General features: G+C 55.9%; 53 protein-coding genes and 1 other RNA gene (2 of these 54 only partly in view). 33 read left to right on the top strand and 21 right to left on the bottom strand.

The genetic code is table 11. The features are described from left to right. On the bottom strand, positions 1–317 hold the start of the coding sequence (locus tag OK409_RS17635) for a YggS family pyridoxal phosphate-dependent enzyme (RefSeq protein ID WP_010671071.1). It extends 391 nt beyond the left edge of the window; the window shows 317 of its 708 coding nt (coding positions 1–317); the start codon lies at positions 315–317; the stop codon falls past the left edge of the window. 14 nt (positions 318–331) lie between these two features. On the opposite strand from OK409_RS17635, the gene OK409_RS17640 reads away from it, so the two are divergent. Beyond that, complete coding sequence (locus OK409_RS17640; protein WP_264367286.1) at positions 332–1,327, top strand: type IV pilus twitching motility protein PilT; 996 nt, start codon at positions 332–334, stop codon at positions 1,325–1,327. 5 nt (positions 1,328–1,332) lie between these two features. Here the strand turns inward: OK409_RS17640 and ruvX are convergent, their stop codons facing one another. The 6 genes from ruvX to OK409_RS17670 all read right to left on the bottom strand — a co-directional run bounded on the left by ruvX (position 1,333) and on the right by OK409_RS17670 (position 5,549). Continuing rightward, positions 1,333–1,752, bottom strand: coding sequence for a Holliday junction resolvase RuvX (gene ruvX / locus OK409_RS17645; RefSeq protein WP_003853387.1), 420 nt, complete (start codon positions 1,750–1,752; stop codon positions 1,333–1,335). Further along, positions 1,752–2,315 (bottom strand): YqgE/AlgH family protein, encoded by a 564-nt coding sequence (locus OK409_RS17650; protein WP_010248870.1) that lies wholly within the window; start codon positions 2,313–2,315, stop codon positions 1,752–1,754. Before OK409_RS17650 ends, ruvX begins: the two co-directional genes overlap by 1 nt. 87 nt (positions 2,316–2,402) lie before the next feature. Next, positions 2,403–3,347 carry a glutathione synthase gene (gene gshB, locus OK409_RS17655; RefSeq protein ID WP_264367287.1) on the bottom strand — a complete coding sequence of 315 codons (945 nt, stop codon included), beginning with the start codon at positions 3,345–3,347 and terminating at the stop codon, positions 2,403–2,405. Between the two features lie 106 nt (positions 3,348–3,453). Beyond that, on the bottom strand, positions 3,454–4,185 hold the full coding sequence (gene rsmE, locus OK409_RS17660; RefSeq protein WP_010248866.1) for a 16S rRNA (uracil(1498)-N(3))-methyltransferase: 732 nt from the start codon (positions 4,183–4,185) through the stop codon (positions 3,454–3,456). 70 nt (positions 4,186–4,255) lie between these two features. Then, the gene (gene endA / locus OK409_RS17665; RefSeq protein ID WP_264367288.1) at positions 4,256–4,960 is read right to left on the bottom strand and encodes a deoxyribonuclease I; all 705 of its coding nucleotides are present in this window, start codon (positions 4,958–4,960) and stop codon (positions 4,256–4,258) included. Between the two features lie 76 nt (positions 4,961–5,036). Beyond that, positions 5,037–5,549 carry a SprT family zinc-dependent metalloprotease gene (locus OK409_RS17670; RefSeq protein WP_010671067.1) on the bottom strand — a complete coding sequence of 171 codons (513 nt, stop codon included), beginning with the start codon at positions 5,547–5,549 and terminating at the stop codon, positions 5,037–5,039. A gap of 141 nt (positions 5,550–5,690) precedes the next feature. On the opposite strand from OK409_RS17670, the gene OK409_RS17675 reads away from it, so the two are divergent. Both OK409_RS17675 and OK409_RS17680 read left to right on the top strand, forming a co-directional pair. Continuing rightward, a complete protein-coding gene (locus OK409_RS17675) occupies positions 5,691–6,839 on the top strand; it encodes a glycosyltransferase (RefSeq protein ID WP_122889639.1) in 1,149 nt (382 codons plus the stop codon). Between the two features lie 25 nt (positions 6,840–6,864). Next, positions 6,865–8,097 carry an O-antigen ligase family protein gene (locus OK409_RS17680; protein WP_264367289.1) on the top strand — a complete coding sequence of 411 codons (1,233 nt, stop codon included), beginning with the start codon at positions 6,865–6,867 and terminating at the stop codon, positions 8,095–8,097. A gap of 81 nt (positions 8,098–8,178) precedes the next feature. Here the strand turns inward: OK409_RS17680 and OK409_RS17685 are convergent, their stop codons facing one another. Both OK409_RS17685 and metK read right to left on the bottom strand, forming a co-directional pair. After that, complete coding sequence (locus OK409_RS17685; RefSeq protein WP_010248855.1) at positions 8,179–9,576, bottom strand: sugar porter family MFS transporter; 1,398 nt, start codon at positions 9,574–9,576, stop codon at positions 8,179–8,181. A 534-nt stretch (positions 9,577–10,110) separates the two neighbouring features. Next, positions 10,111–11,262, bottom strand: coding sequence for a methionine adenosyltransferase (gene metK / locus OK409_RS17690; RefSeq protein ID WP_010248851.1), 1,152 nt, complete (start codon positions 11,260–11,262; stop codon positions 10,111–10,113). A gap of 843 nt (positions 11,263–12,105) precedes the next feature. On the opposite strand from metK, the gene speA reads away from it, so the two are divergent. The 3 genes from speA (at position 12,106) to OK409_RS17705 (ending at position 15,780) form a co-directional block, all read left to right on the top strand. Further along, positions 12,106–14,082, top strand: a complete 1,977-nt coding sequence (gene speA, locus OK409_RS17695) for a biosynthetic arginine decarboxylase (RefSeq protein WP_010248849.1) — start codon at positions 12,106–12,108, stop codon at positions 14,080–14,082. Between the two features lie 169 nt (positions 14,083–14,251). Then, positions 14,252–15,172 carry an agmatinase gene (gene speB / locus OK409_RS17700; RefSeq protein ID WP_010248847.1) on the top strand — a complete coding sequence of 307 codons (921 nt, stop codon included), beginning with the start codon at positions 14,252–14,254 and terminating at the stop codon, positions 15,170–15,172. A 197-nt stretch (positions 15,173–15,369) separates the two neighbouring features. After that, entirely contained in the window at positions 15,370–15,780 is a 411-nt protein-coding gene (locus tag OK409_RS17705) for a YidB family protein (protein ID WP_010248845.1), read from the top strand. Between the two features lie 55 nt (positions 15,781–15,835). Here the strand turns inward: OK409_RS17705 and OK409_RS17710 are convergent, their stop codons facing one another. Beyond that, a complete protein-coding gene (locus OK409_RS17710; RefSeq protein WP_010671064.1) occupies positions 15,836–16,591 on the bottom strand; it encodes a M48 family metallopeptidase in 756 nt (251 codons plus the stop codon). Between the two features lie 271 nt (positions 16,592–16,862). Between OK409_RS17710 and tkt the strand changes: the two genes are divergently transcribed. From tkt to OK409_RS17745, 7 genes are all read left to right on the top strand, one after another. Continuing rightward, entirely contained in the window at positions 16,863–18,857 is a 1,995-nt protein-coding gene (tkt, locus tag OK409_RS17715; RefSeq protein WP_031592557.1) for a transketolase, read from the top strand. A 314-nt stretch (positions 18,858–19,171) separates the two neighbouring features. Continuing rightward, positions 19,172–20,191, top strand: coding sequence for an erythrose-4-phosphate dehydrogenase (gene epd / locus OK409_RS17720; RefSeq protein WP_010248839.1), 1,020 nt, complete (start codon positions 19,172–19,174; stop codon positions 20,189–20,191). A 51-nt stretch (positions 20,192–20,242) separates the two neighbouring features. Continuing rightward, positions 20,243–21,406, top strand: a complete 1,164-nt coding sequence (gene pgk, locus OK409_RS17725) for a phosphoglycerate kinase (protein ID WP_010248837.1) — start codon at positions 20,243–20,245, stop codon at positions 21,404–21,406. A gap of 105 nt (positions 21,407–21,511) precedes the next feature. Next, positions 21,512–22,591 (top strand): class II fructose-bisphosphate aldolase, encoded by a 1,080-nt coding sequence (gene fbaA, locus OK409_RS17730; RefSeq protein ID WP_010248835.1) that lies wholly within the window; start codon positions 21,512–21,514, stop codon positions 22,589–22,591. Between the two features lie 190 nt (positions 22,592–22,781). Next, on the top strand, positions 22,782–23,663 hold the full coding sequence (gene mscS / locus OK409_RS17735; RefSeq protein WP_022623840.1) for a small-conductance mechanosensitive channel MscS: 882 nt from the start codon (positions 22,782–22,784) through the stop codon (positions 23,661–23,663). A gap of 124 nt (positions 23,664–23,787) precedes the next feature. Next, positions 23,788–24,411: an arginine exporter ArgO gene (argO, locus tag OK409_RS17740; RefSeq protein WP_010671062.1), complete on the top strand. Its 624-nt coding sequence runs from the start codon at positions 23,788–23,790 to the stop codon at positions 24,409–24,411. Between the two features lie 143 nt (positions 24,412–24,554). After that, positions 24,555–25,277, top strand: a complete 723-nt coding sequence (locus tag OK409_RS17745) for an oxidative stress defense protein (protein ID WP_010248826.1) — start codon at positions 24,555–24,557, stop codon at positions 25,275–25,277. A 256-nt stretch (positions 25,278–25,533) separates the two neighbouring features. Here OK409_RS17745 and OK409_RS17750 read toward each other — a convergent pair whose 3' ends face one another. After that, positions 25,534–26,439: a LysR family transcriptional regulator ArgP gene (locus OK409_RS17750; protein WP_010248822.1), complete on the bottom strand. Its 906-nt coding sequence runs from the start codon at positions 26,437–26,439 to the stop codon at positions 25,534–25,536. A gap of 181 nt (positions 26,440–26,620) precedes the next feature. Here OK409_RS17750 and rpiA point away from each other — a divergent pair, with 181 nt between their 5' ends. Continuing rightward, on the top strand, positions 26,621–27,280 hold the full coding sequence (rpiA, locus tag OK409_RS17755) for a ribose-5-phosphate isomerase RpiA (protein WP_010248819.1): 660 nt from the start codon (positions 26,621–26,623) through the stop codon (positions 27,278–27,280). 279 nt (positions 27,281–27,559) lie between these two features. Then, positions 27,560–28,798, top strand: a complete 1,239-nt coding sequence (serA, locus tag OK409_RS17760) for a phosphoglycerate dehydrogenase (protein WP_010248817.1) — start codon at positions 27,560–27,562, stop codon at positions 28,796–28,798. A gap of 344 nt (positions 28,799–29,142) precedes the next feature. On the opposite strand, the gene OK409_RS17765 is transcribed toward serA, so the two are convergent. The 3 genes from OK409_RS17765 to zapA all read right to left on the bottom strand — a co-directional run bounded on the left by OK409_RS17765 (position 29,143) and on the right by zapA (position 30,380). Beyond that, the gene (locus tag OK409_RS17765; RefSeq protein ID WP_010671060.1) at positions 29,143–29,736 is read right to left on the bottom strand and encodes a 5-formyltetrahydrofolate cyclo-ligase; all 594 of its coding nucleotides are present in this window, start codon (positions 29,734–29,736) and stop codon (positions 29,143–29,145) included. 92 nt (positions 29,737–29,828) lie between these two features. Continuing rightward, positions 29,829–30,011, bottom strand: a non-coding RNA gene (gene ssrS, locus OK409_RS17770) — 6S RNA. Between the two features lie 39 nt (positions 30,012–30,050). Next, entirely contained in the window at positions 30,051–30,380 is a 330-nt protein-coding gene (zapA, locus tag OK409_RS17775) for a cell division protein ZapA (protein WP_264367290.1), read from the bottom strand. Between the two features lie 170 nt (positions 30,381–30,550). Here zapA and OK409_RS17780 point away from each other — a divergent pair, with 170 nt between their 5' ends. The 8 genes from OK409_RS17780 (at position 30,551) to OK409_RS17815 (ending at position 40,593) form a co-directional block, all read left to right on the top strand. After that, positions 30,551–31,129, top strand: a complete 579-nt coding sequence (locus tag OK409_RS17780; RefSeq protein ID WP_022623836.1) for a YecA family protein — start codon at positions 30,551–30,553, stop codon at positions 31,127–31,129. Between the two features lie 46 nt (positions 31,130–31,175). Continuing rightward, on the top strand, positions 31,176–32,498 hold the full coding sequence (gene pepP, locus OK409_RS17785) for a Xaa-Pro aminopeptidase (protein ID WP_187484725.1): 1,323 nt from the start codon (positions 31,176–31,178) through the stop codon (positions 32,496–32,498). Beyond that, entirely contained in the window at positions 32,495–33,673 is a 1,179-nt protein-coding gene (ubiH, locus tag OK409_RS17790; protein ID WP_172608878.1) for a 2-octaprenyl-6-methoxyphenyl hydroxylase, read from the top strand. The genes pepP and ubiH overlap by 4 nt, the downstream gene beginning before the upstream one ends. A gap of 13 nt (positions 33,674–33,686) precedes the next feature. Next, a complete protein-coding gene (gene ubiI, locus OK409_RS17795; protein WP_010671056.1) occupies positions 33,687–34,889 on the top strand; it encodes an FAD-dependent 2-octaprenylphenol hydroxylase in 1,203 nt (400 codons plus the stop codon). A 432-nt stretch (positions 34,890–35,321) separates the two neighbouring features. After that, the gene (gene gcvT, locus OK409_RS17800; protein WP_264367291.1) at positions 35,322–36,419 is read left to right on the top strand and encodes a glycine cleavage system aminomethyltransferase GcvT; all 1,098 of its coding nucleotides are present in this window, start codon (positions 35,322–35,324) and stop codon (positions 36,417–36,419) included. Between the two features lie 23 nt (positions 36,420–36,442). Then, a complete protein-coding gene (gene gcvH, locus OK409_RS17805; RefSeq protein ID WP_010248802.1) occupies positions 36,443–36,829 on the top strand; it encodes a glycine cleavage system protein GcvH in 387 nt (128 codons plus the stop codon). An 80-nt stretch (positions 36,830–36,909) separates the two neighbouring features. Further along, positions 36,910–39,783 carry an aminomethyl-transferring glycine dehydrogenase gene (gene gcvP / locus OK409_RS17810; RefSeq protein ID WP_264367292.1) on the top strand — a complete coding sequence of 958 codons (2,874 nt, stop codon included), beginning with the start codon at positions 36,910–36,912 and terminating at the stop codon, positions 39,781–39,783. A 66-nt stretch (positions 39,784–39,849) separates the two neighbouring features. Beyond that, positions 39,850–40,593 (top strand): SDR family oxidoreductase, encoded by a 744-nt coding sequence (locus OK409_RS17815; protein WP_191918187.1) that lies wholly within the window; start codon positions 39,850–39,852, stop codon positions 40,591–40,593. A gap of 30 nt (positions 40,594–40,623) precedes the next feature. Here OK409_RS17815 and OK409_RS17820 read toward each other — a convergent pair whose 3' ends face one another. Both OK409_RS17820 and OK409_RS17825 read right to left on the bottom strand, forming a co-directional pair. Beyond that, positions 40,624–42,063, bottom strand: a complete 1,440-nt coding sequence (locus OK409_RS17820) for a 6-phospho-beta-glucosidase (protein ID WP_029519408.1) — start codon at positions 42,061–42,063, stop codon at positions 40,624–40,626. Between the two features lie 115 nt (positions 42,064–42,178). After that, entirely contained in the window at positions 42,179–42,898 is a 720-nt protein-coding gene (locus OK409_RS17825) for a MurR/RpiR family transcriptional regulator (RefSeq protein WP_010248792.1), read from the bottom strand. Between the two features lie 169 nt (positions 42,899–43,067). Between OK409_RS17825 and trhA the strand changes: the two genes are divergently transcribed. Then, the gene (gene trhA / locus OK409_RS17830; RefSeq protein ID WP_010671052.1) at positions 43,068–43,733 is read left to right on the top strand and encodes a PAQR family membrane homeostasis protein TrhA; all 666 of its coding nucleotides are present in this window, start codon (positions 43,068–43,070) and stop codon (positions 43,731–43,733) included. 61 nt (positions 43,734–43,794) lie between these two features. Here the strand turns inward: trhA and ygfZ are convergent, their stop codons facing one another. Then, positions 43,795–44,781, bottom strand: coding sequence for a tRNA-modifying protein YgfZ (gene ygfZ, locus OK409_RS17835; protein ID WP_033769915.1), 987 nt, complete (start codon positions 44,779–44,781; stop codon positions 43,795–43,797). 226 nt (positions 44,782–45,007) lie between these two features. Between ygfZ and sdhE the strand changes: the two genes are divergently transcribed. Continuing rightward, on the top strand, positions 45,008–45,274 hold the full coding sequence (sdhE, locus tag OK409_RS17840; RefSeq protein ID WP_010248781.1) for an FAD assembly factor SdhE: 267 nt from the start codon (positions 45,008–45,010) through the stop codon (positions 45,272–45,274). Next, positions 45,249–45,659, top strand: a complete 411-nt coding sequence (locus tag OK409_RS17845) for a protein YgfX (protein ID WP_010671050.1) — start codon at positions 45,249–45,251, stop codon at positions 45,657–45,659. Before sdhE ends, OK409_RS17845 begins: the two co-directional genes overlap by 26 nt. Before the next feature lie 128 nt (positions 45,660–45,787). On the opposite strand, the gene fldB is transcribed toward OK409_RS17845, so the two are convergent. Further along, positions 45,788–46,306 (bottom strand): flavodoxin FldB, encoded by a 519-nt coding sequence (fldB, locus tag OK409_RS17850; RefSeq protein ID WP_010248777.1) that lies wholly within the window; start codon positions 46,304–46,306, stop codon positions 45,788–45,790. Positions 46,307–46,408: 102 nt separating this feature from the next. Here fldB and xerD point away from each other — a divergent pair, with 102 nt between their 5' ends. The 5 genes from xerD to lysS all read left to right on the top strand — a co-directional run bounded on the left by xerD (position 46,409) and on the right by lysS (position 52,634). Continuing rightward, the gene (xerD, locus tag OK409_RS17855; protein ID WP_010248689.1) at positions 46,409–47,302 is read left to right on the top strand and encodes a site-specific tyrosine recombinase XerD; all 894 of its coding nucleotides are present in this window, start codon (positions 46,409–46,411) and stop codon (positions 47,300–47,302) included. A gap of 21 nt (positions 47,303–47,323) precedes the next feature. Continuing rightward, complete coding sequence (dsbC, locus tag OK409_RS17860) at positions 47,324–48,037, top strand: bifunctional protein-disulfide isomerase/oxidoreductase DsbC (protein ID WP_010671049.1); 714 nt, start codon at positions 47,324–47,326, stop codon at positions 48,035–48,037. A gap of 3 nt (positions 48,038–48,040) precedes the next feature. After that, positions 48,041–49,774: a single-stranded-DNA-specific exonuclease RecJ gene (gene recJ, locus OK409_RS17865; protein WP_033769918.1), complete on the top strand. Its 1,734-nt coding sequence runs from the start codon at positions 48,041–48,043 to the stop codon at positions 49,772–49,774. A 231-nt stretch (positions 49,775–50,005) separates the two neighbouring features. Next, positions 50,006–51,104, top strand: a protein-coding gene (gene prfB, locus OK409_RS17870) for a peptide chain release factor 2 (RefSeq protein ID WP_099257461.1) whose coding sequence is annotated in 2 segments (ribosomal slippage) — positions 50,006–50,080 and positions 50,082–51,104 — 1,098 coding nt in all. Because the reading frame shifts where the segments join, the coding sequence is not laid out codon by codon here. Positions 51,105–51,113: 9 nt separating this feature from the next. Beyond that, positions 51,114–52,634, top strand: a complete 1,521-nt coding sequence (gene lysS / locus OK409_RS17875) for a lysine--tRNA ligase (protein WP_010248682.1) — start codon at positions 51,114–51,116, stop codon at positions 52,632–52,634. Positions 52,635–53,012: 378 nt separating this feature from the next. Here the strand turns inward: lysS and OK409_RS17880 are convergent, their stop codons facing one another. After that, positions 53,013–53,639, bottom strand: a complete 627-nt coding sequence (locus OK409_RS17880) for a serine protease (RefSeq protein WP_090965821.1) — start codon at positions 53,637–53,639, stop codon at positions 53,013–53,015. Positions 53,640–54,000: 361 nt separating this feature from the next. Here OK409_RS17880 and OK409_RS17885 point away from each other — a divergent pair, with 361 nt between their 5' ends. Next, a complete protein-coding gene (locus OK409_RS17885; protein ID WP_033785642.1) occupies positions 54,001–55,164 on the top strand; it encodes an MFS transporter in 1,164 nt (387 codons plus the stop codon). Here OK409_RS17885 and OK409_RS17890 read toward each other — a convergent pair. Beyond that, complete coding sequence (locus OK409_RS17890) at positions 55,161–56,081, bottom strand: LysR family transcriptional regulator (RefSeq protein ID WP_033769922.1); 921 nt, start codon at positions 56,079–56,081, stop codon at positions 55,161–55,163. The two genes, OK409_RS17885 and OK409_RS17890, sit on opposite strands and share 4 nt — an antisense overlap. Before the next feature lie 102 nt (positions 56,082–56,183). Here OK409_RS17890 and lysA point away from each other — a divergent pair, with 102 nt between their 5' ends. Then, on the top strand, positions 56,184–57,440 hold the full coding sequence (gene lysA, locus OK409_RS17895; RefSeq protein WP_033758716.1) for a diaminopimelate decarboxylase: 1,257 nt from the start codon (positions 56,184–56,186) through the stop codon (positions 57,438–57,440). A 32-nt stretch (positions 57,441–57,472) separates the two neighbouring features. Here lysA and OK409_RS17900 read toward each other — a convergent pair whose 3' ends face one another. Beyond that, positions 57,473–57,671 carry the 3' portion of a PTS lactose/cellobiose transporter subunit IIA gene (locus OK409_RS17900; protein WP_010671044.1) on the bottom strand. 110 nt of this gene lie beyond the right edge of the window, so the window shows 199 of its 309 coding nt (coding positions 111–309); its start codon lies beyond the right edge, outside the window; the stop codon is at positions 57,473–57,475.

Here is a 57,671-nt window from a genome sequence, read left to right on the forward strand (position 1 = left end):
ATGCGCTGGCGGTCAATGGTGTGACACCAGGCGAAATGTTCCGCCACCAGACGGCTTTTATTGGACTGCAGCGGGCCGATGAAGTGCCACTCCAGCTCAGGATGTGCGGCCAGTGCCTGGACCTTTTCAACCCCTTCCTGAACGTAATTTTCACCAAAGGCAATCTGGCCAGCGGCAAAGGCTTCTTCGACCGCGCTCGCAGGTTTGGTTTTACTGACTGCAAGCAGGGTAATTTCTTCTGGTGCGCGGCCGCAACTCGCGGCAGCAGCAGCGATTCGCTGCCGCACTTGCTGTAGGTTCTGCTGGATTGAGGTCATAGTCAGGAGAAATTATGAATCTGGATGAAATGGTGGGGCTTAGTGTAAAGCATAATGCCGCCGATCTGCACCTTTGCAGCGGACATTTGCCCTACTGGCGGCAGCAGGGAAGGCTGGAGGCGATGCCGCAGCAGTGCCCGCTTTCTGGTGCATGGATGGCGCAGTTTATGGCCCGCTGGCTAAGTGACCCGCAGCGTCAGGAGCTGGAGCGCGCAGGGCAGCTCGATTTCGCTCTGAGCCTGGCCGATGGTCAGCGTCTGCGCGCGAATCTCTTTATGCAGCGCAACGGCCTGTCACTGGCACTGCGCATCATCGCCACGGCATGCCCGACGCTTGCGAGCCTGCAACTGCCCGCCATTGTCCCGACGCTGCTGGAGCAGCAGGATGGGCTGATTCTGGTGACGGGTGCGACCGGCAGCGGTAAATCAACCACGCTGGCGGCGCTGGTCGATGCGCTGAACCGCCAGCAGGCGCGGCATATCATCACGCTGGAAGATCCGATTGAATTTATCCATCACAGCCAGCAGTCGCTGATACAGCAGCGTGAAATCGGCCTGCACTGCGGTTCGTTCTCGCTGGGAGTAAAGGCAGCACTGCGTGAAGATCCCGACGTTATACTGCTGGGCGAACTGCGTGACAGCGAGACTATTCGTCAGGCACTGACAGCTGCGGAGACCGGCCATCTGGTGCTGGCGACGCTGCACACGCGTGGCGCAGCGCAGGCGGTGGATCGGCTGGTTGATGTCTTTCCGGCAGAGGAGAAACAGCTGGTGCGTACTCAGCTGGCGGGCAGCCTGAAAGCGGTAATTGCACAGCGGCTGGTGCCGTCAGTTGCCGGTTCGCGCATCGGACTGTTTGAGGTACTGATCGCCACACCTGGCATCACCAATCTGATCAGAGAAGGCAAGATGCACCAGATCCCTGCGCTGTTACAAACCGGCGCACAGGCCGGTATGCAGACGTTTGAGCAGAGCAGGCTGGCGCGTCAGGCTGCCGGACTGATTGAGTGAGGATGTCAGTAATGGTTTTCGAACCAGTCCTGCAAAATGATGGCAGCAGACTGTGAGTCGACCGATCCTTTATTGAGCGCGCGATAGCCGCCGCGTTCAAACAGGCCAGCACGCGCTTCTACCGTGCTGAGTCGTTCATCCTGCAGCTCCACGCGGATGCCAAAGCGCCCGTGCAGGCGGTTGGCAAATTTACGTGCGCGATCGGTCAGCGGCTGCTCGGTGCCATCCATATTCAGCGGTAATCCCACCACCACGAAATCGGGCTGCCACTCTTTCAGCAGTTTTTCAATTACCAGCCAGTCCGGGATGCCATCCTGCGCTTTCAGGGCGGTCAGCGGACGGGCGCTGCCAGTGAGTTGCTGACCTACGGCGACACCAATACTTTTGGTGCCGAAGTCGAATCCTAACAGAGTTTGAGTTGACATCAGGCGTGTCCGGCGTCGCTGGCCATGTTGTGAATATCGACGCCAATACTGCGCGCCGCTTCGCGCCAGCGCTCTGAAATCGGCGTCTGGAACAGGATGTTGCTGTTAGCGGGCGTGGTCAGCCAGGCATTTTCCATCAGCTCATTCTCCAGCTGATCTTTTTCCCAGGCGCAGTAACCCAGCGCAACCAGCACGTTAGTGGGCTGAGACGCTGTACCGATCGACTCCAGCACGTCACGGGACGTGGTGATGATCGTGTTATCGGAAACACGAATACTGGAGGTAAAGGTGCGTTGTGCGGAGTGCAGGATAAAGCCACGATCTTCCGCCAGCGGGCCGCCGGTAAACACCGGTTTATCCAGCTTGATCGCCGGATCGCGATCGTCAGCAGAGATTTTGAGCTTCTTCAGAATGCCTTCAACCGTCAGGTTTTCCATGGGTTTATTGATGATCAGTCCCATTGCACCCTCTTCGTTATGTTCGCAGAGATAGACCACGGAACGTTTGAAGAAAGGATCCTGCAATGAAGGCATGGCAATCAAAAAGTGATGTTGTAAATTCATTCTCACACGATGTACCAAAAAAATAACCGGCACGCGACGGCCGCACCGGTATTGGGTTGATCACGGAGCTTCGCCCCGGCGTCATGCTCAGCCCAGGCGCTTCTCAATGGCATCCATCAACATGCCGGTGATGGAGATCGGGAACGCAGCCTCAATTTCACGAATGCAGGTTGGGCTGGTCACGTTAACTTCAGTCAGTTTATCACCGATGATGTCCAGACCGACAAAAATCAGCCCTTTTGCTTTCAGCGTCGGGCCAACACGGCGCGCGATTTCCCAGTCGCTTTCGCTCAGCGGACGCGCTTCACCGCGACCACCGGCGGCGAGGTTGCCACGCGTTTCACCGCCCTGCGGGATACGCGCCAGGCAGTAAGGCACCGGCTCGCCATCGACGACCAGCACGCGTTTGTCACCCTCGGTGATCGCCGCAATATAATTCTGCGCCATGCAGAAACGGCTCTCATGCTCGGTCAGGGTTTCGGTAATCACGCCAAAGTTAGGATCATCTTTCTTCACGCGGAAAATCGACGCACCACCCATGCCATCCAGCGGCTTCATGATGATGTCGCCATGCTCCTGCCAGAAAGTGCGCAGTTGCGCTTTGCTGCGGGTCACCAGAGTGTCAGGCGTAAACTCGGCAAACCAGGCGGTGTAGAGCTTTTCGTTACAGTCACGCAGGCTCTGCGGTTTGTTCACGATCAGCGTACCCAGCTCTTCAGCGCGCTCCAGAATGTAGGTCGCATAGATGAACTCGGTATCGAATGGCGGATCTTTGCGCATCAGCACCACATTCAGGTCAGCCAGCGGGATCACCTGCTCGCTGCCAAACTGATACCAGTTCTCAGGGTTCTGCTCGACGGTCAGCAGGCGGGTGCGGGCCGAGGCCACGCCACCGCGCAGGGAGAGATCGTGCATCTCCATGTAGTGAATTTCATAACCACGGCGCTGTGCTTCCAGCAGCATAGCGAAGCTGGAGTCTTTTTTAATATTGATGGACGAAATAGGGTCCATCACGATGCCAAGTTTAATCATTATTATCTCCTCGGTGAGGCGGCATTTACCGCCTCGTCTGGTTCGGTCTGCAGTGGGCCGATCGGTCAGGACATCATGCCTGCTCTCTTTCCGCTGAAAGTATCGCTTAACCCAGGTCGCCAAACCTCACCTGAAGTGCCGTAATGGCCGTCAGCGCGGTAGTTTCGGTACGCAATACCCGTGGGCCAAGCAGAATGTCAGTAAAATCGTGCTGCGCCGTCATCGCAATCTCGTCCGCAGACAAACCGCCTTCAGGGCCAATCAGCAACCTTACCCGCTCAACAGGCTGGGGCAGCGTGTTGATGCTGTGGCTGGCGCGCGGATGCAGGTTAAGCTTCAGTCCGCTATCTGCTTCTGCGCACCAGGCTTCCAGCGTCATCGCTTCACGAATCTCCGGCACGCGATTACGGCCGCACTGCTCGCAGGCGGCAATAGCAATTTTCTGCCACTGCTGGATCTTCTTCGCCAGACGCTCAGCATCAAGCTTTACGCCACAGCGCTCGGAAAACAAGGGTGTAATGACATTCACGCCCAGTTCGATCGATTTCTGGATAGTGAATTCCATTTTTTCACCGCGCGACATCACCTGACCTAAATGCAGATGTAACGGTGACTCGCGATCGTCCGGCTGGCTCTCTGTGACCGATACTTTTACACGCTTTTTATCTACATGCGTGATCTCTGCTGCAAAAGTCAGATTAGTGCCATCAAAGAGTTCCAGACGCTGACCTGCCGTCATCCGGAGCACCCGGCCCACATGATTGGATGCATCTTCATCCAGGGTAATTTCACTGCCGATGCTTAATGGCCCGGCGTGATAGATGCGAGGTATACGCATAAGGTTCCTGAGACCGGACGCCGCGCTGCAGCGGCGTCATTGGAAAAAGAGCTAGTGTAGGGCAGGGATTTTAGCGCTGGCAAGCCTGCTGCACATAAGGATTGTGATTGCCCTGAACCTTTGCAATGCGCTGGTCGCGTTCGCACTCCCATTTTGTCACGGGATAGAGCTTGTTCCAGGCGGTAAACAGCTGCATCTGCTGGCGCGAAATACGCAGATGATACTGGTCGCGCATATAGAAATAGGTGCGGGCAATGGCACCACGCGCCCGCGCAGGTGGCTCCGCCTGTTTGAGTTTAAAGTCGATCTTCATCTCACACTGGCCGTACTGCTGCTCGCTGCCGTTCCATTGACTGTAGGCGAAGTTGCCACGGTCGCCATTCACTTCACCCACCGCAGGCTGCAGGTTGTGCAGGTCGGTTTCGATGCGGCGGTAGTCGGGATCTTTGCTGCAGTTTTTACGACCGCCATCCTGCCAGCACTGACGCTGATGGCCAAACTCCCAGGCGGGCATCACATGTTCCCACTCAATGCGTGCGGCGCGATTGGCGTTTTTGCGCACCTGATAGCCACAGCTGTTGAGATCGGGAATCCCCTTTTTTCCCTGCCACTGAATCTTACAGCCACAGTAAAAAGAACCCGGTGCATCGGCGTTGATCGCCGCCGCAAAGGTTTTGGCCTGCTGAAAGTTATTTTGATGATAGTTATTCAGGTTGAGGGCGTCAGCGGCGGGCGCAAACATCAGCGCAACCGCCAGACTTAGTATGCGAGACATATTCCAGATTTCTACTCAGTACGAAAAAGGGCGGCAGGGTAACAGAATGTGGAATAGGGCGGAATGGGGATTCTTCTCAGGACGCGACAAATTCACCCGCGATCAGCAGGCTGCCACAGTGCACGCAGCGATATTCACTCTCTTTGCGCAGTATACGATTGTGGCGGCGCACGGTCAGCTGATGCTGCTGACACTGACAGCGGTAGGCAAAGGTGTTGCTGCGTACGGATGCGATCTCAAACTGGTGAGTACGCCGTGCCGGAACGCCCAGCACCTGCTCCATCATCCACTTCCACTCTTTGCCGTGCGGCGCAACGCGACCAAATTGCTTCCAGACCAGCAGATGCGCCAGCTCATGCGGCACCACTTCATCGATAAATGCCTGCTGGTTTTCCAGCAGCAGCACAGGATTGATGCGAATTTCCCAGGACGCCAGCCAGGCGGTGCCCGCCGCCGTACCACGCTGCTGGTAGAGCAGCTTCGGTTCCGGATAACGGGTTTTCAGCGCCTGATTCGCACGTTCAAGCGACTGGCGCAGCGAGCGCATTACGGCCTGCTGCAGGGCAATGGGGAGACGAGGCGTTTTCATGGCGCTCAGAATAATCGCCGCCGCGCAGGAACTCAACGTCGCCAGCGACAAGTGTGGTTCTGGCTGGGGGAAAATTTCTGGTTTAAATATTGTTATGGGCTTTTTTAGAATATTCTATTAATGACATTCACCGCAGAGTGGATGGATGAAAAGCGAACGGCACAGGGCATGGATAAACCAATGAAAAATAATGATAACGTCAGGAAACAACGGATTGTGCTGGTGACGGATCTGATGGCCGGTCGTGGTGGGATGGAAAATGTGACCGGTCAGTTGATTAAGGCCCTGAATGCGGAACCCGGTACCGAAGCAGGGCTGTTTATTATCAACAGCGGAGAGGAGAGCCACTCCCGCGCCTGGACCGCCAATGCTGTTCTGGCTGAGAGCGTCTGCACGCTGCGGAATAAGAAAATAAAAAATCTTATTCATACGCTGAGAATGGCCGCCTTCTTTCGTCGTTATCAGCCCGATCATATCCTGACCCTCAACACCATTCCCTGCCTGATGACGCGCCGGGCAATCACGCTTTCAGGACGTAAAATCGTATTGTCGAGCTGGATGCACCTGCCTCCGCGTGAACGTTATCGTCCCCATTATCTGCTGCGGGCCGATCACCATTTTGCGATCAGTAATCAGATTAAAGAGCAGCTGGTGGAACTGGGTGCACGCGCCACTGACGTTGACGTGATCTATAACCCGATCAAACGCAATGACACGGTAATCGGCAGACCCCAGGCGCTGAAGTTTCTCTATATTGGTCGCGTCCATTATCAGCGGCAGAAACAGCTTAAAGATCTGTTTGATGCCCTGCAGCAGCTGGATGCGCCCTGGACGCTGGAGATAGTGGGTGACGGGGAAGATCTGACGCAATGTCAGCACTACGTGACGCAACTCGGCATTCAGGATCGCATCACCTGGCATGGCTGGCAGGAGAATGCCTGGGAGTATGTCATCCGCCATATCAGACAGGTCACCTGCCTGGTCATGACCTCTAACTTCGAAGGCTTCCCGCTGATCCTGCTGGAGGCGATGTCGCGCGGCGTCTACTGTGTTTCATCCGACTGCATCAGCGGCCCGGCGGAAATTATTCAGAACGGTATTAATGGTCAGCTCTATCCCACCCATGACAGCATGGCGCTGGCCGCGATTCTCAACGCTATGAGCGGGGATTTCCACTTCCCCGATCATCAGGCTATTAAAGCGAGCATCACCGGTTTTTATGAGGAAAATTATATGAAGCACCTGATGAGTGTGTTTAACCGCCTTACTGAGGTTAAGCATGACGAATAAAATCAGTCGCAATGGATTAACGTTAATGGTTAATTTTTCAGTTATTGCGCTCTGCCTGGCGCTGTCACTGAATATGTTTGTTACCGGCCTGCCGCAAAAAATATTTTATCTGGTCTCTTATCTCTCTATCGCGTCCGTGCTGTATGGCCTGGTGCGCAGGCGGGTGGACTTTAAAGAGAACGGTTTTTATATCGCCCTGTTTGCTGTGCTGATTATCTTTGCCCTGATTCGACTGTTCTGGGCGATTCACGTGAAGGGGATCGAAACCGCGCCCTCAGGCGATGCCATCACTAATATGGGCAACTATCTGCTGGGCGCGAAGCGGCTGTTGATGGGTGCCTTTGTGCTGCTCAGTCTGGCTGTTTATGGGGATCGTGTCTCCCTGACTACGCTACGCGTCGGAAAAGGGCTCATCCTTCTTGGCCTGCTGATTACGCTGGGCTTTGGTATCCACGAGCATCTCTACACTGAGAATATCCGCATCAAGCTCACCACCGAAGCCGCCTCCATGTCTTCTTACATGATTCTGTTTATCTACTGTGCCTGGCTGTGGCTAAGCCGCTATGAGACGCACGCTTACTGGAAGGTTGCCGATATCGCTGTGCTGGCAGTGACCTTTGCCTTGCTCTACCTGTGCGGCACCCGTGTGACCCTGATTGCGCTGATTGCCGTGGGGCTACTGTTCCTGGTGCAGACCTACCGGCTGTCGCTGCTGACCAACTGGCGGATTAGCGCTCTGCTGGTGGGCGTAATGGCGGTGCTGATTCTGATGACCAGCAACCGCTGGGTAGAGGGAGTGCAGGATATTGAGAACTTTGGTTCAAACAGTTCGACCTCGCTGGGCGCACGTGTCGCCATCTGGGGCGGGGCGGTCAACTTTATTGAGCACCATGGCGGTTTTGCGACGCCGGATGCGCGCACCACTGAGGCGCGTCAGTTCATCACTGTGCACTATCCCCTCAATGTTGAAGGCTTCACCAACGTTAAATACAACATGCACAACGAGTTCCTCGAAGTGACGTCATTGCAGGGATGGCTGGGTACGGCGTCGCTGGCGCTGCTCTATCTGACTGTGTTGGCGGGCTGGCTGAAGAAGTGTGATCTGCGCGGCGTGGCGCTGCCGATGGTGGCGCTATTTACCACCGGACTGACCGATTCGGTGCTGCCCTATAATCAGACCGCGACCATTTTCATTATGGCGCTGGCGCTCTGCTGCATACGGCGGCCCCTGCCGGTAACGCGGGTAACCACAGCGTAGTGGGGCGTTGAACAAATAAAAACGGCGGGGTTTCCAGAGAAACCCCGCCGTTTTTTTTACCGCATTTTTTACCGGGTAAAGTTAGTCGCGTGAACCGATGTCGCGCAGTTTTTTACCTGCCATCAGGTTACGTTCGATGTGTTCCAGCGAGACGTTTTTGGTCTCAGGGATCAGCATCACCGTCAGCAGAATGAAGAACAGGTTAAGCAGTGCGTAGACCCAGAAGGTGTTCGCATTGCCCAGCGTATTCAGCATCGTCAGGAAGGTCGCACCCACGATCATGTTCGCGATCCAGTTGGTGGTGGTGGAGACAGTGATACCGAAATCGCGGCCTTTCAGCGGCTGAATTTCGGAACAGAGTACCCAGATCAACGGACCGGCTGACATCGCAAAACCGATGATGAACATCAGCAGCATACCTACCGCAAAGTACTGTGCGCCCGGCGAGTGAATGCCGAAGTGCAGCATCGTACCCAGAACGCCCATACCGGCTGCCATCACCATAAAGCCCAGAATCAGGGTAGGTTTACGACCCCAGCGATCCACCAGGCCAATGGCAATAAAGGTCGCCAGTACGTTAACCAGACCCACAATCACCGTGCCCCACATCTGCTGGGTGGTGTTGGTGAAGCCCGCGATTTCAAAGATTTTTGGCGCGTAGTACATGATGACGTTCATGCCGGTAAACTGCTGCATTACCTGCAGCAGGATGCCGAGATAGACCGCACGACGGAAGTGGCTGCTGCTGGTGAACAGACCCCAGCCAGACTGTTTGATCTTCAGGCTTTCACGGATCTCTTCCAGCTCACGTTTTGCCTGCTCGCTGGTGTCACGCAGACGATCCAGTACGCGTTGAGCATCGCGGAAGTTGCCTCGTGCCGCCAGCCAGCGTGGGCTGTTTGGCAGGAAGAAAACGCCGACCAGCAGCAACAGTGCCGGAATAGTGATGATGCCCAGCATCCAGCGCCAGTTGCCGGTAAAGCTGAACGCCGTATCGGACAGGTAAGCACCAAGAATACCGATGGTGATCATCAGCTGATAAAGCGAAATCATACTGCCGCGAATTTTTTCCGGAGCGATCTCAGAAAGATAAAGCGGGGCAGTATAAGAGGCGATACCGACTGCCAGACCCAGCAGAACGCGGGCGCTGATCAGCATTTCCGGGTTTGGCGACATCGCCGACCAGAGTGAACCGATAACGAACAGAATCGCACCGGCCATCAGGCTTTTTTTACGGCCCAGGCGGGATGACATCCAGCCGCTGCCGATAGCACCGACCGCCGCACCAAACATCATGGAACTGACGATCCACTCCTGCTGATGAGGGGTGACGTTAAAGTCCTTTGCGATAAACGGCAGAGCACCGGCGATAACGCCGATATCCAGACCGAACAGCAGACCCGCAAGGGCCGCCAGAAAGCAGACAAATAAGGTCATCGCCTTATTTGAAGTTCTGCTTTTGTGTGTATTGCCAGGCATTTTAGCCTCCAGGTTTATCCATCATTGTTTTTATCAATGTTAAAAAACCTTTTGCCGGAAAAAAGTGAGCCTGATCACATCAGTGTAATCGCTTACACACGCTGAAACCCTGAAATTCAGCATATTTTTCCCGGAAAGATTAATTAACCAGTGAGGTATAGCACTCATTAAGTTTCTGACAATGCTCTATTTACTGGCTATCAGACGACGCTGAAAATAACGCATTTTCAGCAGAATAACTACGTGCGTTAATTCCTAAATATCGGATAAACAAAGCATTTCAATTTGTAATCGTTAACATTTAGTCGTCAGAAAAAGCGAAAAGAAGTGTAGCTGAGAACTGAAAATTTGCTGCAGAGAGAAGAAGATGTCGGGCAGATGCGTTTTTTTTGTCGTCACGCGCTCACCAGAAATTGCGCTGGCCTGTCGTTCAGAAGGGTAGCGGGAGCAAAATTGCTCCGGTTAGCAATGGGGCTGAAAAGGCAATAAAAAACCCTGCCGCAGTGGCAGGGTTTTTATCAGCAGCCGGTAACCTTACAGGCCAGCCGCTTCACGCAGCAGGGCAGCTTTGTCGGTTTTTTCCCATGGGAAATGTTCACGACCAAAGTGACCGTAAGCTGCGGTCTCTTTATAGATTGGGTGCAGCAGATCCAGCATCTGGATCAGACCATATGGACGCAGGTCGAAGAACTCGCGCACCAGCAGCGTCAGCTGTTCGGTAGAGATTTTCTCGGTGCCGAAGGTTTCCACCATGATAGAAGTAGGTTCTGCCACGCCGATAGCGTAGGAGACCTGGATTTCACAACGGTCAGCCAGGCCGGCCGCTACGATGTTTTTCGCCACGTAACGTGCCGCATAGGCTGCAGAGCGGTCAACTTTAGATGGATCTTTACCCGAGAACGCACCGCCACCATGACGCGCCATGCCGCCGTAGGTGTCTACGATGATTTTACGACCGGTCAGACCGCAATCGCCCATCGGGCCGCCGATCACAAAGCGACCGGTTGGGTTGATGTGATATTTGGTCGAGGCGCTCAGCCACTCTGCAGGCAGAACCGGCTTGATGATCTCTTCCATCACCGCTTCCTGCAGATCTTTCTGGCTGATAGATTCAGCGTGCTGAGTAGAGAGCACAACTGCATCGATGCCCACGATTTTGCCATCGTCATACTGGAAAGTGACCTGGCTCTTGGCATCCGGGCGCAGCCACGGCAGGGTGCCGTTTTTACGCACTTCAGCCTGACGCTGTACCAGACGGTGCGCATAGGTCACCGGCGCAGGCATCAGCACGTCTGTTTCGTTAGTGGCATAGCCGAACATCAGGCCCTGGTCGCCCGCGCCCTGTTCCAGCGGATCGGTACGGTCAACGCCCTGATTGATATCCTGAGACTGTTTACCAATCGCGCTTAATACCGCGCAGGAGTTGGCGTCAAAGCCCATATCGGAATGGACATAGCCGATTTCACGTACGGTTTTACGGGTGATCTCTTCGATATCAACCCAGGCGCTGGTGGTGATTTCACCGCCAACCAGCACCATACCGGTTTTAACGTAGGTTTCGCAGGCCACGCGCGCTTTAGGATCCTGTTCAAGGATCGCATCCAGCACAGCATCGGAGATCTGGTCGGCGATTTTATCGGGATGTCCTTCTGATACAGACTCGGACGTAAAAAGGTGTTTAGCCATTCTGTTCTTTACCTTAAATATGGTTTGAGTACGACTGCATAGCGCCAGTGAGGTGGTCTGACCTGACGCCCCTTCAGGCAAAGCCGCGAGCAGTGAGGTTGTGTCAGCACAGCAGGCCAACACCGCCTGGATAGTAACCTGTTTAGATGGAAAACCATCTGGACGGCTATTTTAGGATAGAGGGTAAACCAATTACCAGCCCTTTTTCTGTTTCAGCCTTTAACCTGTCTCTGTTATCGGCATAATTTGCTGACGCTACACGCAATTCCCCGATAATATTTTTGCATTTTACGGCTGTAAACTGTATAAAACGCCGCTGCTTTGATAGCAGCAGCAAGGATGACGCCACTGTTTGCGTCGCGCCTGTCAGACTCTGGTCTGGCTTTCACCCAGGTTGTTTTCCATGTGCCCCTGGCATATGCGGAGGTGATACAAGTAATGAACCACGCTTTTTCTTCTTCCGGTTCTCTGCGCTGCGGCGCTGCGCTGGCTCTCTCCTGCCTCCCATCTGTTTCTCTTTCCTGTCGACGCGATGTCCGATGCGGTAATTTTACCGACACAGGCGCAGGCTAATCTTTATCTCTGCTCGATCGGTTTTGTTTCTTCTCTGCGCTCGCGCAGCGGAACGACGCAGGTTATCCATGGTCAATACAGATCAGTTAAATGTTCTCTGTTTAAACGGAGATGGCCCGGGTGTTTTACACTTAACTCTCATGCGTGAATCGCGCTGACGGCAACGTCAGGTGAACAGGACATTGCGTTTAATGTGGCAACAGGTTTTCAGATTAGCGGCCATAAAGCCGGTTAACAGTTTCATCTTTCAACGGAAAATTGAGGTTCGCGATGTCTGACGACATGAAGAATATCAAAGGTTCGTCAGCTGGCGAACAGGGTACACTCCGCTCCATGCAGGAGGTTGCAATGAACGATCAGGATGCGAGCAAAATGTTGCGTACGTACAACATCGCCTGGTGGGGCAACAACTATTACGACGTTAACGAACTGGGCCACATCAGTGTCTGTCCCGATCCGGATCGTCCTGATGTGCGCGTCGATTTAGCTCGTCTGGTCAAAGAGCGCGAAGCGCAGGGCCAGCGTCTGCCTGCTTTATTCTGCTTCCCGCAGATCCTGCAACACCGTCTGCGTTCCATTAACGCCGCCTTTAAACGTGCGCGTGAATCTTACGGTTACAAAGGCGACTACTTCCTGGTTTACCCGATTAAAGTTAACCAGCACAAACGCGTGATTGAGTCACTGATCCACTCCGGCGAACCGCTGGGACTGGAAGCGGGCTCAAAAGCCGAGCTGATGGCGGTGCTGGCGCACGCCGGTCAGACCCGTTCAGTGATCGTCTGTAACGGCTATAAAGATCGCGAATATATTCGTCTGGCGCTGATCGGCGAGAAGATGGGCCATAAGGTCTATCTGGTGCTGGAGAAGATGACCGAAGTGCGGCTGGTACTGGAAGAAGCAGAGCGTCTGAATGTGGTGCCGCGTCTTGGTATCCGTGCGCGTCTGGCTTCGCAGGGCTCCGGTAAATGGCAGTCGAGCGGCGGCGAAAAGTCGAAGTTTGGCCTGTCAGCCACCCAGGTGCTGAAACTGGTTGAGATCATGCGCGAAGCGGGTCGTATCGACAGCCTGCAGCTGCTGCATTTCCATCTGGGCTCGCAGATGTCCAACATCCGCGATATCGCCACCGGCGTGCGTGAGTCGGCGCGCTTCTATGTCGAACTGGCCAAGCTGGGCGTCAACATCAAATGTTTCGACGTCGGCGGCGGTCTGGGCGTCGATTACGAAGGAACGCGCTCGCAGTCTGACTGCTCGGTCAACTACGGCCTGAATGAGTACGCCAACAACGTAATCTGGGCGATTGGTGCTGCCTGTGATGAGCACGGTCTGGAGCATCCGACGGTGATCACCGAGTCGGGCCGTGCGGTAACCGCGCACCACACGGTGCTGGTCTCCAACATCATTGGGGTGGAGCGCAACGAGTTCAGCGAACCTGAAACGCCGGATGCGGATGCGCCGCGCCCGATCCTCAGCATGTGGGAAACCTGGCAGGAGATGCACGAGCCAAGTACCCGCCGTTCGCTGCGTGAATGGCTGCATGACAGCCAGATGGATCTGTTTGATATCCATACCGGCTACTCGTCAGGCACCTACGATCTCAAGCAGCGTTCATGGGCTGAGCAGCTCTATCTGAGCATCTGCCACTATATTCAGCAGCATCTCGATCCGAGCAACCGTGCACACCGTCCAATCATCGACGAACTGCAGGAGCGGATGGCGGATAAGATTTACGTTAACTTCTCGCTGTTCCAGTCAATGCCGGATGCGTGGGGTATCGATCAGCTGTTCCCGGTACTGCCGCTGGAAGGCCTGAACAAGAAGCCGGAGCGCCGTGCCGTGCTGCTCGACATCACCTGTGACTCCGATGGCACTATCGATCACTACGTGGATGGCGACGGTATCGCGACGACCATGCCGATGCCGGAATATGACCTTGATAACCCACCCATGCTGGGCTTCTTTATGGTGGGTGCTTACCAGGAAATTCTGGGCAACATGCATAACCTGTTTGGTGACACCGAAGCGGTGGATGTCTACGCACGCGAAAATGGCGATGTGGAAGTGCAGCTCTCCGATGAAGGCGACACCGTGGCGGACATGCTGCGTTACGTACAGCTTGATCCCAACGAGCTGATGGCGCTGTTCCGCAATCAGGTTCAGGCATCCGATCTCGACGAAGAGCTGCGCGCGCAGTTCCTGGAAGAGTTCGAGAGCGGCCTCTACGGCTATACCTATTTAGAAGATGAATAATCGATTATGGCGACCGGTAATCGCATATTGCAGTTGCCGTTAACTATGTCGATAATCTGACTCACTCAATCCCTTCCTCGTCGGGCCTAACGACGCGGAGGGGATTTTTTTCATCTCAACCTTAATGGTTTGCGGGCTGGCCCGACTTACGCACATAGAGAGAGCAATTATGTATAACACGCTTGGCAATCAGTACGACAACTCCCTGGTTTCTAACGCCTTTGGTTTCATGCGTTTTCCGCTGAATTTTCAGCCTTACGACAGCGACGCCGAGTGGGTTATCACCGGCGTGCCGTTTGATGCCGCGACCTCGGGTCGTCCGGGCAGTCGCCTGGGTCCTGGTGCGATTCGCCAGATCTCCACCAATCTGGCCTGGGAAGGCTGCCGCTGGCCGTGGGATTTCGATCTGCGTCAGCGTCTGAACGTCGTCGATTGCGGCGATCTGGTTTACGCCTTCGGTGATTCGCAGGATCTCTCCGACAAATTGCAGGCCCATGCTGAAAAACTGCTGGCCAATGGCAAGCGCATGATGACCTTTGGCGGCGACCACTACGTCACACTGCCACTGCTGCGTGCCCATGCAAAACACTTCGGCAAAATGGCGCTGGTGCACTTTGATGCGCATACCGACACCTACTCTAACGGCCCGACCTTCGACCACGGCACCATGTTCTTTACCGCGCCGAAAGAGGGGCTGATCGATCCGCAGCACTCAGTGCAGATTGGTATCCGTACCGAATTCGACAAGAGCCTGGGCTTCAACGTGCTGGATGCGGCGCAGGTCAATGACCGCAGCGTTGACGATATCCTCGCCGAAGTGAAACGCACCGTCGGCGATCTGCCGGTCTATCTGACCTTCGATATCGACTGTCTGGATCCGGCGCATGCACCTGGCACCGGCACGCCGGTGATTGGCGGGCTGACCACCGATAAAGCGACCAAGCTGATCCGTGGCCTGCAGGGCATGAACATTGTCGGCATGGATCTGGTGGAAGTCGCACCGGGTTACGATCATGCTGATCTGACGGCACTGGCAGCGGCTACGCTGGCGCTGGATATGCTGCATGTTCAGGCTGTAAACAAAGGCTGATGCCTGCTGCCTGTCGGCTTCAGTCCGGCAGGCGCTGAACGCGGCGTCCTGTCCGTCGGGCAGACGCCGCTGCTGTGATCTTCCTCTCTTTGCCATGATCCGATCGATTCCCTTCTGACCCCGACGGGTAACCGTCAGGCGCGAACCCCTATCTGCAACTAAACTTACAGCGTAAAAATGGCGTAGTGGAGATAATCATGGGCTTTCTTGATGAACTGGCTGGCGCACTGGATGGCAACCAGAGTGAAGGGCATCCGCCGGGACAGTTACAGGCTGTGTGGCATTGGGTGCAGGAGCAGGGCGGTATTGAAGTGCTGCTGCAAAAATTCCAGCAGGGCGGGCTGGGTGAGGTGTTTGGTTCCTGGATCGGCACCGGCGATAACCATCCGGTTGGCCACAGTGAGATTCAGTCTGCTTTTGGTCAGGATGAACTGCAGTCACTGGCCGACAAACTCGGCACCGATGTGAAAGGGGCATCGGGTACGCTGGCTGCGCTATTGCCGCAGCTGATTGATAAAATGTCGCCGCAGGGACACATGGATGAACAGGCGCTGCATGACAATAAGCTGGATCTGGGCTCGATGGTAGATCAGATATTTAAGCGCTAGCGGACTTCGCACGGCTAAGCGCGCACGCCGGATGCATGCGCGCTCAGCGGCGGAATTACTTGCCGTCGGCAGCAATTCGCTCACGAATATGCGCTGCGCGCGCTTCAGAGGCGGGATGCGAGTCAAACATCGAACTCTGACGTCCCTGTTCCATCTTCGCCAGCTTTTCAAAGCTGGTGGCCAGGCCCATTGGATCGATATTGCGCTTCTTCATCAGGTCGTAGGAGTAGTCATCCGCCTGTGATTCCTGCGTCTGGGAGAATTGCGCATTCACCAGTTTTTCACCCATTTCACCCAGCTGCGACTGCGACAGTGAACCAATCACGCCGCCAACCGAGGCGGCTGCGGTGCGGGCCGCAGTTGTGGCATATGCCAGTTGCATCGCCTTGCGCGTATGACCTAACGCGACGTGGCCCATCTCATGACCCAGCACGCCTTCCACTTCATTGTCAGTCATCATATCCATCAGACCGCTGTAAACACGAATACAGCCGTTTGCCATCGCCCAGGCGTTGACATCTTTGGTCTGATAAACCTTGTAGTTAGCCGGTACGCCGTTGATGTTATCGCCCAGCGCCGCGGCGATCTTGTTCAGACGCTGCTGATAATCACTGTTAGCAGGCGCAATCTGATTATCTTTGTCCATCTGCTCACAGGATTTATCGCTCAGCTGCTTTACCTGATCGTCGCTGAGGGTATAAGCCTGATACGCCTGCGCGCCCGACTGCATCAGCGCATTATTGTCTAAACCCTGACAGCCACTGAGCAGCGTCGTCAGTCCAAGCGCTAACACCATTTTTTTGATTTTCATGCTGTATCCCATTCATAACAAGGTAAGAAAAACAAACACCTGAAACTCAGACAGGTGAATAAACGATTTGGTTATAGCGTGCCAGTCTGCACTTTGCTAGCAGATATGGCTGGAAAAGCCATACGAAGCGGCTGCATTTAGCGTTTTACAGCATGTACTTTTGCCCCGTTTCTCATGTACATTGATGGGCAACTTTTTCCTTGTTTTGCCCGGTAACTCATTAATAACAATAAGTTAAGGTGCGAAGCATTAATCCGACCTGGAGTAGAAAATGCCCTCTCGTAAAGAGCTTGCCAACGCCATTCGTGCGTTAAGTATGGATGCAGTACAGAAAGCGAAATCGGGACATCCGGGTGCCCCAATGGGCATGGCGGACATCGCTGAAGTACTCTGGCGCGGCTACCTGAACCACAACCCAACCAACCCGCTGTGGGCTGACCGCGACCGTTTCGTGCTCTCTAACGGTCACGGTTCAATGCTGATCTATAGCCTGTTGCACCTGACCGGCTACGATCTGCCCCTGAGCGAACTGGAAAACTTCCGTCAGCTGCACTCAAAAACTCCAGGTCACCCGGAATATGGCTACACCGTGGGCGTTGAAACCACTACCGGTCCGCTGGGGCAGGGCATCGCTAACGCAGTCGGTTTTGCCATTGCTGAGCGCACGCTGGCAGCACAGTTCAACCGTCCGGGTCATGACATCGTAGACCACAACACCTATGTCTTCATGGGTGATGGCTGCATGATGGAAGGTATCTCGCACGAAGTCTGCTCACTGGCCGGTACGCTGAAGCTGGGCAAACTGGTGGCGTTTTATGATGACAACGGTATCTCTATCGATGGTCACATTGATGGCTGGTTCACCGACGACACCGCTAAGCGCTTTGAAGCTTATGGCTGGCACGTGGTGCGCGGCGTCGATGGTCACGATGCGGATGCGATTGCGAAAGCGATCGAGGAAGCGAAAAGCGTCAGCGACAAGCCTTCACTGCTGATGTGCAAAACCGTTATCGGTTTTGGTTCACCGAACAAAGCCGGTACCCATGATTCACACGGCGCACCGCTGGGTGATGATGAAGTGGCACTGACCCGCAAACAGCTGGGCTGGACCCACGCGCCGTTCGTTATTCCTTCTGATATCTACGCTGAGTGGGACGCGAAAGAAGCGGGCCAGGCGAAAGAGTCTGCATGGAATGAGAAATTCGCCGCTTACGCACAGGCTCACCCTGAACTGGCTGCCGAGTTTAAACGCCGCGTCAGCAACGAACTGCCAGCTAACTGGCAGGAAGAGTCGCAGAAGTTCGTTGAGCAGCTGCAGGCGAACCCGGCGAAGATCGCCAGCCGTAAAGCCTCACAGAATGCTATTGAAGCTTTCGGTAAAATTCTGCCGGAATACCTGGGCGGCTCAGCCGATCTGGCACCCAGCAACCTGACAATCTGGTCTGGCTCTAAGCCGATCAACGAAGATGCTGCGGGTAACTACATCCACTACGGCGTGCGTGAGTTCGGTATGACCGCAATCGCCAATGGCCTGGCGCTGCACGGCGGCTTCCTGCCTTACACCGCGACCTTCCTGATGTTTGTTGAATATGCGCGTAACGCAGCGCGTATGGCGGCACTGATGAAGATCCGTCAGATCATGGTCTACACCCACGACTCTATCGGTCTGGGCGAAGATGGCCCGACGCACCAGCCGGTTGAACAGATGGCGAGCCTGCGCACCACGCCAAACATGAGCCTGTGGCGTCCATGTGACCAGGTTGAATCCGCGGTGGCGTGGAAATATGCCATTGAGCGTAAAGATGGCCCGACGGCGCTGATCTTCTCCCGTCAGAACCTGGCGCAGCAGGAGCGTGACACGGCACAGCTGGCTAACGTAGCGCGCGGCGGTTACGTGCTGAAAGATTGCGATGGCACGCCTGAGCTGATCCTGATCGCCACCGGTTCCGAAGTTGAGCTGGCTGTCGGTGCCTGGGACAAACTCACCAGCGAAGGCCGCAAAGTGCGCGTGGTCTCTATGCCATCAACGGATGCCTTCGACAAGCAGAGTGATGAGTACCGTGAATCCGTGTTGCCAAAAGCGGTCAGCGCACGCGTCGCAATCGAAGCGGGCATCGCTGATTACTGGTTCAAATACACCGGCCTGAACGGCGCTATCGTAGGTATGACCAGCTTCGGCGAATCTGCACCTGCCGATCAGCTGTTCGAACTGTTTGGCTTTACCGTCGACAACGTCGTCGCGAAAGCGAAAGCGCTGCTGGCGTAAAACCGGTCAGGCGGGCCTGTTCCCGCCCGGCTGTAAAAACAGAGGGACGAGATTTTCGTCCCTTTTATTTTTTTATTCCTGCAGTAATAACCGCCTTTTGCCTTAATTTGTGACGCAGATCCAAATTTAAGCAGCCAGATTGATCACAATCATTCCTGTTATTCCTTCCTTCTATTATTGTAGCTGAACCGTTTCAGTCGCCAGGCAAATCGCCCTGGTTTCGGACAATGCCGGGTAAGAATCTCCTGTACAAAATGCAGTGAAACGCTCAGGCTAACGGCACGTTTTTTTCAGTCTGACGTGGCAGGAGAGAAATGACGGTACGGGTAGCGATAAATGGTTTTGGCCGGATTGGACGCAACGTCCTGCGCGCGCTGTATGAAACGGGCCGACGTGCAGAGATCACCGTGGTCGCGATTAACGAGCTGGCAGAAGCCACCGGTATGGCGCATCTGCTGAAATACGATACCAGCCATGGCCGTTTTGCTTTCGATGTCCGCCAGGAGCGCGATGTAATGTGGGTGGGTGGCGATACCCTGCGCATTTTGCACCGTGCAGCCATTGCCGATCTGCCGTGGCGTGAACTCGACGTGGATGTGGTGCTGGACTGCACCGGCGTCTATGGCTCACGCGCTGATGGCGAAGCGCATCTTCAGGCTGGCGCCAAAAAAGTGCTGTTCTCTCATCCCGGCGGAAACGATCTCGACGCCACAGTGGTGTATGGCGTTAACCAGCAGTTACTCACCGCCAGTGACCGCATCGTCTCCAACGCTTCCTGTACCACTAACTGCATTATCCCGGTGATTAAACTGCTGGATGATGCGTTTGGTATCGAATCCGGCACCGTCACCACGATCCACTCGGCGATGCACGATCAGCAGGTGATCGACGCCTATCACAGCGATCTGCGCCGTACGCGTGCAGCCAGTCAGTCGATCATCCCGGTGGACACTCGCCTGGCGGCAGGCATTACCCGTATTTTTCCGAAATTCAACGATCGCTTCGAGGCGATAGCCGTTCGCGTTCCGACGATTAACGTGACGGCCATTGATCTCAGCGTTTCTGTGCATCAGGCGGTGACGGCGTGTGAAGTTAACACCCTGTTGCGAAGCGCGGCAGAAGGGACATTTCGTGGTATAGTTGACTATACGGAATTACCGTTAGTCTCAGTAGATTTTAACCATGATCCGCACAGTGCCATTGTGGACGGAACACAAACGCGGGTCAGCGGTCAACACCTTATCAAGACCCTGGTCTGGTGTGACAACGAATGGGGCTTTGCTAACCGAATGCTCGACACGACGTTAGCGATGGCCGCAAGCGGTTTCAGGTAAGACGCGGTATGCGTCTGGCAAAACTTATGAGAATCAACGAGAGGATTCACCATGTCTGTAATTAAGATGACCGATCTGGATCTGGCTGGTAAACGCGTTCTGATCCGTGCCGATCTGAACGTACCGGTTAAAGAAGGTAAAGTGACGTCTGATGCACGTATCCGTGCTTCTCTGCCAACCATTGAAGCGGCGTTGAAACAGGGCGCGAAAGTAATGGTTACCTCTCACCTGGGTCGTCCGACCGAAGGTGAATACAATGAAGAGTTCTCGCTGCTGCCGGTAGTTAACTACCTGAAAGACAAGCTTAGCGGCACCACCGTGACCCTGGCAAAAGATTACCTCGATGGCGTTGAAGTCGGCGCTGGCGAACTGGTTGTGCTGGAAAACGTTCGCTTTAACAAAGGCGAAAAGAAAGATGACGAAGCGCTGTCTAAAAAATACGCTGCTCTGTGCGACGTATTTGTGATGGACGCCTTTGGTACCGCGCACCGCGCACAGGCTTCTACCCACGGCGTCGGCAAATTTGCCCCTATCGCCTGTGCTGGCCCGCTGCTCTCTGCAGAACTGGAAGCGCTGGGTAAAGTCATGAGCAACCCGGAGCGTCCGCTGGTGGCTGTGGTAGGGGGCTCAAAAGTCTCTACCAAATTTGACGTGCTGCAATCTCTGGTCAAAATCGCGGACACCGTGATTGTGGGCGGCGGCATTGCCAACACCTTCGTCGCTATCGACAACAACGTCGGCAAATCCCTGTATGAGCCAGATTTCGTTGAAGCGGCTAAAGGCCTGCGCGATCAGCACGGTATTCCGGTTCCAACTGATTCACGCGTTGGCACAGAATTCTCTGAAACTGCGACCGCTACTGTGAAAAAGGTTTCGGAAGTTGCGGATAACGAAGAGATTATGGACTTTGGTGATGAAACCGCACAGGCGATGGCTGCCATCCTGAAGGATGCTAAAACCATCCTGTGGAACGGCCCGGTGGGCGTGTTTGAGTTCCCTAATTTCCGTAAAGGCACCGAGATCGTGGCTAACGCCATTGCAGACAGCGATGCCTTCTCTGTTGCAGGCGGCGGCGATACCTTAGCGGCTATCGACCTGTTCGGCATTGAAGACAAAATTTCCTACATCTCTACCGGCGGCGGCGCGTTCCTTGAGTTCGTGGAAGGCAAAAAACTGCCTGCAGTTGCCATGCTGGAAGAGCGTGCGAAGCAGTAATCCTTTGGGGGCGATGCCTGGCGGCATCGCCTGAAGTCTTGCCCGTCTGGGCGTTTAAATCGACGTTCCTCAAGGGGAACAACGGTCACGAAACAGGACACAATCATGTCTAAAATTTTTGATTTCGTAAAACCCGGCGTTGTCACTGGTGATGACGTACAGAAGATCTTCAAAGTTGCGAAAGAGAACAAATTCGCACTGCCAGCCGTAAACTGCGTCGGCACCGATTCTATCAATGCGGCACTGGAAGCAGCGGCGAAAGTTAAAGCGCCAATCATCATCCAGTTCTCTAACGGCGGTGCTGCATTTATCGCGGGTAAAGGCTTCAAGACTGACAAACCACAGGGCGCGGCAATTTTCGGCGCTATCGCGGGTGCGCACCATGTTCACCTGATGGCTGAGCAGTATGGCGTGCCGGTTATCCTGCACACTGACCACTGTGCCAAGAAACTGCTGCCATGGATCGACGGTCTGCTGGACGCAGGTGAAGAGTACTTCCAGAAAAACGGTAAGCCTCTTTTCTCTTCTCACATGATCGACCTGTCAGAAGAGTCACTGGAAGAGAACATCGAGATCAGCAGCAAATATCTGGCGCGCATGGCGAAACTCGACATGACGCTGGAAATCGAACTGGGCTGCACCGGTGGTGAAGAAGATGGCGTTGATAACAGCCACATGGACGCATCTGCACTCTACACCCAGCCAGAAGATGTGAACTACGCGTACGAAAAACTGAATGCTATCAGTCCGCGCTTCACCATTGCGGCATCATTCGGTAACGTTCACGGCGTTTACAAGCCAGGCAACGTGAAACTGACTCCGACCATTCTGCGCGATTCGCAGAAATATGTGTGTGAAAAACATGGCCTGCCGCACAACGCGCTGGACTTCGTTTTCCACGGCGGTTCAGGTTCTTCTGCTGCAGAAATCGAAGAGTCTATCAGCTACGGCGTGATCAAGATGAACATCGATACCGATACCCAATGGGCAACCTGGGACGGCATCCTGCAGTACTACAAAAAGAACGAAGGCTATCTGCAGTCGCAGCTGGGTAACCCGGAAGGCGCTGACAAGCCAAACAAAAAATACTACGACCCACGCGTCTGGCTGCGTTCAGCCCAGGCCTCTATGGTGGTGCGTCTGGAGCAGGCTTTCAAAGAGCTTAACGCTGTCGACGTGCTGTAACTGAAGAGTCGTTACCGTACAAAAAAGGCCCGAAAGGGCCTTTTTTTATGCACAATTTCTGGAAAAACAGGGTTAAACGCCGGTCGGTTTGGCGCTTAAGGAGATAATTGATTACCCTTGATGGCAGGGTGTCGGATGTCATCTGGCAGTTTTTTCATTCCCGGTGGGAATCTAACAACAGGGCTTATTAATGGAAGAGTTACACGTCGTCGACGGCTTAAACAACGCAGGTAACTGGCTGGTTCGCAATCAGGCGCTGATCATCAGCTATGCCGTAAATATCGTTGCAGCTATTGCCATCATTATTATCGGGATGATTATCGCCCGTATCATTTCTAATGCCGTAAATCGCCTGCTGCGCGCCCGTCACATAGACGCTACCGTGGCGGACTTCCTCTCCGCACTGGTGCGCTATGGGGTTATCGCCTTCACCGTTATCGCAGCGCTGGGACGCATCGGTGTGCAGACCGCCTCGGTGATTGCCGTGCTGGGTGCTGCGGGTCTGGCCGTGGGTCTGGCGCTGCAGGGGTCACTCTCTAACCTTGCTGCAGGCGTTCTGCTGGTCACCTTCCGTCCGTTTCGCACCGGCGAGTTCGTCGATCTGGGCGGCGTTATGGGAACCGTGCTGCATGTGCAGATTTTCTCCACCACGCTGAGAACGGCAGACGGCAAAATCGTGGTGGTGCCAAACGGCAAGATCATCAGCGGGAACATCGTCAACTTCTCGCGTGAACCGGTTCGCCGTAATGAATTTATCATTGGCGTGGCTTACGAGGCGGATGTGGATGAAGTGATCGCCTTACTGCAACAGGTCGTAGAAGCGGATAGCCGCGTGCTGAAAGATAAAGGTATCCAGATCGGTCTTAACGAACTGGCAGCCTCCTCTATGAACTTTGTGGTGCGTTGCTGGAGCAACAGCGGCGACCTGCAGGACGTTTACTGGGATCTGCTGAAGAACTTTAAGCGTGCGCTGGATGGAAAAGGGATTGGTATTCCTTATCCGCAGATGGATGTGCATCTGCATCAGAAGCCGACGCCTGAAGCAGAAGCAACCCAGGTTCAGCCACAGTAATCTTTCAATGGGCGGCTTCTGTCGCCCATTCATTTTGCTAATCGCAGATTAATTCTTTCAATTTCCGCTAATCATCCTCTCTCTTTATACTTCTCCTCCTCTAACGATGTGAGGAAATAATCCTGTGTTATCTCTCTATTTTCAGGGGCTTGCCCTGGGCGCCGCGCTGATCCTGCCGCTGGGACCGCAGAACGCTTTTGTGATGAATCAGGGCGTGAAGCGTCAATATCATCTGATGACGGCGGCCCTCTGCTCGCTGAGCGATATTCTGCTGATCTGCGGTGGGATCTTTGGCGGCAGCGCCTTGCTGAGCCAGTCTCCACTGCTGCTGATGGTGATCACCTGGGCGGGCGTAGCCTTTCTGTTGTGGTATGGCTGGGGCGCACTGCGTAGCGCTTTTCGCGGCGACGCCGATCTGGCGGACGGTGAGCCATTAAAGCAGAGCAGGGGACGCATTATCGCGACGCTGCTGGCAGTGACCTGGCTCAATCCGCACGTCTATCTCGATACCTTTGTGGTGCTGGGCAGTCTTGGCGGTCAGTTGCCGACCACCACCGCGCGTCAGTGGTTTGCGCTGGGCACCATCAGTGCGTCGATCCTGTGGTTCTTTGGTCTGGCGCTGCTGGCCGCCTGGCTGTCACCACGCCTGCGCACCGCCAAAGCCCAGCGCATCATTAACCTGCTGGTGGGCGCGGTGATGTGGTTTATCGCCCTGCAACTGGCGCGCCAGGGCATTGCCGGATTTTGATCCCAACGTCGATCCGGTGCGGTTATTGCCGCGCGGAGGCCGAACTTTTGCCATAATGACCACTCAAAGCATGGCGCATACCGATGCGCTGTTGGGCTTCGCCGGTTGGAAGCCGTCATAGTACCTTTTCAAGGAGGACTTTCATGAAACTGAAAGCATTGGCTCTGGCCGCAATCATGAGCGCCGGGGCATTGCCTGGCGTACACGCTGATGAGTTACCGAACGGGCCACACGTGGTGACCTCAGGCAAGGCAACGGTCGATGCCCGTCCCGATATCGCCACGCTCTCCATCGTGGTGAACGTGTCGTCAAAAGATGCCGCAGATGCGAAAAAGCAGGCGGATAGCCGGGTTGCACAATATTTCGATTTTCTGCAGAAAAACGGCATTGAGAAGAAAGATATTGATGCGGCAAACCTGAGCACCCAGCCTGAGTACGATTACACCAAAGAGGGTAAATCCGTCCTGAAAGGCTACCGTGCGGTACGTCAGGTGCAGGTAACCCTGCGTCAGCTGGACAAGCTGAATGATCTGCTGGACGGGGCGCTGAAGTCCGGTCTGAATGAGGTGCGTAGCGTCGAGTTAGGCGTGGCAAATCCGGAGAGTTACAAAGAGCAGGCGCGTAAAGCAGCGATTAAAAATGCGACTCAGCAGGCATCACAGCTGGCTGAAGGCTTTAACGCGAAGCTGGGATCGATCTACAGCATTCGTTATCAGGTCGCTAACTATCAGCCGATGCCGATGAACCGTATGTATAAAGCGGCTGCAGCGGCAGATACCTCGGCGCAGGAGACCTACGATCAGCAGAGCATCAACTTTGACGATCAGGTTGATGTGGTGTTTGAGATCAAGCCCAATACGCCATAGTGCAAAACGGGGCTGATGCCCCGTTAAGACTGCCGATGAATCTCAGGATTTGACCGCAATGAATAAATTCAAAGCGAAGGGAACATGGTCAGAGGAGGAAAGCGTCCCGCGCCATGGACGGCGCGGGCCGAGCGGCCAGGGATTGGCTTAAGCGCCTTTCCGATCTGACCTTGTTCCCTGAGCCAATCCATCCTTACAGCCGTTCGGGGCATAATTTGTAAGCAGTCAAAACGGGGCTTTCGCCCCGTTTTTGTTTTCAGGCTGCGACGTCATCCTGACGCAGTACCCGATGTCCATGCGCAATCAGCGCATCGGTCACCCGACGCATTAACCGGCTTTCCGGTGCAAAACGATGCCAGTAGAGCATCCGGCGCTGACACAAGCCTGGCGTCAGATCTATTAACTCACCGCTCGCCAGCTCACGCTCAATCTGCAGATGCGGGATCATACAGCAGGTCGAACCCTGTCGCGCCATCTGCACAAAGGCTTCAGAGGAGTTCACGATGTGGCAGGGCACACTGCCAGGTGAAAGATCAAAGTTCTGTTGCAGGAAGGCCTGATGCATATCATCAAGATGGTCAAACGCCACCGCAGGCGCTTTCAGCAGGGCAGAGCGGGTGACGCCGTTGGGGAAGAAGCGATCGGCAAAGTCACGCGACGCCACAAACAGGTAGTCGAGCGCACCGAGCTGATCCACCAGGCAACTGGGCAGCGGCTGCGGCTGAATACTCACCGCACCCACCACTTCACCACGACGCAGACGCTCCTGGGTGCGGGTTTCATCTTCGACCTGCAGATTCAGGCGTACGGGTGAATCTGCCAGCACATCCTTCAGCGCAGGCAGCAGCCAGGTCGCCAGACTGTCGGCATTGACCGCCAGCGACAGCAGCAGTGGCGTGGTGCCACTGTTCTCATCGCCCAGCCACTCCTCTTCCAGCAGTTCCACCTGGTGCAGCAACGCCAGCAGTTTCTGACCCTGTTCGGTCGGACGTGGTGGCACGGTTCGCACCAGCAGCGGCTGACCAAACAGATTCTCCAGCTGCTTGATACGCTGTGAAACCGCTGACTGGGTGATACATAATTTTTGAGCGGCACGCTCAAATCCGCGTTCGCGGATCACTGAATCCAGCGCCTGAAGCGTTCGATAATCCGGGCGTTTCATTATTCTTCTCTCTCCTTCAGGATGGATGTCACTATGCCACAAAAGTGTCACCTGTGATGGCTCTCTTGTTTTTGTGGGCTGGCTTCCAAAGCGATAAATCCGCGTCGGTCAGCCGAGCATTTTCAGCAAGCCTTGTTTTATACTACGCGCACTTCGTTGTCGCACAGGTTTTAAACATACCATGACCCAGGATGAACTGAAAAAAGCCGTTGGCTGGGCTGCACTTGAGTACGTGCAGCCGGGCACCGTTGTTGGTGTGGGCACCGGATCCACCGCTGCCCACTTTATCGATGCGCTTGCCACGGTCAGGCATCAGATTGAAGGTGCCGTCTCCAGCTCGGATGCCTCAACCCAGAAGCTGAAGAGCCTGGGTATTCAGGTGTTCGACCTGAACGAGATTGACCTGCTGTCGGTGTACGTAGATGGCGCGGATGAGATCAACCCACAGATGCAGATGATCAAAGGCGGCGGCGCGGCGCTGACGCGCGAAAAGATCGTGGCCGCCGTGGCTGAAACCTTTATCTGTATCGCTGACGCTTCAAAAGAGGTCGATGTGCTGGGCCGTTTCCCGCTGCCGGTCGAGGTGATCCCGATGGCGCGCAGTTATGTGGCGCGTCAGCTGGTGAAAATGGGCGGCTTGCCTGAGTATCGTCAGAACGTGGTCACCGATAACGGCAACATTATTCTCGATGTGCATAATCTGCGCATTCTCGATCCCATTGAGCTGGAAAAAACCATCAACGCCTTGCCTGGCGTCGTTACCGTGGGCCTTTTTGCCGCGCGTGGTGCCGATATTGCACTGATTGGCGGGCCTGATGGCGTGAAAACCATCAAAAAATGATCTGTCCGGCGTCGATGCGGCGTCGGTTATTTCTGCCTGCAAATCATCTTTTCTCGCTGCGGTGAAATTTGGTGACTTATGTCACATAACCGTCATCGGCAGTGGGTTCGTTCTCTCTTCCAGTCCGACCTCCTTATTTTGTCCGGCAATGTGCTGCCGTCAGCCGCTGCCGTGCTGGCGGCTGGGCAATCGTTTGTATTGCCCGACGCGATTTTTTTGATATTTTGACAGAAGGCTGGCTTATGGTAGTCCTCATTGAATGCTGAATAGGATCGGGAAATGGCAAAGGTATCACTGGAAAAAGATAAGATTAAGTTCCTGCTGGTGGAAGGTGTCCATCAGAGCGCGCTGGAGAACCTGCGGGCTGCAGGCTATACCAACATCGAATTCCATAAGGGCGCACTGGATTCCGACGCGTTAAAAGCATCGATCCGTGATGCACACTTTATTGGTATCCGTTCCCGCTCCCAGCTCACTGAAGAGATTTTTGCGGCGGCTGAAAAGCTGGTCGCCGTTGGCTGTTTCTGTATCGGTACCAACCAGGTTGATCTGCAGGCGGCTGCCAGCCGGGGGATTCCCGTGTTCAATGCGCCGTTCTCAAATACCCGCTCGGTTGCGGAGCTGGTGATTGGTGAGATGCTGCTGATGCTGCGTGGCATCCCGGAAGCGAATGCGAAAGCACACCGTGGCATCTGGAATAAGATTGCCAAAGGCTCATTTGAAGCGCGTGGCAAAAAACTGGGTATTATCGGTTACGGCCACATCGGAATGCAGCTGGGCGTGCTGGCAGAAAGCCTGGGTATGCATGTTTTCTTTTACGACATTGAAAACAAGCTGCCGCTGGGTAATGCCACGCAGGTACGCCATCTGGCCGATCTCCTCAACATGAGCGATGTGGTCAGCCTGCACGTGCCGGAAACCGTCTCTACACAGGATATGATTGGTGCAGAGCAGCTGGCGCAGATGAAGCCTGGCGCGCTGCTGATTAACGCCTCACGCGGCACGGTGGTGGATATCCCGGCGCTGTGCGATGCGCTGGCCAGCAAGCATGTGGGTGGCGCAGCCATCGACGTCTTCCCGAGCGAGCCAGCTACCAACAGCGAGCCGTTTATCTCTCCACTGAGTGAGTTCGACAACGTGATCCTGACGCCGCACATTGGCGGCTCGACGGAAGAAGCGCAGGAGAACATCGGCATTGAAGTGGCGGGCAAGCTGGCGAAATACTCCGATAACGGCTCGACTCTCTCGGCTGTTAACTTCCCTGAAGTGTCACTGCCGATTCACGGTATCAGCGCCAGTCGTCTGCTGCATATCCATGAGAACCGCCCTGGCGTGCTGACGGCCATCAACCAGATTTTTGCCGAGCAGGGCATCAACATCGCCGCCCAGTATCTGCAAACCTCGCCGTTTATGGGCTATGTGGTGATCGACATTGATGCAGAGCCGGAAGTGGCCGAGAACGCGCTTCAACTGATGAAGGCGATTCCGGGTACTATCCGCGCCCGTCTGCTTTACTAAGCGCTACCAACCTGAACAGGCGCTTAGTTGCGTCTCTTCAGGTAGTTAATACAGGCTGTCCCGATTTGCTGTAAGACCGAGACTGCGAAGGGAACACGGTCAGATCGGAAAGATGCAAAAGCCGCCATCCATGGCATGCCCGGCCCGCGCGATTACGCACCTCATCCCTGAGGTGCGCCCGTAACCGGGCCAACGCGTTGCGTTGTTTAAAAACGCTCCCGGCGTTTTTATCCGGGCGGCGGGACGCTTTCCTCTTCTGACCATGTTCCCTGCGCGTTAAGCTATTTCATTGCTGCCAGATGCGCCCAGGTATGGGTTTTCACTTGTCTGCAAAAGCGACTTTTCTACTCCCACTGCCAGAGTTTTGATGGCGTCATTACCGCCGGCAAAGGCACATCCCATTCTGCCACCGGCAGGCTATCGACCTGCTGACAATCGTGTGCCAGGCCCACCGGCAAAAAACCGTGCTGCCGCCAGTTCTGCAGGGTGCGATCGTAGAAGCCGCCGCCCATCCCCAGACGCTGTCCATGCTGATCAAATGCCACCAGCGGCACCATCATCAGATCCAGTTGATCAAGCGTGATCACCTGCCTGATATCCAGCGGCGGTTCAGGAATGCGCAGCTTATTTTTGAGCAATGGAGTATCGGGCGAGTAGCGCAGAAACAACAAATTACCGGGAGAGAAGGGGTGTAAAACCGGCAGACAGACCGTTTTCTTCAGATGCCAGAGGCGGGCAATCAGCGGGCGGGTATTCAGTTCGCCATCCACCGACAGAAACAGGGCGATATTGCGCGCTTCAGTCACCGGGGCGTAGTTGAGCGCATGTTCAGCGAGCTGCTCAGCGGCCTGCGTTTGCTGCTCATCGGTAAGTGCCCGTCGCAGATGTCGCACATGCTGGCGAATCGCCTGACGCTGGGTCATTGAAGGTTCAGACATGGAAGGTTCAGACATGATTTCCCCGCCGGATAAGTCGCTGTTGAGCGACTATAACATGTCAGTCAGGGGAAAAAAGCAGGACTACAGGAAGAGAGATCTCCGAGATGCCGCCGTAGGCTGTAACCCTTGAACCCTTGGTTCAAGGTGAACATGCCGTCATAACCATCAGGCTTCTCGGACGAACCGAGCATGCACACAGGTTACGAGCGTCACATTCTGTTTTTTCGAAATATCGGCTCAGGGGACTGGCCCACATGCAAACATCTCAGAGAAAATTTACCTCACCGTTACTTAAGTATAGCAACCATGAAGTTTTATTCGAACTTCGCACCCTCACGCTCAGAGATGCGACCCTGCTCAACTAATGCCTGTTCAATCGTCTGCTGCAAAATACGGATACGCTGTTCCATATTAGCAGCATAATCGCGCGTTTTCACTTTCTCTTGCGCCAGCTCGTGGCAGACGTTTAACGCGGCGATGAACACCAGTTGTTCTGTATTGGTGACTCTAGTGCGAACTTTTAGATCTTGCAACCGTTGATTGAGATCTTCAGCCGCGCTATTGAGCGCATCTTGCTGCTCTGGCGGACAATTTACTCTCAACGAACGACCAAAAATTTGTAAATCTACCGGTTGTGCAGACATGCCACCTTCCTGACTGATTACTTCGCTCGCAACTCCCTTAGCAGTCAATGGCTTGGGAGGCGGGCAACTATATAGACCCACGAAATAAGATACAACCCCTTTTCTGGAAACCTTGAGGCAGCTAGTGGTAGCATAACACGAACTTATTCTGCCAACGACGATGAAAACTTATGTCCTTACAGAACGCAACCCCCGATTACAACGCGCTCGCGGCGGTGCTCTCACAGCAGGGCGTTGGAATGACGCCCGCGGAAATGCATGGCCTGCTGAGCGGGATCCTCTGCGGTGGTAACCAGGACACCAGCTGGAAGACGCTGGTACACGATCTGGCTAACGAAGGCATGGCGTTTTCACACACTCTTGCCGTGCCACTGGCGGAACTACACGAGCATACGGCGACCACGCTGGAAGATGAAGGCTTCCTGTTTCAGCTGCTGCTGCCTGCTGACGACGACATCACCGTCTTTGACCGTGCCGACGCGCTGGCGGGCTGGGTTAACCATTTTCTGCTTGGCCTGGGCGTAACACAGCCTAAACTGGATAAAGTCACCGGCGAAACCGGCGAAGCAATCGATGATCTGCGCACCATCGCACAGCTCGGTTACGAAGAAGATGAAGACCAGGAGGAGCTGGAGCAGTCGCTGGAGGAGGTGATTGAGTACGTTCGTGTCGCCGCGCTGCTGTGCCACGATACGTTCACCCGCCCGCAGCCAACCGCGCCAGAAGTGCAAAAACCGACGCTACACTAATTTCAGGTCAACGAGTTTAACCGGTCAGTTTACAGGGAGTGCAGAGATGATTTCACTGGAACGATTCCTGCAGCGTCGTCAGGCGCTGCTGGCGAAGATGGTGCCTGGGAGCGCAGCGTTAATCTTTGCTGCGCCAGAAGTGATGCGCAGTAATGACACCGAATATCCGTTCCGCCAGAGCAGCGACTTCTGGTATTTCACCGGTTTTAACGAGCCGCAGGCGTTGCTGGTGCTGATCAAAAGCGATGAGAATCATAACCACAGCGTGTTGTTTAACCGCGTGCGCGATCCTGCGGCGGAAACCTGGTCTGGCCGTCGCCTGGGTCAGGAGGCCGCACCCGACAAACTGGGCGTCGATCGCGCTTTACCCTGGAATGATATTGGTGATCAGCTGCACCTGCTGCTGAATGGCCTGGATGTGGTTTACCATGCGCAGGGCGAATATGCCCACGCGGACACATTGGTGTTCAGCGCGCTGGATAAGCTGCGTCGCGGTTTCCGCCAGCATCTCAGTGCGCCCGATACCCTCACTGACTGGCGTCCCTGGGTGCATGAGATGCGCCTGTTTAAAGATGCGGATGAGATTGAACTGTTACGTCGCGCCGGGAAAATCAGTGCTCTGGCGCATACCCGCGCCATGCAAGCCTGTCGGCCAGGCCTGTTCGAGTATCAGCTCGAAGGGGAAATTCAGCACGAATTTAACCGTCACGGCGCGCGTTTTCCCTCCTATAACACCATTGTGGGTGCCGGAGTTAACGGCTGCATTCTGCACTACACCGAAAACGAAAGCGAAATGCGCGACGGCGATCTGGTGCTGATCGATGCAGGCTGTGAGTTCCACGGCTATGCAGGCGATATCACCCGCACCTTCCCGGTTAACGGCAAATTCAGCCCGGCGCAGCGCGCGATTTATGACATCGTGCTGGCTTGCCTCAACCGCTCGCTTGAACTGTTCCGGCCAGGCATCAGCATTCGTGAAGTGAATGATGAAGTGGTGCGCATCATGGTTACCGGTCTGGTGGATCTGGGCATCCTGGAGGGCGACGTCGATACATTGATCGCCGAGGAAGTCCATCGTCAGTTCTATATGCATGGCCTGGGCCACTGGCTGGGGCTGGATGTGCATGATGTCGGCCACTACGGCACCCCGAGCCGCGACCGCGTACTGGAACCGGGCATGGTGTTAACCGTCGAGCCGGGTCTTTATATCGCACCGGATGCCGACGTGCCCGCGCAGTATCGCGGCATTGGTATCCGAATCGAAGATGACATTGTGATCACTGAAGATGGCATTGAAAATCTCACCGACAGCGTCGTGAAAGAGGCGGATGAGATTGAAGCACTGATGGCGGCGGCAAAACAGGCATGACGATTCTGATTGCCGGTGGCGGCATGACCGGGGCGACGCTGGCGCTGGCGATCTCCCATCTTACCCAGGGCACTCTGCCGGTAACGCTGATTGAAAGCAGCGAGCCTGGCAGTCGGGCGCATCCCGGTTTCGATGGCCGCGCTATTGCGCTCTCTGCCGGTACCTGCCAGCAGCTTGCGGACATCAATCTGTGGCAGCACATCGCCCGTTGTGCCACGCCGATTACCGACATCCATGTCTCCGATCGCGGTCACGCCGGTTTTGTGTCGCTGGCGGCGTCTGACTACGCTATTCCGGCGCTGGGACAGGTTGTCGAGCTGTTTGACGTCGGTCAGCGTCTGTTTGCGGAACTGAAAAAAGCACCCGGCGTAACGCTGCGCTGTCCGGCTCGTGTCATCCAGGCTAACCGCCATGAGCAGCAGGTTGAGGTGACGCTGGACAGTGGCGAACAACTCAGCGGCAAACTGCTGGTGGCGGCAGATGGCACGCGCTCTGCGCTGGCGGCTTCGTGCGGCATTCAGTGGCAAAGAGACGACTATGAACAGCTTGCCGTGATTGCCAATGTCTCCACCGCGCTGCCCCATCAGGGCCGGGCATTTGAACGTTTTACCGAACATGGCCCGCTGGCGCTGTTGCCGATGTCCGGCAATCGCCTGTCGCTGGTCTGGTGTCATCCGGTTTCACAGCGCGAACGCATTGAGCAGTGGAGCGAGGCTGAATTCCTCAGCCAGCTGCAGCGTGCCTTTGGCTGGCGGCTGGGGAAATTCACCCACACCGGCCAGCGTGAGTATTACCCGCTGGCGCTGCACCGGGCGATGTCGCCAGTGACGCATCGCGTGGCGGTGGTGGGCAATGCGGCGCAGACGCTGCATCCGATTGCCGGGCAGGGCTTCAACCTGGGCCTGCGCGATGTGATGTCGCTGGCTGAAACGCTGGCAGCCGCCCATCGGCAGCAGCAGGACCCCGGCAGCTATGCGGTGCTGCATCATTACCAGCAGCGTCGTCAGCCCGACCGCGCCGCCACCATCGGTATTACCGACGGACTGGTTCGCGTCTTTGCGAATCGCTATGGCCCGCTGGTGGCAGGACGGAACCTGGGCCTGCTGGCGATGGATCATCTGCCGTGGTTAAGAAATCAACTGGCTGAGCGCACGCTTGGCTGGGTTAAGCGTTAATAAAGAGGCTCAGATGCAAACTTTTGATGTGGTGATTGCCGGTGGCGGTATGGTGGGACTGGCGGTGGCCTGCGGCTTGCAGGGCAGCGGACTGCGCATCGCCGTACTGGAAAAATCACCGGAGCCACCGCTGGCGCTGAGTGCGTCACCGTCAGTTCGCGTGTCGGCAATCAATGCCGCCAGCGAACGGCTGCTGCAGAAGCTGGATGTCTGGTCGACCATTCTCTCGCTGCGCGCCAGCGCTTATCACGGGATGGAAGTGTGGGATAAGGACAGTTTCGGCTCCATCGCCTTTGATGATGAGCAGCAGGGCCTGTCGCATCTGGGACATATCATCGAAAACCCGGTGATCCACAATGCGCTCTGGCAACGTGCCAGCGCCTGCAGCGACGTGACGATAATGGCACCTTCGCAGTTACAGCAGGTCGCGTTTGGTGACAACGAAGCCTTTGTTACTCTGCAGGATGGCAGCATGTTAAGTGCGCGATTAATGATTGCCGCTGACGGCGCTAACTCCTGGCTACGCAACAAAGCCGATATCCCGCTGACCTTCTGGGATTACGATCACCATGCGTTAGTGGCTAATGTCCGCACTGAGAAGCCGCACGACGCAGTAGCGCGCCAGGTGTTCCACGGCGACGGCATTCTGGCTTTCCTGCCGATGCAGGATCCGCATCTCAGTTCCATCGTCTGGTCGCTCTCGCCGCAGGAAGCGAGCCGTCTGGAAACCATGCCGGAAGCGCTGTTCAATCAGCAGCTCTCGGTGGCGTTTGATATGCGGCTCGGCCTGTGCCAGCTGGAAAGCGAGCGCAAATCGTTTCCGCTGGTGGCGCGCTATGCCCGCAACTTCGCGGCACACCGTCTGGCGCTGGTGGGCGATGCGGCTCACACCATTCATCCGCTGGCGGGTCAGGGCGTTAACCTTGGGTTTATGGATGCCGCCGAGCTGATCGGTGAGATTCGCCGCCTGCATCAGCAGGGCAAAGATATTGGTCAGCACCTCTATCTGCGACGCTATGAGCGCAGCCGTAAGCACAGCGCCGCAATGATGCTGGCGGGAATGCAGGGCTTCCGTGAAATGTTCGCAGGCAATAACCCGGCGAAAAAATTGCTGCGCGACGTGGGTCTGAAACTGGCTGACCGTCTGCCGGGTGTCAAACCCATGATGCTGAAGCAGGCGATGGGCCTGAATGATCTGCCCGCCTGGCTACGCTAAATCCGCCCTTCTGATAAGCCAGCTTCTGCTGGCTTTTTTTATGCCTGACACCGCTCTGCACCACAAAAAGGCAACGCTGCACCAGCACAGGTCTTCGTTTGATTTATTCTAATTTTGCGGGCTAATTCGCATTACTTTTTCTCATTCTTCTGCCCGCTGGTCGCGGGATTTTTTTAACATCCTGAACGCCATCCCGCATAAATTTGCTGCGTATATTTAAAATCCCTGCATTTATTGCGCGATTAATCACAAAATTGCAGTTTTATATCCTGTTAGCAGCCGTTCCTGGTTAGGCTGTGCCTCTGCTTTCGACCCCGGTTTGCTTATGGTTAATCGTCAGATTCGGTGGTAACGTCAGCCCTAAGAGAACGTTTGCGTCGGCACTGAATTCCGGCGCACTTTTGCACTCACTCGCTTCTGCACAGGATGGTTATGACTCAGCAAACACCTCTGTTTGAACAGCATCAGGCCTGCGGTGCCCGCATGGTGGATTTTCATGGCTGGATGATGCCGCTGCACTATGGCTCCCAGATGGATGAACATCATGTAGTGCGCACCGACGCCGGTATGTTTGATGTCTCTCACATGACCATCGTCGACCTGACAGGCCCGCGTACCCGTGAATTCCTGCGCTACCTGCTGGCAAATGATGTGGCAAAACTGACCCAGCCAGGCAAAGCGCTCTACACCGGGATGCTGAATGCCTCGGGTGGCGTCATTGACGATTTGATTGTTTACTTTATGAGCGAAGAGTTCTTCCGCCTGGTGGTGAACTCTGCCACCCGTGAAAACGATCTCGCCTGGATCACGCAACACGCGCAGGGCTATGGCATTACGCTGACGGAGCGCGACGACCTGGCGCTGATTGCCGTGCAGGGTCCGCAGGCGCAGCAGAAGGCACAGACGCTGTTCAGCGAGGAGCAGCGTCAGGCTGTTGCCGGCATGAAGCCATTTTTCGGCGTGCAGTCAGGTGACCTGTTTATCGCCACCACCGGCTATACCGGCGAAGCGGGATATGAGATTGCTATGCCCGCAGAGGAGGCGGCCGATTTCTGGCAGCGTCTGCTGGCTGCTGGCGTTAAACCTGCCGGATTGGGTGCACGTGACACGCTGCGTCTGGAAGCGGGTATGAATCTGTATGGTCAGGAGATGGATGAAGGCGTTTCACCGCTGGCTGCCAACATGGGCTGGACGGTCTGCTGGGAACCTGCTGACCGCGATTTCATCGGCCGGGAAGCGCTGGAACTGCAGCGTGAACGCGGTACCGAAAAGCTGGTGGGGCTGATCCTCACAGAAAAAGGGGTGCTGCGTAACGGCTTGCCGGTGCGTTTCACCGATGACCAGGGGCAGCCGCAGGAGGGGATCATCACCAGTGGCTCTTTCTCTCCGACGCTGGGTTGCAGCATCGCCCTGGCGCGCGTACCGGCCTCAGTCGGCAGCACCGCCATCGTTGAGATCCGTAACCGCCAGATGCCGGTCCAGATTACCCGTCCCGTTTTTGTCCGCGCCGGTAAACCGGTCGCTCAGTAAATTTTATTCAGGAGAAATGGCCAATGAGCAATGTGCCGAATACGTTGAAGTACCGCGACAGCCACGAGTGGGTGCGCAAAGAAGAAGATGGCAGCTACACCGTGGGTATCACTGAACACGCGCAGGAGCTACTGGGCGACATGGTGTTTGTCGATCTGCCGGAAGTGGGCGCGACGTTTGCCGCTGGTGAAGAGTGCGCGGTCGCGGAATCCGTTAAAGCGGCTTCAGATATCTATGCGCCGATCAGCGGTGAGATTGTGGCGGTCAACGAAGCACTGACTGACTCACCGGAGCAGGTCAACAGCGAGCCTTATGAAGGCGGCTGGTTATTCAAAATCAAAGCCAGCGATGCGTCTGAAATCGACACGCTGCTGGATGCGGATGCTTACAAAGCCTCCATCGACGAGTAGTCGTCAGGCGGCCTCACAAAGAGGCCGCAGATTTATGTTTGCTCTCCGGTTCCCCCAGCCCGATTCAGGATTTACTGCTAATGACTCAGACTCTCAGCCAGCTTGAACACAACGGTGCATTCATTGAGCGCCATATCGGTCCTTCACCTGAGCAGCAGGCGCAGATGCTTGACGCTATTGGTGCCCGTTCGCTGGAAGCGTTAATCAGCACGATTGTGCCGGCAGACATTCAGCTGCCAGGCCCGCCAGCGGTTGGCGAAGCCGCCACTGAACAGCAGGCTCTGGCCGAACTGAAAGCGATTGCCAGCCAGAATCTGCGTTACAAATCCTGGATCGGTATGGGATACAGCGCGGTGATCACCCCGCCGGTCATCCTGCGTAATATGCTGGAGAATCCGGGCTGGTACACCGCCTATACTCCGTATCAGCCTGAGGTCTCCCAGGGCCGTCTGGAAGCGCTGCTGAACTTCCAGCAGCTGACGCTGGATCTTACCGGCATGGATATCGCGTCCGCCTCACTACTGGACGAAGCAACCGCTGCCGCTGAAGCGATGGCGATGGCAAAACGCGTCAGTAAGCTCAAAAATGCCAATAAATTCTTCATTGCCGATGATATCCATCCGCAGACGCTGGATGTGGTCCGCACCCGTGCGGAGACGTTCGGTTTCGAACTGATTATTGATAGCGCGGACAAAGCACCCGATCATGACGACCTGTTTGGTGTGCTGCTGCAACAGGTGGGCACCACCGGCGAAGCGCACGATTACAGCGCGCTGATTGCCGGACTGAAAGCCCGCAAAGTGGTGGTCAGCGTGGCGGCGGACTTTATGTCGCTGGTGTTACTGGAAGCGCCAGGCAAACAGGGTGCAGACATTGTCTTTGGTTCAGCTCAGCGCTTCGGCGTGCCAATGGGCTACGGCGGCCCTCACGCGGCCTTCTTCGCCAGCCGCGACGAGCATAAGCGCTCTATGCCAGGCCGTATCATTGGTGTTTCACGTGATGCGGCGGGCAACACGGCGCTGCGTATGGCGATGCAGACCCGCGAACAACATATCCGCCGTGAAAAGGCCAACTCCAACATCTGTACGTCGCAGGTGCTGCTGGCAAACATCGCCGGTCTCTATGCGGTGTTCCACGGCCCGGCGGGCCTGAAACGCATTGCCTCACGCATTCATCGCTTCACCAACATTCTGGCGGCGGGACTGCAACAGAGCGGCCTGAAGCTGCGCCATCAGCACTGGTTCGATACGCTGACGGTGGAAGTGGCGGATAAAGCCGCCGTGCTGAACCGCGCCCTGAGCTTTGGCGTTAACCTGCGTAGCGACATCCATAATGCCGTGGGTATCACGCTGGATGAAACCACCTGCCGCGAAGATATTCTGGCGCTGTTCGCCATTCTGCTGGGTGATGAACACGGCCAGGACCTGGAAAAGCTCGACAGCGAAGTGGCCAGCGAAAGCCACGCGATTCCTGCTGGCCTGCAACGCCACAGTGAGATCCTGACCCATCCGGTGTTCAACCGTCATCACAGCGAAACCGAGATGATGCGCTACATGCACAGCCTGGAGAAAAAGGATCTGGCGCTGAATCAGGCGATGATCCCGCTGGGCTCCTGCACCATGAAGCTCAATGCCGCGGCAGAGATGATCCCGATCACCTGGCCGGAATTTGCGGAGCTGCATCCATTCTGCCCGGCTGAACAGGCTTCCGGCTATCTGCAGATGATCGGCCAGCTTTCACAGTGGCTGGTGCAGCTCACCGGCTATGATGCACTCTGTATGCAGCCAAACTCCGGCGCGCAGGGGGAATATGCCGGACTGCTGGCGATCCGCCGCTATCACGAAAGCCGTGGCGAGGGCGATCGTCATCTCTGCCTGATCCCGAGCTCGGCGCACGGCACTAACCCGGCCTCAGCCCAGATGGCGGGCATGGACGTGGTAGTAGTGGCCTGCGATAAACAGGGCAACATCGACCTTGGCGATCTGCGCGAGAAAGCGGCTCAGGCGGGCGACAGGCTCTCCTGCATCATGGTGACTTACCCGTCAACTCATGGCGTTTATGAAGAGACCATCCGCGAAGTGTGCCAGATCGTGCATCAGTATGGCGGTCAGGTCTATCTGGATGGCGCGAACATGAATGCGCAGGTCGGCATCACCACGCCTGGCTATATCGGCGCGGATGTCTCGCACCTGAATCTGCATAAAACCTTCTGCATTCCGCACGGCGGCGGTGGTCCGGGTATGGGACCGATTGGCGTCAAAGCGCACCTGGCCCCGTTTGTGCCAGGACACAGCGTGGTGCAGATCGACGGTGTACTGACGCAGCAGGGCGCCGTATCCGCAGCGCCGTTTGGCAGTGCATCCATTCTGCCAATCAGCTGGATGTACATTCGCATGATGGGCGCGGAAGGGCTGAAACAGGCCAGTTCGGTCGCGATTCTGAATGCCAACTATATTGCCCGCCGGCTGCAGTCTGCCTATCCGGTGCTCTACACCGGCCGTGACGGTCGCGTGGCGCACGAATGTATTCTCGACATCCGTCCGCTGAAAGAGCAGACCGGCATCAGTGAGCTGGATATTGCTAAGCGCCTGATCGATTACGGATTCCACGCACCAACGATGTCCTTCCCGGTGGCGGGCACCCTGATGGTGGAGCCGACCGAATCGGAAAGCAAAATCGAACTGGATCGCTTTATCGACGCGATGCTGGCGATCCGCATGGAGATTGATCGGGTGACGTCAGGTGAATGGCCGCTGGATGACAACCCACTGGTTAATGCGCCGCATACTCAGCTGGAAATCGTCAGTGAGTGGTCACATCCTTACAGCCGTGAACTGGCAGTCTTCCCGGCGGGCAGCCACAACAAATACTGGCCGACGGTAAAACGTCTGGATGATGTGTTTGGCGACCGTAATCTCTTCTGCTCCTGCGTGCCGATGAGCGACTATCAGTAATTTCCCCGCAGGCAAACGTTAATCATAAAGGGCCGATTCGTCGGCCCTTTGTACTGGAGAATCAGCATGAAACTGGCACTGGTTACGGGGGGCAGCCGCGGTATCGGGCGGGCCACGGCGCTGTTACTGGCCGCCCGGGGTTATCGGGTTGCGGTGAACTACCGTCAGCGCGAAGCGGAAGCTCAACAGTTGGTGGCGCAGATCCGGCAGCAGGGCGGTGAAGCCTTTGCTGTTCAGGCAGATATCAGTGATGAAGCCCAGGTGATGGCGATGTTTGCGCAGCTCGACCAGCAGTCCGAACCGCTGGCGTTGCTGGTGAACAACGCCGGGATTTTGTTTCAGCAGTGTCGCACCGAGCAGCTGGATGCGGCACGCCTGCACAAGGTCTTTGCCACCAACGTGATTGGGTCTTTTCTCTGCTGTCGTGAGGCGGTTAAGCGGATGGGCACACATCACGGCGGTCAGGGCGGCTCCATCGTCAACGTCTCATCAGCAGCGTCGCGTACCGGTGCGCCTGGCGAATATGTCGATTACGCCGCTTCAAAAGGGGCGATGGACACGCTGACCAGAGGATTGTCGCTGGAAGTGGCGCAGCAGGGGATTCGGGTCAACGGCGTACGTCCGGGATTTATCTATACAGAGATGCATGCCGATGGCGGAGAGCCAGGCAGAGTGGACAGGCTTGCCAGCGTGATCCCGATGGGACGCGGCGGTGAAGCAGAAGAGGTGGCGGAAGCGATCGTCTGGCTGGCCAGCGACGCGGCTTCTTACGTCACCGGCAGCATCATTGACGCTGCCGGTGGGCGTTAACTCACTTCGCCGCTGATGCGGCGTGATGACTTACAGGTTTTCGCCGTTACTGGCGATAACCTGCTGATACCAGCTGAAACTCTTTTTCTTCCCACGAGAAAAATCGCCGCTGCCATCATCGTTTTTATTCACATGAATAAAGCCGTAACGTTTGTCGTACTGGCCGGTGGTAAACGAGACGCAATCGAGGCAGCCCCACGGCGTATAGCCCATTAATTCAACACCATCGTACGCCACAGCTTTCTTCATCTCTTCGATATGCGCACGCAGATAGTCGATGCGGTAATCATCTTCAATTACGCCATTGGCGTTTGGCTTATCGATAGCACCAAAGCCGTTTTCAACAATAAACAGCGGCTTCTGGTAACGCTCATACAGCTCGTTCATGGCGTAGCGCAGACCAACCGGATCGATCTGCCAGCCCCAGTCTGACGCTTTCACATGCGGGTTTTTCACCACACCTTCAAAGCCGGTGATCGGATCGTCAACGCCGCTGGCATCGGTCTTCACTGCGTTGCTCATGTAGTAACTGAAACCGACATAGTCTGCACAGCCCTGGCGCAGCGTCTCGGCATCATCCGCTTCCATCTGAATGTCGTAACCCTTGCGCGCCCACTCTTTCAGGGTGTAGGCCGGATAGTAGCCGCGCATCTGCACGTCACTGAACACATAGCGCTGATGCATCGATTCCTGCGCCAGCACCACATCGTCCGGGTGGCAGGAGAAGGGATAGACCGGCACCATGGCGATCATGCAGCCAATCTGAAAATCAGGATTGATGTCGTGGCCGAGTTTCACCACTTTTGCACTGGCAACAAACTGGTGGTGCATCACCTGATACATCGCCTGTTCAGGTTTCTCATGTTCGGTAAAGATCACGCCTGAACAGCAGTAACCAAACAGCGGATACTGCCAGTTACGCTGGTTGTTGATCTCATTGAAGGTCATCCAGTATTTCACTTTGCTTTTATAACGGTTCAGCACCACTTCGCTGAAGCGCACAAAGAAGTCGACCACTTTGCGGTTGTGCCAGCCGCCATACTCTTTGACCAGGTGATAAGGCATTTCGAAGTGCGAAAGGGTGATGACCGGTTCAATGCCATACTTCAGCAGTTCATCAAACAGGTCGTCATAGAATTGCAGGCCCGCTTCGTTGGGCTGTTGCTCGTCACCGTTAGGGAAGATACGGGTCCAGGCAATCGAGGTTCGGAAACATTTGAAGCCCATCTCGGCAAACAGCGCGACATCCTGTTTGTAGTGGGAGTAAAACTCCACACCCTTGTGGTTCGGGTAGAAATGACCCGGCTGCACGCCGTCGGTGATCACCCGGTCAACGCCGTGTGAACCGCCAGTCATCACGTCAGCAATGCTGACGCCTTTGCCGCCCTGATCCCAGCCGCCTTCAACCTGATGCGCTGCCACCGCTCCGCCCCAAAGAAAGCCTTTTGGTAACTGCAATTCTGCACTCATGCTTCACCCCATTACGGATATTGAAATTGAGCTGAGTGTAGCAAGGCAATAATGAAAGTCACGATATAACAGCGCGGCAATAATTACGTTTGTTACATCCAAAAAACAGGCTGTTTTATTTCCCCAGCTGGCGGCCGATTGCTTCAATAATATAGGTCACTGGCACCTGAGTCGTAATGTCGGAATTGTCCGCCATACGGATGATGGGCACATGGTAGCAGAGGTTGAAATCACCGATCTTCGCCAGCGAGCAGCTTTCCGTGTTGGTTATCGCAATGATTTTGCACTTATTCAGGCTGAACTGGCTGGCAATGCGCAGGATCTCTTCCGTTTCGCCGGAAACCGATAAAATAATGGCAATGGCGTTTTCATAGAGATCGGGACTGACCGGATAATAGGGATCGTCAATCGCGTGGCTGAATTTACCGAGGTTAGAGAAAAAGCGTGCGCCATATTTTGCCAGACTGCCGGAGGTGCCGACGCCAATAAAGAAGACCCGCTCAGCCTGATTAATCTTCTGCGCGGCCTCAGCGATGAGCTGTTCAAACTCCGGATTATTGATGCTCTTAAAAAAGCTCAGCATTTCACTGACGCCCGCCGTGTTGAGCATTGGCGCACTTTGCTGTTCGTTTAAGCGCAGGCGGATGCGGAATTCCGACCAGCCTTCACAGCCCATCTTGCGACAGAAACGCAGCACGGTGGTGGTGGAGACGCCAGCCTGCTCAGCCAGCTCGCGGATCGTCATGTAGCTGACGCCTTCGCGGTGCTTAATGATGAACTGATAGACCTGCATTTCCAGATCGTTAAGGCGGGCGAGATCGCTATGCGAAAACATGAATGACTCATTGAACAGTTGACTGGCGGCCAGTTTACCAGATTCATCACCCGGTTTAAGGGATAGTGAATTTCACCAGGATAATTTTAGCGTACAAGTGTACACTGAAAAAATTGTTGGCTACGCTGGATAACGATATCACTGCTATGGAGCTGATCAGGAACCTGTTATGACCCCCACACTCTCTCACAAACATCAACACGCTGCGGGCTATTCGTTCGCCGAGGAAATTGCCAACAGTATCAGTCACGGTCTTGGCTGCCTGTTCGGTATCGTCGGACTGGTGCTGATGCTCAATCAGGCAACGGAGAGGCAGGCCGACACCCTCACTTTTATCAGTTACAGCCTCTATGGTGGCAGCATGATCCTGCTGTTTCTGGCCTCGACGCTCTATCACGCTATTCCGGCTGGCCCGGCCAGACCCTGGCTGAAAAAGTTTGATCACTGCGCCATCTATCTGCTGATTGCCGGCACCTATACGCCGTTTCTGCTGGTCGCGCTGAGGACGCCGCTGGCGTATGGACTGATGGCGGTGATCTGGGGGCTGGCGCTGGCCGGTATTCTGTTCAAGCTCACGATTGCACATCGCTTTAAAGCGCTGTCGCTGGTGACCTATCTCTGTATGGGGTGGCTGTCGCTGATTGTGGTTTATCAGCTGGCGATGATCCTGCCGTCGGGCTGCATCTGGCTGCTTGCCACAGGCGGGATTATCTATTCGCTGGGGGTGATTTTCTATGTGGCGCGCCGTATTCCGTTTAATCACGCCATCTGGCATCTGTTCGTGCTGGGCGGCAGTCTCTGCCACTTCTGCGCTATCTACTTTTATGTGCGCTGAATTGAGCCTGCTCTGAATTGTGGCACTGGCCCTTCCCTTAGCGGAAGGGCCATACGCTCAATCAGCTTTCATCCAGCGAGTAGGGCAGTGGCTGAATGGTCAGATGTCCGCCTTCATCACCTTCCACCCGCAGCACGCTGTCCGGCTCCAGATCGTTATTCATCACGACCTGAATCCAGCTAATCCCGTCATCTAACTGCACCGCAGCCAGCACGCTGCCGGTTCGACGCCAGCGTTCACCCATCTGCAACTCCAGCGGGGCATTGGCTTCTGGCAGATGACTTGCCTGACCCGCCAGCCAGTAGAGCGCGCGTTTATTGGCGCCGCGATATTTCGCCCGGGCCACCATCTCCTGACCGGCATAGCACCCTTTTTTAAAGCTGATGGCATCCAGCGCCTGTAGATTGGTGGCCTGTGGAATAAACTGCACGCTGGTGGCGGGATCAATCACCGGAATGCCCGCTTCAATATCCAGCGCCAGCCACTGCTGACTGTCATTAAACTGTGCATCGTCATTGAGCTTCTGCTTCAGCGCTTCTGCCTGGGCCAGCGAAGTGACAATCAGAAAACGTTCGGCCGGATGGGCAAACCACAGCAGCGTGGTTTCTCCCTGCTGCACCACCGGTTTCTCGCTGTCGGGCAGGCTATCAAACAGATTTGCCAGCGCGGCGCGCGCCTGGAAACCGGCCACGCCCAGCAATACTGACTCATCATCAGCCACCATCGACACTTTCGAAAACACGGCGTATTTCTTTAACTCGGGCAGTTGGATGTCGCGCAGCTCACGACGGATCAGATAAGCATAGCCTTCACCGCGATGGAACAGGCGCATATTGCTCCACATTTTGCCTTTAGCATCGCAGTGTGCGGCGAGCGAATGGTGGTCGGCATCCAGCGCGGCGACATCCAGCGTTAACTGACCCTGCAGGTAAGAGGTGCTGTCGGCGCCGGTAATGGAAACCAGCGCCCAGCTATCCAGTGACATCAGGGTTAACGGCAGACGAGACGACGCGGCAGGCTGGCGCGGCGGTAAAGTAAATGTGGGCATGGAGATATCCTGTATAAGAAGGTTCATCCGGAATAATATCTTTAATGTTAAAATAGCCGACTGGCAATGCAACCTGTTTACGGAAAACGGCGCACAAAAGGCGTGATAACCCTGAAAAGATCCAGCCTGAAATGTGGCAGGTTGCACAGCATGCGACGCTGCGCCTGCGAGCCGCATTAAACCAGGTTACACTAGGCGCCACGTTGTGAATTGTGGAAATTGATGCATGGATATTAATGATAAATCACGCATTCAGTGGGCCTGCCGTCGCGGCATGCTGGAACTGGATGTGGCTATTATGCCGTTCTTCAAATTTGAGTATGAGACGCTGAGCGACACCGATAAGCAGGTCTTTGTGGATTTGCTAAAGAGTGACGATCCCGATCTGTTTAACTGGCTGATGAATCACGGTGAGCCAAAGGATCCGGAGCTTAAGCGGATGGTGAACCTGATCCAGCAGCGTAACCATGCTCGCGGCCCGGTGGCAATGTAAGCTACGGCCCTCTCGCCTGGCGTGCGGGTTAGTCTGCGCCTGGCTGATAGCAGCCGTGACTGGCGTGGTGCTGATGACGCTGCCTGCAGGCGGCTGGCTGGTTAAAGCGCCGATTATTCTGCTGTTGCTGGCTGAGGGCTGGCGCAGCGTTTGGCGATTGATTCAACGGCACGGTACGTTACAGCGGGAAAGCGTCCATTGCTGGATCTGGCAGGGAAAACGCTGGCGGCCAACTCAGCCACTTCGCTGGTTACCCGTTGGCGTGCTGCTGGTGGCGAAGAGCGAACAGGGTGCCACGCTGCGCTGGTGGCTGATGCAGGACAATATGCAGCCTGGCGAATGGCGGGCGTTACGCGCCTGCTGCTTCAGCCCGGCGCGGCATTAATGGCAGCAGTGCAGGCAAGAGCGTCTGAAGCCGTTCCTCTGCCTGTATCGCGGTTCAATAATGACAGGCAAGGGCGGTTAAAGCCGCTTACCTGTTCAGGCTAGGGTTCGACACCGGCAGAAGGGCCGTCAGAGCAGTCCGGCGGTTTCGGTTAACACCTGCTCGCACCACTGCTCAACGCGCTCATCGGTGACCTCGAACTGATTCACATCATCAAGCGCCAGACCCACAAACTGCGAGCCATCGGCACTCAGCGGTTTCGGACTGGTGAACTCATAGCCTTCAAGCGGCCAGTAGCCAACAAAACGTACCCCCATCGGCTGCAGCAAATCGTGCAGCATGCCGAGCGCATCTAAAAACCACTCGCCATAGCCAATCTGATCGCCCATGCCATACAGTGCGACAATCTTGTTTTGCAGATTCAGCGCGGGCAACTGCGGCCAGATCGCCTCCCAGTCCTCCTGCAACTCACCGAAATCCCAGGTCGGGATGCCCATGATCAGCAAGTCGTACTGCTCCATCAGGCGTGGGTCGTCATCTTTCACGTTATGCAGCGTCACTAACTCTTCGCCAATAAAATCGCGAATTTTCTCCGCTACGATTTCGGTGTAACAGGTACTGGAACCGTAAAAAAGACCGATTTTCATGCAGATAACACTCTGTAAATACTGACTTTGGCGCAATTGTACCAGAAGCGCTGCTGAATCAGGCATAATGAGCATGATTTTACACCAGACGGCGGAGATAACGTGCAGGACAGCGATCTGACAGAACAGTTTCTTGATGCGCTCTGGATTGAACGCAATCTGGCGCAGAACACTCTCTCCTCTTATCGCCAGGACCTCCAGACGCTGACCGGATGGCTGGCGCATCATCAGCTGACGCTGCTTAGCGTGGCGCCGCTGGATCTGCAGCAGTTTCTGGCTGAACGGCTGGAGGGAGGCTACAAGGCGACCAGCTCAGCGCGGCTACTCAGCGCCATGCGTCGCCTGTTCCAGTATCTTTACCGCGAAAAGTTGCGCCCGGACGATCCCAGCGCGCTGTTGTCAGCACCAAAACTGCCGCAGCGTTTACCGAAAGATCTCAGTGAGGCGCAGGTCGAGCGACTGTTGCAGGCGCCGAATATCGATATCCCGCTGGAGCTGCGCGACAAAGCGATGCTGGAGCTGCTCTACGCCACGGGCCTGCGCGTCTCCGAACTGATTGGCCTGACGCTCAGTGACATCAGCCTGCGCCAGGGCGTTGTCCGGGTTATCGGTAAAGGGGATAAAGAGCGGCTGGTGCCTTTAGGTGAAGAAGCGGTTTACTGGCTGGAGCAATATATGGAACATGGTCGTCCGTGGCTGCTCAACGGTCAGACGCTGGACGTGATGTTTCCCAGTAATCGGGCGCAGCAGATGACGCGCCAGACCTTCTGGCATCGCATCAAGCATTACGCCACGCTGGCGGGGATTGACAGCGAAAAGTTATCACCGCATGTGATGCGCCATGCCTTTGCGACCCATCTGCTGAACCACGGTGCCGATCTGCGTGTCGTACAGATGCTGCTGGGACACAGCGATCTCTCCACCACCCAAATTTATACGCACGTCGCCACTGAGCGCCTGCGTCAGTTGCATCAACAACACCATCCGCGGGCCTGAACCGCGGCGATAAGGACAAAAATGAACAAGCATTTTGCCATGCTGGCTCTTTTAGCCAGCGCCTTTTCCGGTCTCGCACAGGCCGATGACAGCGCCATTCAGCAATCACTTAAAAAGCTCGGTCTGAACCAGACGGAGATCAGCCCGTCACCGCTGCCGGGTTTTAAAACCGTGCTGTCAGAAAGCGGCGTGCTCTACGTGACCGACGACGGCAAACACATGATCCAGGGTCCGCTCTATGACGTCAGCGGCAAACAGCCGGTCAACGTCACCAACCAGCTGCTGGACAAAAAAGTCGAAGCGCTGGTGCCGGAGATGATCGTCTACAAAGCGCCTAAAGAGCAGCACGTGATCACGGTCTTTACCGACATCACCTGTGGCTACTGTCACAAGCTGCACGAGCAGATGGCGGACTACAATGCGCTGGGCATCACCGTGCGCTACCTGGCGTTTCCGCGTGAAGGGCTGAATGGTCAGATTGAGCCAGCGATGAAAGCGATCTGGTGCAGCGCCGACCGCAATAAAGCGTTTGATGAGGCGATGAAAGGCAATGCGCCGAAGATGGCCGCACCAGACAGCTGCAAAATCGATATTGCCCAGCACTATAAACTTGGCGTGCTGTTCGGCATTCAGGGCACGCCCGCGATGCTGACTGACAGCGGCATGATGATCCCAGGTTATCAGTCGCCGCAGGAGCTGAAGCAGGTGCTGGACAATCAGAAGCGTGGTGGTTAATCGGTGGTAAAACAGGATGTGGAACTCCGTCGCCGTGAGGTGACGGTTGACGATGCGCTTCCGGCGACGCTGCCGCCGCTGCTGAAACGACTCTATCTGCAACGCGGCGTGCGCGACGCGGCAGAGCTGGAGCGCGGGGCGAAAAACCTGCTGCCGTACCAGTCCTTAAGCGGGATTGAGAGCGCAGTGGAACTGCTGCATCAGGCGCTGCTGGATGGGCGTCGCATTATGGTGGTGGGCGACTTTGATGCCGATGGCGCGACCAGTACCGCGCTGACGGTCATGGCGCTGCGCAGCATGGGCGGCGGCAACGTGCAGTATCTGGTGCCTAACCGCTTTGAAGATGGTTATGGCCTCAGCCCTGAAGTGGTTGAGCAGGCGCGGGCGCGCGGCGCGGCGATGATCCTGACCGTCGACAACGGCATCTCCTCCCACGCCGGCGTTGAATGCGCCCATCAGCACGGGATTCCGGTGCTGATTACCGACCACCACCTGCCGGGCGAGACCTTACCAGCCGCTGAGGCGATCGTTAATCCCAATCTGCCGGACTGCAACTTTCCCTCACGTGCACTGGCGGGCGTGGGCGTTGCGTTCTATCTGATGCTTGCGCTGCGCGCCCATCTGCGCACCCAGGGCTGGTTTGGTGCCACCCGCACCGAACCCAATCTGGCGGAGATGCTGGATCTGGTGGCGCTCGGCACGGTTGCCGACGTGGTGCCGCTCGACGTCAACAACCGCATTCTGGTGTGGCAGGGACTCAGCCGCATCCGGGCCGGAAAATGCCGGCCAGGCATCCGGGCGCTGCTGGAGATTGCTAATCGCGATGCGCGTCAGATGGCGGCCAGCGATCTCGGCTTTGCGCTGGGGCCACGGCTCAATGCCGCAGGCCGGCTCGACGATATGTCGGTGGGCGTGGCGCTGTTAATGACTGAGGATCTCAGTCAGGCACGGATGTTAGCCAGTGAGCTGGACGCGCTGAACCAGACGCGCAAAGAGATAGAACAGGGCATGCAGAGCGAAGCGCTGGCGCTGTGTCAGGCGCTGGAGCGTGAGCAGCGCGATCTGCCGCTGGGGCTGGCCTTTTATCATCCCGAATGGCATCAGGGGGTGGTGGGGATCCTCGCCTCCCGTCTGAAAGAGCGTTTCCATCGTCCGGTGATTGCCTTTGCTCCGGCGGGCGACGGTACGCTGAAAGGCTCTGGCCGCTCAATTGCCGGTCTGCATCTGCGCGACGCGCTGGAGCGTCTGGATACGCTGAATCCCGGCCTGATGCTGAAGTTCGGCGGTCATGCCATGGCGGCAGGCTTATCACTGGAAACCGCACGCTACGAGGAGTTTCGTCAGCGCTTTGCCGATCTGGTCGGTGAGTGGCTGGATGGCGAATCTCTGCAGGGCATCATCTGGTCAGATGGTGCGTTGCAGCCGCAGGAGTTTTCGCTGCAGACCGCTGAGATGCTGCGCGAAGCGGGCCCCTGGGGCCAGGCGTTCCCGGAACCCGCTTTTGACGGCAAATTTAAGCTGCTGCAACAGCGGCTGGTGGGCGAGCGACATCTGAAAGTGATGGTCGAACCGCTGGACGGCGGTCCGCTGATCGACGGGATCGCCTTTAATGTCGATACCACCCTGTGGCCCGACAGCAGCATTCGCCAGGTCGAACTGGCCTATAAGCTGGATATCAATGAGTATCGCGGTAACCGCTCGGTACAGCTGATCATTGACCATATCTGGCCGCTTTGATTTTTATAAGGCGCGCGCGTCTCCGGTCACGGCAGAGGCGCGTCAGCCTGTTTTTTCCCTGCGTTAACCTGCTGTGCGAGCGGTTGTCGTCGCAGCCCGATAAGCAAATGCAACGCGTCACGCCGCCCCGGCATCAGCCCGCTGTCTCAGCGCTACAATCTGCCGCCAGTTTCGGGTAAACTTGTGCGTTAAATTTCCTGTCCCATCGAACATAAGAAAGACGCTAAAGCCATGTTTGAAATCAACCCGGTCAAAAACCGTATTCAGGACCTCAGTGAGCGCAGCGACGTTCTTCGGGGGTATCTTTGACTACGATGCCAAGAAAGAACGCCTCGAAGAAGTAAACGCCGAGCTGGAACAGCCCGATGTCTGGAACGAACCTGAGCGTGCTCAGGCGCTGGGCAAAGAGCGCTCCTCGCTGGAAGCGATCGTGCAGACGCTGGATCAGATGTCGCAGGGCCTGGAAGATGTGCAGGGTCTGCTTGAACTGGCGGTAGAAGCGGAAGACGAAGAGACTTTCGACGAAGCGGTTGCCGAGCTGGATGTCCTTGAGGGCAAGCTGGGCGAGCTGGAATTCCGCCGCATGTTCTCTGGCGAGTATGACAGCGCCGACTGCTACATCGATCTGCAGGCGGGTTCCGGCGGCACCGAAGCGCAGGACTGGGCCAGCATGCTGATGCGTATGTATCTGCGTTGGGCTGAAGCCAAAGGCTTCAAAACCGAAATTATCGAAGAGTCTGAAGGTGAAGTTGCAGGCATTAAATCTGTGACCATCCGCGTGTCAGGCGACTACGCCTTTGGCTGGTTACGTACAGAAACGGGCGTGCATCGCCTGGTGCGTAAGAGCCCGTTTGACTCCGGCGGCCGTCGTCACACCTCATTCAGCTCCGCCTTTATCTATCCGGAAGTGGATGACGATATTGATATCGACATCAACCCAGCCGATCTGCGCATTGACGTCTATCGCGCGTCAGGGGCGGGCGGCCAGCACGTTAACCGGACGGAATCTGCGGTACGTATTACCCATATTCCAACCGGTACCGTCACCCAGTGTCAGAATGACCGTTCTCAGCACAAGAACAAAGATCAGGCGATGAAGCAGATGAAAGCGAAGCTGTACGAGCTTGAGATGCAGAAGAAAAACGCTGAGAAACAGGCGCTGGAGGACAACAAGTCCGACATCGGCTGGGGAAGTCAGATCCGTTCTTACGTTCTCGATGATGCACGCATCAAAGATCTGCGCACTGGCGTAGAGACGCGTAACACCCAGGCGGTGCTGGACGGCGACCTGGATCGATTCATTGAAGCTAGTTTAAAAGCAGGGTTATAAGGAACCGACATGTCTGAACAACAACCGCAGAGCGCTGATGCCGCCGTTGAGTTAAATAACGAACTGAAAGCGCGTCGCGAAAAGCTGAGCGTGCTGCGTGCAAATGGCGTGGCGTTTCCTAACGATTTTCGTCGTGACAGCCTCTCAAACCAGCTGCATGAGAGCTATGGCGAGAAGAGCAACGAAGAGCTTGAAGATCTCGGCATCGAAGTCAGCGTTGCCGGACGTATGATGACCCGTCGTATCATGGGTAAAGCCTCTTTCGTGACCCTGCAGGATGTGGGTGGCCGGATTCAGCTTTACGTCTCGCGTGACGATCTGGCTGAAGGCATCTACAACGAGCAGTTCAAAAAGTGGGATCTCGGCGATATCCTGGGCGCGCGCGGCAAACTGTTCAAAACCAAAACCGGCGAACTGTCGATTCACTGTTCTGAACTGCGCCTGCTGACCAAAGCACTGCGTCCGCTGCCGGACAAGTTCCACGGCCTGGCCGATCAGGAAACGCGCTACCGTCAGCGTTACCTTGATCTCATCGCCAACGAGGAGTCGCGTAACACCTTCAGAATTCGTTCGCAGATCATGGCCGGCATTCGCCAGTTCATGGTGGGCCGCGACTTTATGGAAGTGGAAACCCCGATGATGCAGGTGATCCCTGGCGGCGCGTCTGCGCGTCCGTTCATCACCCATCACAATGCGCTGGATATCGACATGTATCTGCGTATCGCTCCAGAGCTTTATCTGAAGCGTCTGGTGGTGGGCGGATTCGATCGCGTGTTCGAGATCAACCGTAACTTCCGCAACGAAGGTATTTCGCCACGTCATAACCCAGAGTTCACCATGATGGAACTCTATATGGCTTATGCGGATTACAAAGATCTGATCGAGCTGACCGAAAGCCTGTTCCGTACGCTGGCGCAGGATGTGCTGGGCAGCACCGTGGTGCCTTACGGCGAGCAGGAGTTTGATTTCGGTAAGCCGTTTGAAAAACTGACCATGCGTGAAGCGATCAAGAAATACCGTCCGGAAACGGATCTGGCCGATCTGGAAGACTTTGATAAAGCGGTGGCGATTGCTCAATCACTGCACATCAAGGTTGAGAAAAGCTGGGGTCTGGGCCGCGTCGTAACCGAAATCTTTGAAGAGACCGCTGAAGCGCATCTGATTCAGCCGACCTTCATCACTGAATATCCGGCTGAAGTCTCTCCGCTGGCCCGTCGTAACGACGAGAACCCGGAAATCACCGATCGCTTTGAGTTCTTCATTGGCGGTCGTGAAATCGGTAACGGCTTCTCTGAGCTGAACGATGCGGAAGATCAGGCTGAGCGTTTCCTGCAGCAGGTGAATGCCAAAGATGCTGGCGACGACGAAGCGATGTTCTACGACGAAGACTATGTCACCGCACTGGAGCACGGTCTGCCGCCAACCGCCGGTCTGGGTATCGGTATTGACCGTATGGTGATGCTGTTTACCAACAGCCACACTATCCGCGATGTGATTCTGTTCCCGGCACTGCGTCCAGGCAGCAAGTAATCGTTATGAGTCGCTGTCAGGCCTGATCTTCAGGCCTGACAGCGTGATGACAAAGCCGAATCAGAGTGAATTTGGCAGCAACTGATAAACTCACGGCACAGGGAACACGGTCAGAAGAGGAAAGCGTCCCGCGAATGGACAAAAACGCCGGGAGCGTTTTTGAACAACGCAAAGCGTTGGCCCGGGCTACGGGCGCACCTCAGGGATGAGGTGCGTAATCGCGTGGGCCGAGCGGTCATGGATGACAGTTTTTGCGTCTTTCCGATCTGACCGTGTTACCTGTGCAGGCTCGGTCTTACAGCGAACCAGGCCCGACTTTGTCACCAAGCTTAAGGCCGGAAATTCCGGCCTTTTTTACATCTGTTCGTTCAGCAGATATCAGGATTTAATCGCCTGATCCAGCCAGGTCTGAAACCGTGCATAGGGCACATAGAGCGCAACGTTCTTATAGAGTGTCTTACCGCTGACATTGTCGTTGATGTTATTGCTGTAGCCAATAATCACGCCCGCCAGCGTATCATCAGAGGCGTTATAGACTGCGCCGCCCGACATCCCTTTAACCACCCCCGCATTCGCCGCCACCACGACGCAGTCCGGCTTATTCCAGCTGTTCGCCAGCGTGGTATTGATCAGGTTCTGCCCGCTGGAACTGACCGGCATGGCCGAAATAAAACTGTAGCCGTAGAGATTGACCTGATCGCCGATGTGGCTGTTACGAAAGTTGGGTGGCAGGTTCATTTCGCTGTTTTTGTGGTAGACCACGGCCAGATCGCATTGCGGATGCCAGGCTTTGACCCGGTAAAGCGAAAACTTTGCCACATGTGCGGCGGTCAGGCTGTACTCCGGCGTCAGTGGGATGGTGGTACCGAGCGTGCCTAAACCCAGCACGGTGGGAATGCCGGTCACGGTCATATCCACCCGTTTTTCAGCTTCTTTACTGTACTCATAATGACCTACCGAGCAACCGGTTAAGCCAAACACCATTAAGGCTATGAGTCGTTGCATTCTCTCTCCCTGCGTCAGAAGTTGATCACATCACCTGGCAATTGATTAGGGATATATCGGCAACGTTAAGGATTTATTAATTAAATACGCACTAAAAAGCGTAACGGGTTCGCGGGAAATGACAACCTGACCCTGGGTCATGCGCGCTTTAACGGGCTTAGCCAGCAGGCTGACAAAGCCATTTGTTCCGGCAAAGCGGCAGGATTATTGCGGCCCCGGCAATAATCCTTTGCTGCGCGCAGGCTATGTCGCGCATCAGCACTGTGCTGTAATGCTCACCGTGACGCAGATCAAATTTTAATAAGCGTCGAGGGGCTGCGCGTCTGTGCAGTTCACCTGCAAATGATATTGGGAGAGTGTTATGCCTGTAGCATTAATGGCGCTGGCGTTGAGTGCGTTCGCCATCGGAACCACTGAGTTTGTCATTATGGGATTGCTGCCGGAGGTGGCGCGTGACCTTCAGGTGTCAATTCCGTCGGCGGGCTGGCTGATTAGCGGCTACGCGCTGGGCGTGGCGATTGGTGCGCCGATTATGGCGCTACTCACCGCCAGGCTGCCGCGTAAAAAAACGCTGATTCTGCTGATGGTGATATTTATTGTCGGCAACCTGCTGTGTGCGCTGGCTTACAACTATAACCTGCTGATGCTGGCACGCATCGTCACCGCGCTTTGTCACGGTGCCTTCTTCGGTATTGGCGCGGTGGTCGCCGCCAGTCTGGTGCCAGCCGGTCGTCAGGCTTCCGCTGTCGCACTGATGTTCACCGGACTGACCTTAGCCAACGTGCTGGGCGTTCCGCTGGGAACCAGTTTCGGACAGATGTTTGGCTGGCGAGCCACCTTCTGGGGCGTGGCTGTGATTGGCGTGCTGGCGTTTATCGCCCTGATCGTGAGTCTGCCCAACAATAAACAGGAAAAGCCGGTTCACCTGGCGAGTGAAATTGGGGCACTGGCCAACGGGAAACTGTGGCTGTCGCTGCTGATGACGGTGTTCTTTGCCGCGGCGATGTTTGCGCTGTTCAGCTACATTGCGCCGCTGCTGCTAGAGGTGACGGGCATCAGCGATCGCGGCGTCAGCTGGACGCTGTTCCTGATTGGCGCAGGCCTGACGGTCGGTAACATTCTTGGCGGCAAACTGGCCGACTGGAAAGTCTCCTTTAGCCTGATCCTCAGCTTCTCCCTGATCGCCATCTTCTCGCTGCTGTTCAGCTGGACCAGCCATGCGCTGTGGCTGGCAGAGATCACCCTGTTCCTGTGGGCGATGGCGACCTTTGCGACGGTGCCGGGCCTGCAGATCAACGTGGTACGTCATGGCAAAGAGGCGCCTAACCTGGTCTCAACCCTGAACATTTCGGCGTTTAACGTGGGCAATGCGCTGGGTGCCTGGGTCGGCGGTGCGGTGATTGGCCGTGGATATGGCCTGACGGCGGTGCCGGTTGCTGCCGCTGCGCTGGCGGCAATCGGCCTGCTGATCTGTCTGATCACCTTCCGCAAATCGGGCCGCGCAACCGCCAGGGTTCGCGCTTAAGCCAGGCGGGCGGCGATGCGTGCCGGAAAGTCAGCCACCTGCCGTTGCAGATGGCTGACAAAGGCATCGACCAGCGCCGATGCAGGGCGGTGCTGCGGCCTCACCAGGCTGACGGTAAACGGAACCGCCACGCTGAACTTACGCATCACCACACCGCTGTCGGCGTAATCCAGCGCCGTCAGCGGATTCACAATTGAAATGCCCACGCCCGCTCTGACCATGGCGCACACCGAAGCGGCACTGTGCGTCTCCATCACCAGCCGCCGCTCGACGCCCTGCTCATGAAACAGCGCATCCAGCAACTGACGATAGCTGTCACTGCGCGACAGGCTCACATACTGTTCGCCCGCAAAATCGTGCGGCGTCAGCTCTGAACGCTGACTCAGAGGGTGATTCTGAGGCAATACGCATACTTCATCGCAGGTCAGCAGGGCGAGACGGTCAGTGCCGGCCGGAGCGTGCTGGGTTTCGGTTAAGCCGATATCGTAGCGCTGTGCTGACAGCCACTCCTCCAGCAGCGGCGACTCCTGTGGAATCACATTCAGGCTCACATCCGGGTAGCGCTGTAAAAAGGGCTGACACAGTGGTGGCAGCAGCGACTGCGAAAAAACGGGCAGGCAGGCGATCGACAGCTCACCCTGACGGAACTGGCGCAGTCCTTCAGCCGCTTCCATGATGCGATCCAGTCCGTACCAGGATCGCTGCACCTCTTCGAAAAGACGCAATCCCTGCACCGTCGGTTGCAGGCGACCACGAACCCGTCCGAACAACTCTAATCCCAGCTGCTGCTCCAGGCGTGCCAGCTCCCGGCTCACCGTCGGCTGTGAGGTGTGCAGCAGTGTCGCGGCCTGAGTCAGATTGCCGCTAGTCATCACCGCATGAAAAATCTCGATATGCCGCCAGTTAATGTTCGCCACGCACCCTTCCTATATCCATTCTGCATAGATGCTATTAAAACAGATATTTTTCGCTATGACACGATTCTGGCTTAATGCAGCTATTGCCACAGGAGAATTGCCATGCCACGTTCCTTACAGAGTACCGAAACCGCACTCAGCGCCGCTAACCTGCTGCCGCTGGCACGCCGCTACACCGGGCCATTCTGGGCTTATGATGCGCAGATTATTCAGGCGCGTATTGCCCAGCTGCAGGCATTTGATGTGGTGCGCTTTGCGCAGAAGGCCTGCTCGAATACGCATATCCTGCGCCTGATGCGCGCAGCAGGCGTGAAAGTGGACTCGGTATCGCTGGGTGAGATCGAACGTGCGCTGGCCGCGGGTTACCAGCCTGGCGGTGATGAGATCGTCTTTACCGCGGATCTGTTCGATCAGCCGACGCTGGAGCGGGTGACCGCGTTAAAGGTGCCGGTTAATGCCGGATCGATCGATATGCTGCATCAGCTCGGCGCGGTCTCACCGGGACATGCGGTGTGGCTGCGGGTCAATCCTGGTTTTGGTCACGGCCACAGTCAGAAAACCAATACCGGTGGCGAAAACAGCAAGCACGGGATCTGGCATGCCGATTTAGCCGAGGCGCTGGCGGCGATTAAACAGCACGGCTTGCAGCTGGTGGGCATTCATATGCATATCGGCTCAGGCGTCGATTATGCGCATCTGCAGCAGGTCTGTGATGCGATGGTTGAACTGGTGATGGCGTCGGGTCAGGATCTGACCGCGATCTCTGCGGGCGGCGGCCTCTCTGTGCCTTATCGCTATGGCGAAGAGGCGATCGATACCGATCACTATTTCGGCCTGTGGGATGCAGCGCGGCAGCGTATCGCTCAGCATCTGGGTCACGCGATAAAGCTGGAGATCGAACCGGGCCGTTTCCTGGTGGCCGAGGCCGGTGTGCTGGTCTCTCAGGTTCGGGCGGTTAAGTCGATGGGCAGCCGTCACTTCGTGCTGGTCGATGCCGGTTTCAGTGACCTCATGCGTCCCTCCATGTATGGCAGCTATCACCATATCTCGCTGATGGCGGGCGATGAGCGGGCCATTGATGAGCAGCAGACTATCGACACGGTGGTCGCTGGCCCGCTGTGCGAATCGGGTGATGTTTTTACCCAGCTGGAGGGCGGCATGGTCGAACCACGCGCGATTCCGGCGGCAAAGGTTGGCGATTACCTGGTCTTCCACGACACCGGTGCTTACGGTGCATCCATGTCCTCTAACTACAACAGCCGTCCGCTGATCCCGGAAGTGCTGTTTGAGCAGGGCCAGCCGCGCGAGATCCGCCGCGCGCAGACTATTGAGTCGCTACTGGCACTGGAAATCAGCTAATCACCTCGCTCAGGCGGCCGGCGCGCCGCCTGTCAGCCATAGATCTCTTTGCGCAGCATGACCAGCTCCTCTGCCAGCTCGCGGCACAGCATTGCATTCATCAGATGATCCTGCGCATGCACCAGAATCAGCGTGACCGGCAATTTTCCGCTTCCCTCGTCTGCACCAATCAACGCGGTCTGAATTTTATGTGCCGCTTTTGCCGCGGTATCTGAAGCTGCCAGCGCCGCG

Source organism: Pantoea sp. RG18 (assembly GCF_025910075.1).
Classification (GTDB): domain Bacteria; phylum Pseudomonadota; class Gammaproteobacteria; order Enterobacterales; family Enterobacteriaceae; genus Pantoea; species Pantoea agglomerans.

What these genes read in the sequence shown, in the direction of transcription:
- OK409_RS17640 (WP_264367286.1), top strand. Translation starts at nt 332, where the DNA reads ATGAATCTGGATGAAATGGTGGGGCTTAGTGTAAAGCATAATGCCGCC.
- ruvX (WP_003853387.1), bottom strand. Translation starts at nt 1,752, where the DNA reads ATGTCAACTCAAACTCTGTTAGGATTCGACTTCGGCACCAAAAGTATT.
- OK409_RS17650 (WP_010248870.1), bottom strand. Translation starts at nt 2,315, where the DNA reads ATGAATTTACAACATCACTTTTTGATTGCCATGCCTTCATTGCAGGAT.
- gshB (WP_264367287.1), bottom strand. Translation starts at nt 3,347, where the DNA reads ATGATTAAACTTGGCATCGTGATGGACCCTATTTCGTCCATCAATATT.
- rsmE (WP_010248866.1), bottom strand. Translation starts at nt 4,185, where the DNA reads ATGCGTATACCTCGCATCTATCACGCCGGGCCATTAAGCATCGGCAGT.
- endA (WP_264367288.1), bottom strand. Translation starts at nt 4,960, where the DNA reads ATGTCTCGCATACTAAGTCTGGCGGTTGCGCTGATGTTTGCGCCCGCC.
- OK409_RS17670 (WP_010671067.1), bottom strand. Translation starts at nt 5,549, where the DNA reads ATGAAAACGCCTCGTCTCCCCATTGCCCTGCAGCAGGCCGTAATGCGC.
- OK409_RS17675 (WP_122889639.1), top strand. Translation starts at nt 5,691, where the DNA reads ATGGATGAAAAGCGAACGGCACAGGGCATGGATAAACCAATGAAAAAT.
- OK409_RS17680 (WP_264367289.1), top strand. Translation starts at nt 6,865, where the DNA reads ATGGTTAATTTTTCAGTTATTGCGCTCTGCCTGGCGCTGTCACTGAAT.
- OK409_RS17685 (WP_010248855.1), bottom strand. Translation starts at nt 9,576, where the DNA reads ATGCCTGGCAATACACACAAAAGCAGAACTTCAAATAAGGCGATGACC.
- metK (WP_010248851.1), bottom strand. Translation starts at nt 11,262, where the DNA reads ATGGCTAAACACCTTTTTACGTCCGAGTCTGTATCAGAAGGACATCCC.
- speA (WP_010248849.1), top strand. Translation starts at nt 12,106, where the DNA reads ATGTCTGACGACATGAAGAATATCAAAGGTTCGTCAGCTGGCGAACAG.
- speB (WP_010248847.1), top strand. Translation starts at nt 14,252, where the DNA reads ATGTATAACACGCTTGGCAATCAGTACGACAACTCCCTGGTTTCTAAC.
- OK409_RS17705 (WP_010248845.1), top strand. Translation starts at nt 15,370, where the DNA reads ATGGGCTTTCTTGATGAACTGGCTGGCGCACTGGATGGCAACCAGAGT.
- OK409_RS17710 (WP_010671064.1), bottom strand. Translation starts at nt 16,591, where the DNA reads ATGAAAATCAAAAAAATGGTGTTAGCGCTTGGACTGACGACGCTGCTC.
- tkt (WP_031592557.1), top strand. Translation starts at nt 16,863, where the DNA reads ATGCCCTCTCGTAAAGAGCTTGCCAACGCCATTCGTGCGTTAAGTATG.
- epd (WP_010248839.1), top strand. Translation starts at nt 19,172, where the DNA reads ATGACGGTACGGGTAGCGATAAATGGTTTTGGCCGGATTGGACGCAAC.
- pgk (WP_010248837.1), top strand. Translation starts at nt 20,243, where the DNA reads ATGTCTGTAATTAAGATGACCGATCTGGATCTGGCTGGTAAACGCGTT.
- fbaA (WP_010248835.1), top strand. Translation starts at nt 21,512, where the DNA reads ATGTCTAAAATTTTTGATTTCGTAAAACCCGGCGTTGTCACTGGTGAT.
- mscS (WP_022623840.1), top strand. Translation starts at nt 22,782, where the DNA reads ATGGAAGAGTTACACGTCGTCGACGGCTTAAACAACGCAGGTAACTGG.
- OK409_RS17745 (WP_010248826.1), top strand. Translation starts at nt 24,555, where the DNA reads ATGAAACTGAAAGCATTGGCTCTGGCCGCAATCATGAGCGCCGGGGCA.
- OK409_RS17750 (WP_010248822.1), bottom strand. Translation starts at nt 26,439, where the DNA reads ATGAAACGCCCGGATTATCGAACGCTTCAGGCGCTGGATTCAGTGATC.
- rpiA (WP_010248819.1), top strand. Translation starts at nt 26,621, where the DNA reads ATGACCCAGGATGAACTGAAAAAAGCCGTTGGCTGGGCTGCACTTGAG.
- serA (WP_010248817.1), top strand. Translation starts at nt 27,560, where the DNA reads ATGGCAAAGGTATCACTGGAAAAAGATAAGATTAAGTTCCTGCTGGTG.
- OK409_RS17765 (WP_010671060.1), bottom strand. Translation starts at nt 29,736, where the DNA reads ATGTCTGAACCTTCAATGACCCAGCGTCAGGCGATTCGCCAGCATGTG.
- zapA (WP_264367290.1), bottom strand. Translation starts at nt 30,380, where the DNA reads ATGTCTGCACAACCGGTAGATTTACAAATTTTTGGTCGTTCGTTGAGA.
- OK409_RS17780 (WP_022623836.1), top strand. Translation starts at nt 30,551, where the DNA reads ATGTCCTTACAGAACGCAACCCCCGATTACAACGCGCTCGCGGCGGTG.
- pepP (WP_187484725.1), top strand. Translation starts at nt 31,176, where the DNA reads ATGATTTCACTGGAACGATTCCTGCAGCGTCGTCAGGCGCTGCTGGCG.
- ubiH (WP_172608878.1), top strand. Translation starts at nt 32,495, where the DNA reads ATGACGATTCTGATTGCCGGTGGCGGCATGACCGGGGCGACGCTGGCG.
- ubiI (WP_010671056.1), top strand. Translation starts at nt 33,687, where the DNA reads ATGCAAACTTTTGATGTGGTGATTGCCGGTGGCGGTATGGTGGGACTG.
- gcvT (WP_264367291.1), top strand. Translation starts at nt 35,322, where the DNA reads ATGACTCAGCAAACACCTCTGTTTGAACAGCATCAGGCCTGCGGTGCC.
- gcvH (WP_010248802.1), top strand. Translation starts at nt 36,443, where the DNA reads ATGAGCAATGTGCCGAATACGTTGAAGTACCGCGACAGCCACGAGTGG.
- gcvP (WP_264367292.1), top strand. Translation starts at nt 36,910, where the DNA reads ATGACTCAGACTCTCAGCCAGCTTGAACACAACGGTGCATTCATTGAG.
- OK409_RS17815 (WP_191918187.1), top strand. Translation starts at nt 39,850, where the DNA reads ATGAAACTGGCACTGGTTACGGGGGGCAGCCGCGGTATCGGGCGGGCC.
- OK409_RS17820 (WP_029519408.1), bottom strand. Translation starts at nt 42,063, where the DNA reads ATGAGTGCAGAATTGCAGTTACCAAAAGGCTTTCTTTGGGGCGGAGCG.
- OK409_RS17825 (WP_010248792.1), bottom strand. Translation starts at nt 42,898, where the DNA reads ATGTTTTCGCATAGCGATCTCGCCCGCCTTAACGATCTGGAAATGCAG.
- trhA (WP_010671052.1), top strand. Translation starts at nt 43,068, where the DNA reads ATGACCCCCACACTCTCTCACAAACATCAACACGCTGCGGGCTATTCG.
- ygfZ (WP_033769915.1), bottom strand. Translation starts at nt 44,781, where the DNA reads ATGCCCACATTTACTTTACCGCCGCGCCAGCCTGCCGCGTCGTCTCGT.
- sdhE (WP_010248781.1), top strand. Translation starts at nt 45,008, where the DNA reads ATGGATATTAATGATAAATCACGCATTCAGTGGGCCTGCCGTCGCGGC.
- OK409_RS17845 (WP_010671050.1), top strand. Translation starts at nt 45,249, where the DNA reads ATGCTCGCGGCCCGGTGGCAATGTAAGCTACGGCCCTCTCGCCTGGCG.
- fldB (WP_010248777.1), bottom strand. Translation starts at nt 46,306, where the DNA reads ATGAAAATCGGTCTTTTTTACGGTTCCAGTACCTGTTACACCGAAATC.
- dsbC (WP_010671049.1), top strand. Translation starts at nt 47,324, where the DNA reads ATGAACAAGCATTTTGCCATGCTGGCTCTTTTAGCCAGCGCCTTTTCC.
- lysS (WP_010248682.1), top strand. Translation starts at nt 51,114, where the DNA reads ATGTCTGAACAACAACCGCAGAGCGCTGATGCCGCCGTTGAGTTAAAT.
- OK409_RS17880 (WP_090965821.1), bottom strand. Translation starts at nt 53,639, where the DNA reads ATGCAACGACTCATAGCCTTAATGGTGTTTGGCTTAACCGGTTGCTCG.
- OK409_RS17885 (WP_033785642.1), top strand. Translation starts at nt 54,001, where the DNA reads ATGCCTGTAGCATTAATGGCGCTGGCGTTGAGTGCGTTCGCCATCGGA.
- lysA (WP_033758716.1), top strand. Translation starts at nt 56,184, where the DNA reads ATGCCACGTTCCTTACAGAGTACCGAAACCGCACTCAGCGCCGCTAAC.